Genomic DNA, 49060 nt, shown 5'->3' on the forward strand with positions numbered 1-49060 from the left:
CCCCGGCGAGAGGCTGCGCCTGCGCGTACTCGGCGCGGATCGCCATCAGACCGGGCATCTCGTGCTCGGCCAGCTCGATCTCCTTACGGCCGAAAGCCGCCAGGGAGAGGTCAGCCACCTTGTAGTCCATGCCGGTGGACGTGGTGGAGGTCGTCAACGCTGTCATTCCAGCTCCATGCGTGTCGGTCGGGTCGCTGAGCCGCTGCGACTCGCGGTGCGCGGTCGCGTCCGGGGCGAGGGACACGTGGTCACCCCGCCTGCGGCTCAGTCCGTCGGAGGCCCTCTCTCCCTCGCGCGGGCCTCTCGTGGGCCCGCCCGACCGCCATCAGCAGCGACGTCTGGCGTCTACGAATCTACCGCAGGCGGGCGGTTCTGTGAGGGGTGCCTCGAGGGATCGGCCGGCGGGTGGTGTCCGGGGTGCGGGCGGGGTGGGGCGCGTCGAGAATGGCCGGAGGGGTGGCTGATCCGATGAGTCCAGCTAGGAGCGACCCGTGACGAGTCCCGCCAGTTCCCCCGGCGCCCGGCAGCCGCGGCTTGTGGCGGTCACCGCCTGTCCGGCGGGTATCGCCCACACGTACATGGCGTACATGGCCGCCGAGAAGCTGGAGCAGGCGGCGCGGGCGGCGGGGTACACGATCAAGGTCGAGACGCAGGATTCCGTCGGGGCGGAGAACGTGCTGACGGAGGCGGACGTCGCGGGGGCGGACGCGGTGATCGTGGCGGCGGACACCGAGGTGGATCCGGGGCGGTTCCGGGGGAAGCCGCTGTTGGTCGCCGGGATCGGGGGCGGTATCTCGCACGCGGACGCGCTGGTGGCGCGGGCCGGGTCCGCGCCGGTGTACGAGGGGTACCCGGGGGCCGTGCACGACGCCCATCATCACGGCGGGATGACGGCGGTGGACGGGACGGGGACGACGATGCTGCGGGGGACGGCGCACACCGTGGACGCGGCGTCGGAGTCGGCGGAGGCGTACGAGGCGAAGGTGCGTCCGCCGGTGGCGGCGACCCGTACACCCCGTACACCGACCACCAAGCTCGTCACCGTCTCCCGGGGCGAGTCCGGGGAGATCAGCAGCATCCGGAAGCTGGGCGGTGGGCCGGTGTCCGCGCTCTCCGGGTATCTGACGGCTCGGACCGTACGGCGGGAGCTGGCCGCCGGGGAGCGGGACTCCGCGATCGGGGAGCTGGTGGAGCTGGTGGCCGGGACCGGGAAGGTCGTCGACCGGGACGCCCTGGTGAGCGCCGTGCTGGCGCGGGAGGCGCGGGGGGCGACGGGGCTGGGTGAGGAGGTCGCGATCCCGCACGCCGAGACGGACGCCGTCACGGAGCCGGTTGTGGCGTTCGCCCGGTCGGCGCGGGGTGTGGACTGGGGGGCGGTGGACGGCACGCCCGCCCGGCTGATCTTTCTGGTCTGTGTGCCGGAGGCGATGGCCGGGGACGAGCGTCTGCGGATCCTCGCCCGGCTCGCCCGCACGCTCGTGAACCCGGACTTCCGGGCCCGGCTGCGGGGGGCCGGGACGGACGAGGAGATCCTGCGGGTGCTCGCGGAGGTCGGGTGACGTACGGAGGGGGCCCGACGCCGGGCCCCCTCCGTCTCGTACTCAGCTCGCGGTACGCGCCCGCAGTATGTCGGGCTCGATGTAGATGAGGCGGGCGGCCGGTACGGCCGCGCGGACCCTGGCCTCCGCCTCGTCGATGGCGCGGGCGACGGAGGCCATCGTGTCCTCGCCGCCCAGCGCGATCTTCGCGGCGACGAGCAGCTCGTCGGGGCCGAGGTACATCGTCTTCATGTGGATGACCTCGTCGACGTCGGGGCCCTCCTCCAGCGCCTTGCGGATCACGTCGACGTCCGCGTCGCTCGCGCCCTCGCCGAGCAGCAGCGACTTCGTCTCGACGGCCAGTACGGCGGCGATGATCAGCAGCAGCACGCCGATGCACAGGGTGCCGATGCCGTCCCAGACGCCGTTGCCCGTGATGATCGCGATGCCGACGCCGAACAGGGCGAGGACGAGGCCGACCAGCGCGCCGAAGTCCTCGAGCAGGATGACGGGCAGCTCGGGCGCCTTGGCGCGGCGGATGAACTCCCACCAGCTCTGGTCGCCGCGGAGCTCGTTCGACTCCTTCACGGCCGTACGGAACGACATGCCCTCCGCGACGATCGCGAAGACCAGGACGGCCACCGGCCAGTACCAGTGGTCGATCTCGTGCGGGTCCTGGACCTTGTGGAAGCCCTCGTAGACGGCGAAGAGACCGCCGAGGGAGAACAGCACGATGGAGACGAGGAAGGCGTAGACGTACCGCTCGCGTCCGTAGCCGAACGGGTGCTCCTTCGTCGCGGCGCGCTGTGCCTTCTTCCCGCCGAGCAGCAGCAGGCCCTGGTTGCCGGAGTCGGCGAGCGAGTGGACACCCTCCGCCAGCATCGAGGACGAACCGCTGAAGGCCCATGCGATGAACTTCGCCGCCGCGATCGAGAGATTGGCGAGCAGTGCCGCCACGATCGCCTTTGTTCCGCCTCCTGCAGCCATCTGTGACTGACCTGTCCCTTCGTGGTCTCCCCGCGGGGCGCTCGCCCCGTTACGGCGGGGGCCATTGTGTCAGTAGGGCAAAGGAATGGTAATCCGACCCGCGTTCTCAGCCGCGGACGGTGGCCCGGAAGAGGGTGCCGGAGCCGGTGGCGCGGACCGGTGCTCCGGCTGCCGGGAGGAACGCCGATTCGCCGCGGCGCAGCGACAGATGCGTGCCGTCGGCGGACGTCAGTTCGGCGCTGCCGTCCGTGCACAGGACGATCTGCGGGCGGCCGGTGTCGAGGGTGCGGGCGGCGGCGTCCAGGTCGTGGCGGTGGAGGCGGAAGTCGTCCAGCGGGGTGTCGTACGCGCCGTCCGCCGGCGAGGCGTGGAGGACGTCGGTTTCGCCGGGGACGAAGCGTACGACGCGCAGCAGTTCGGGGACGTCGATGTGCTTGGGGGTGAAGCCGCAGCGCAGGACGTTGTCGGAGTTGGCCATGATCTCCACGCCGACGCCGTCGAGATACGCGTGCGGGACTCCGGCGCCCAGGTACATCGCCTCGCCGGGCTGCAGGCGGACGGGGTTCATCAGCATCCCGGCGAGGATGCCGGGGTCGCCGGGGTAGGTGCGGGCGACGGCGGCGTACATGGCGTAGTCGGCGGCGAAGGGGCCGTCGCCGGTGGCGAGTCCGGTGGCCGCCGCGACGGCCTCGCCGACGGTCGCGGCGATCGCTTCGCGGGGGGCGGTGAGGACGGCGGTGAACACCTCGCGCAGGGCGTCGGCCTCGGGCTTGGCGCGCAGGACGTCCACGTACGGGACGAGGCCGTCGACGTTCAGGCCCTCGAGCAGGTCGGCGGCCTGCGCGGGGGTGCGGAAGCCGCACAGGCCCTCGAAGAGGGTGAGGGCGCAGATCAGTTCGGGCTTGTGGTTGGTGTCCTTGTACATGCGCTCGGGGGCGTCGAGCGCGATGCCCGCCTCCTCCTCCGCGAGGAAGCCGGCCTTCGCCTGGTTCAGGTCGGGGTGGACCTGGAGGGACAGCGGTTCGGCGGCGGCCAGCACCTTGAACAGGAACGGCAGCCGGGGGCCGAAGCGGTCGGCGCAGGGGGCGCCCAGTTCGGCCACCGGGTCGGCGGCGATGACGTCGGCCAGCGAGACGGGTCCGGCGCCCCGGTCGATACGGGAGGGGGCGCCGGGGTGGGCGCCCATCCACAGTTCGGCCTGGGGGCCGCCGGTGGGCTCCTCGCCGAGGAGCCCGGGGATGGCGGTGGTGGAGCCCCAGGCGTAGGGGCGCACGGTGTTCGTCAGTCGGTCCATGGTCCGTCTCGTCGCTCGCGGAGGTCAGTGGTCGGACGATGCCAGGGAAAGGTAAACGGCGGTGAAATCCGCGAGGGCGATCAGTTCGGCGGCGATCTGCAGCGGGCCGCCCCCGGCGGGTTCGATCTCGCTCAGCGGGGTGCCGCGGCCGTGCGCCAGCGCGCGGGCGGCGGGGGCCGGGTTGGCGCCGGTGGGCTCGGCGTCGTGCAGCAGCACCACCCGGGGCAGCAGCGGCTCCGCTTCGTCCACCCGGTCGCGGAAGAAGTCGTCGGGGTCCTCGGCCTGGGGGCCGGCGAGCAGCGGGCCGTGGACCTGCAGGGCGTGCGGCAGGGCGGCGGCCAGCGCGGGGCGGCCGGCGACGGCGGTGAGGGTGGTGGCGAGATGGCGGGCGGTGGCGCCGGACAGCGGGCCCGTGGACCACAGCAGGGGAAGCGCCTCCGCCAGTTCGGTGGCCAGGGTCTTCGCCGGGTTGTCGTACGTCGCGGTGGCCGGCCCGCAGCGGGCGGCCACGGTGTCCAGCCGGTCGGCGATCTCCTCGAGGGCCTTGGGCGGGGCGGTGAGCAGGCCGAGGCGGTCGGTGAGGGCCAGCAGCGGCGTCATGATCGCCCAGAGGGTGCCGGGGGCCTCCGGTTCGGCGCCGGGCTCGGCGGTGGTGCGCTGGATCATGGGGAGGGTCATGCCGTGCGTCGTGCCGACGGTGTCCGTGAGGGAGGAGCCGGCGGGGGCGACGGCCACCACGGACATGCCGCGCCGGTACGCCTGCTCCACCAGGGCCTCGAGCCCCGGTTCGCGGCCGTAGCCGGTGACCGTCAGCAGCAGGTCCTGGGGGCCCGCCCAGCCCGGCAGGGTCCAGCGCAGGGCGGCCGGGTCGGCGTCCGCCCCGTACGCGTCCAGGGCCACGGCCTGGCAGGCGCCGCCCAGCAGGGCGCTCAGCAGATCCGCCGCGCAGTACGTGCTCGGGCAGGGGCCCGCCAGCAGCAGCGAGCGGGGGCGGCCGTCGGGGCGCAGCGCGGTCAGCCCCGATTCGGCGGCCGCCCGGGCCGCGGTACGGACGCGGGCGCCGGACTCGGCGACCGCGAGCAGCAGCCCGCGGCCGTCCGCGCGCGTGAGGGCGTCGGGGGTGTCGAGGAAGGCCTCGTCCAGCATCTCGCCGCGCACCCCTCGGGCTACTCGGGGCGGCGTGCTTCGTCGACGAGGAGGACGGGGATGCCGTCCTTCACGGGGTAGGCCAGGCCGCACGTGTCGCTGGTGCAGATCAGCTCCGTCGACGCGTCCTTCAGGGGGGCGTGACAGGCGGGGCAGGCGAGGATCTCGAGGAGACCGGCTTCAACGGGCGGCATGCGTGCGCCCCCTTCTCGGGGTGTGCGGATCGGGCGGATTCAGCTTACTGCGGGGGTGGCAGTGGGGCTCGGCGGGCGGAGGTCCGGCTGGGGGTCCGGGGGTTGTCACCCCGGGAGAACGCAGCGGCGCTCAGGCCCGTACGATCCCCAGCACCTCGTCCCGTACCGCCGCCACCGTCGCCTCGTCGCGTGCCTCCACGTTCAGCCGCAGCAGCGGTTCGGTGTTCGACGGGCGGAGGTTGAACCACCAGTCCCCCGCCGTCACCGTCAGCCCGTCCAGGGTGTCCAGCGTGACGCCCTCGCGGTCCTCGTACGCGGCGCGGACGGCCGCCGCGCGGGCCTGCTGGTCGTCGACCGTGGAGTTGATCTCGCCGGAGGCCGCGTAGCGGTCGTACGCCGCCGTGAGGCGCGACAGGGGGCCGTCCTGGCCGCCGAGGGCCGAAAGGACGTGCAGGGCCGCCAGCATGCCCGTATCGGCGTTCCAGAAGTCGCGGAAGTAGTAGTGCGCGGAGTGCTCGCCGCCGAAGATCGCGCCGGTGCGGGCCATCTCCTGCTTGATGAACGAGTGGCCGACGCGGGTACGGACCGGCTCGCCGCCGTTCTCCTTGACGACCTCGGGCACGGACCAGGAGGTGATCAGGTTGTGGATGACCGTCCCGTGGCCGCCGTTGCGGGCCAGCTCGCGGGCGGCGACCAGCGCGGTGATCGCGGACGGGGAGACCGGGTCGCCGTTCTCGTCGACGACGAAGCAGCGGTCGGCGTCGCCGTCGAAGGCCAGGCCCAGGTCGGCGCCCTCGGCGCGGACGCGCTCCTGGAGGTCGACGATGTTCCTGGGGTCGAGGGGGTTGGCCTCGTGGTTGGGGAAGGTGCCGTCGAGCTCGAAGTACATGGGCACCACGTCCAGCGGCAGCCCCTCGAAGACGGTCGGCACCGTGTGCCCGGCCATCCCGTTGCCCGCGTCGACGACGACCTTCAGCCGGCGGATGGACGTCAGGTCGACGAGCGACCGCAGATGCGCCGCGTAGTCCCCGAGCACGTCCCGCTCACCGACGCTCCCCTGCCGCGCGGCGGGAGCCGGTGCGCCGCCCGCGAGCCACTGCTCGACCAGCGTGCGGATCTCCGTCAGCCCGGAGTCCTGTCCGACCGGCGCGGCGCCGGCGCGGCACATCTTGATGCCGTTGTACCGGGCCGGGTTGTGGCTGGCGGTGAACATCGCGCCGGGCAGATCGAGGCTGCCGGAGGCGAAGTACAGCTCGTCGGTGGAGCACAGCCCGATGAGGGTCGCGTCCGCCCCGCATTCGGCGGCACCGCGCGCGAAGGCGGCGGCGAGGTCCGGGGAGGAGGGGCGCATGTCGTGTCCGACCACGATCGCGGAGGCGCCGGTGACCTCGGTGAACGCGGCGCCGAAGAGATGCGCGAGGTGTTCGTCGAGCTGGTCGGGGTACACCCCGCGTACGTCGTACGCCTTCACGATCTGCGACAGATCGGCCACTGCCCAGCCCTCCCGGACGTCGTCCCGCACACGGTTCGCACTCGATTCGCACAGTACGCGATGGTTCGGTCGCTCTGCGCTGCGGGGGTACGTCCCGGGTCAGGCGTCGGGGGCCCGCAGCACCCGCAGATGGGTGCGCCGGGCGACCTCCATCGGGTCCGCCTCGCGCGTGGAGGGCGTGACCGGCTCCTGGGGGGCCGGGCGCGGGCGGGCGGCCTCGCGGACGGCGTCGGCGAGGGCCTCGAGGTCGTCGCTGCTGTGCCGGGCGGGGCCGGGGGCGATCGCGAGCCGGACGACCTCCCAGCCGCGGGGGGCCGTGAGGCGCTCCGAGTGCTCCGTGCACAGGTCGTAGCAGTGCGGCTCGGCGTAGGTGGCGAGGGGCCCCAGCACGGCCGTGGAGTCCGCGTAAACATACGTCAGCGTGGCCACGGCAGGGCGGCCACAGGCAGTGCGCGAACAGCGGCGGACGGGGCTCACGACGTTGGACGGTACCGCACTCCTGAGCGGGCCGCGACGACTCTCCCGCGGCTCACCCGGTTGTGTCGGCACCCGGACGGGGTACGGGCGCCCCCTGCGTACGCCGGGTGACCTGGTGGTTCGTAACGGACAGCGAGCGGAATGGGGATGAAAGCTGTCACCAATCCCTACAAATGACGTCAATTGAACGAGTGAGTGCGGTCTACGGTCCGTATCGATCGATAACCAAAGCGCTGTCGTACGGTCATTCGGAGACATACGATCGCTTGACGCGGAGCTGCATGTCAGCGTCTCCGGCGGGCTACGCTCATGGTTGATGGAGCAGCAAGCCATGACCCCAGATCCGGCGCCGCCCGCGGGTGGTCCCGGTCCGCGCGCCCGGCGCCGGGACCGGCACGGCCGCGGTATGCGCGGTCCCGTCGCGCCCCCGCAGGTGCCGCTGTCCGTGAGTCGCGCGGAGCTGTTCATCGACCTGGTGAACGACTCGGCGCAGCGTCTCGAGCGCCGCTGGCCGCAGCTGGCGTCGGTGGAGTTCGGCGTGCTCGACGTGCCGGGCGACCCGGCGCTGCCGATCAGCCTGGCCGACGAGGACGGGGTGCCGCTGGGCACGCTGCTCTCCGGCAGCCGCAACGGGCTGCCGGACCGCATCGTCGTCTACCGCCGGCCGGTGGAGATCCGCGCCAAGGGCCGCGACGAGCGGGCGCAGCTGGTGCACGAGATCATCGTCGAGCAGGTCGCCGAACTCCTGGGCCTGGCCCCGGAGTCCGTCGATCCGCAGTACGGGCAGGACTAGTCGCCCACCAGCGAGATGTCCTGCCGCGTCTCGGGCACCGCCACGGTGGCGTGATCGTCCGGCAGGGTCTGGACGGTGAACATCGGTACGCCGTCCTTCTTCTGCTGCAGCATCCGCGCCGCGTACAGCTCGCCGCCCTCGACCTTCTCGACGGTGAACGCGAAGCGGCTGCCCGTCAGCTTGCCCTCGGGCAGCGGGAGTTCGGTCAGGGTGAGCGTCGTACCGGACTTGACGGTGTACGTCTTCTCCGCCGCCGTACCGCCCTTGCTGCCGGCCGACGAGGTCACCTTGACCTGCACCGCCTCGTCCGGCGCGACGAGGGACAGCGTCGTCACCTCGTCCTTCTCGGCCGCCGCCCAGCTGCCCGCCGCCGTCGCCCGCTCGCCGATGCCCTCGGTCGCGGGGATGAACGCCGTCTCCGCGCTGTCGCCCTTGCCCCGGGTGACGCGCAGTCCGGCGACGACGGGGGCCTCGGTGCCCTCGGCGGGGGTGAGGATCAGGGAGCCGCCCTCGCCGGCGGTCAGGCCCTCGAAGTCGGCGGACGCCGTCATCCCGCTCTTGACGGTCAGCGACTCGTTCCCGGCGGGCGTGATCTGGCCGGTGGGCCCGGAGTAGCGGATGCCGAGCTCCGCGTCCGCGTCGCCGGGGGCGAAGGCCACCAGACGGACCGAGGTGGCGTCCTTGGGGATGCCGGGCAGGACGAGGCGCGGCGCCGGGTCGGCGGCGGGCTGGATCCAGTCGCCGCCCAGCTTGTCGTCGGCGGCCAGGACGGCGGCGCCCACCCGGCCGGAGCGGGCGGTGACGCGCAGGGTCAGGATGTCGGTCGGTTCCTCGGTGAGCGTGGACAGCAGCACGGAGGTGGAGCCGTGGGCGGGGACGGGGATGTCGTCGCCGTCCTCGTTGCGGATGAGGCCCTCCTTGCCGTACAGGGCCACGTCGACGACGGCCTGGGTGTCGTCGGGGTTGGTCAGGTAGACGTAGTCCTGCCGGTCCTTGTTCGTGCTGACGCCGGGGAACCAGAACTCCGTGTCCGGCGCGGTGCACCGGGCGCCGAGGATGCCGCGGCCGGCGCCCGCGTCGACCACGGTCGTCTGCTGGACGGTGAAGCCGGGCGCCAGGCCGTCGTGGGCGTCGGCGATCAGGGCGGGGGCGTCGGTCTTGCTGGTCGTGGCCGTGACGGGCTTTCCCGGCTTGGTCGGTTCGGCGACGGGCTTCTCGTCCTTCGCCTTGGCCTTGTCCTTGTCTTTGGTGTCCGTGCTCGTCGCGTCCGTGCCGTCCGCCGCCGTGAGCCGCGCCGTGCCCTTGCCGGCGTCCTGGCCGTCCGGGGTGAGGGCGGTGTACGTGGTGGAGGCGATCTCCGACGGGCCCGGGGAGGGGCACATCAGCGTGGTCCGCTCAACGGGCAGCCGGGCGGCGGCCACGGGGGCCGCGTCGTCCGTCGTGCCGTCGGGGACGGTCAGCGTGGCGACGCCGGTGACGGCCGCGAGGGCCGCCGCGGTGACGGCGAGGGAGAGGGTCGTGCGGTTCACTGGTGCTCGCTCCCGTCGCCGCGCTGCTGCGGCCGATCGCCGAAGGCCTGGAAGGTGTCGGTCGCGGCCGGCTCGGGCTGCGGCTCGTATCCCGTCTCGTACTCGCCGCTGTGGCCGTACGCGCCGTTCTGGTCGTACGACGCGCTGTTGTACGTGTCGTAGCCGCCGGTGTACTGCTGCTGGTCGCCGTACTGCTGCTGCGGCGGGTAACCGGCCGTCTCCCACTCGCCGTAGTTCTGCTGGTGCGGGACAGCCGCGTACGGGTCGGCCCCCACCGGCGCGTACGGCTCGGGCTCGGGCTCCGGGGCGGCCTCCGTCTGCGGTGCCTGCTCGGCCTGTGCCGCCTCCGCCGCGGCGCGCAGCCGGCGGGCGCGGCGGCCCTCGCCCTCGACGGGCTGCGGGGAGACGTCCGGGGGCAGCTCCCCGGCCGGTACGGCGTCGGGCAGGTCGTCGTCGATCTCGCGGCGCCGCCCGGGCAGGGCCATCACCACGACCACCAGCAGCAGCGCGGCCTGCGCCAGCACCCACGCGGTGTGGGTGAACGCCGTCGCGTGCCGTACGGTCAGCCGGCCGCCCTCCGCGGGCAGCTCGAAGCCCTGCGCCCAGCCGTCGACCTTCGTCGGGGTGAGCGCCGTCCCGTCCAGCGCCGCCTGCCAGCCCCCGTCGTACGCGTCGGCGAGCCGCAGCACCCGGCCCGCGGGCCCGGCCGCGATGTCCGTGCCGACCCCGACGGGGCCGGCGGGCACCAGCACGGGCTCCGGCGACTTCTCGTCGCGGATGGTCACCCGGGCCACGGGCCGGTCGACACGCCACAGCGCGCCGCCCTTCTGCTCGCTCAGGTGCGTGATGCCGGGCGTCGAGTCGAGCACCCGGCCCATCTGGCGGGCGGCGGGCGCCCCGTTGCGTACGAGGACGTAGCGCACCGCGAACCCGCTGAGCCCGGCCGTCTGGTCCGCGCCGGACCCGGCGACCAGGCCGGCCACCACGGCGTCCAGCTGCGCGCTCGTGGGTCCGCTGTCCGCCAGCTCCGCGTCGCCGAGCTCGGCCCCGGCGCCGCGCACCAGGGCGTACGTGACCTCTCCCGCCGTGCCGCCGAGCACGAGGGTGCGGGGCTGGTCGGTGGTGCCGGACTCCTCCGCGACGAACGCCGGGACCTGCACCGGGTCGGTGCGCTCCAGCGGTCCGTCGGCGCCGCGCCACATCCAGCCGACGGCCAGCAGCAGCGGTCCGACGCCGCACGCGGCGGCGACGAGGACGGCGACGGGCTGGCGCCAGCCGAAGCTCTGCTCGGCGACGCGGTGGCGGGCGCCGTCGGCGCCGAGGACGGCGGCGGACAGCAGCGCGAGGCCGTAGACGAGGGTGGCGGGGCCGGCCCAGTCGTCGGCGGACAGCGCGGCGAACAGGAATCCCGTCAGGGCCACACCCCACGCGGCGCGGATCGGCAGCGCGCGGTCGGCCCGCAGCAGCGCCGCCAGACCGGCGACGACGATCCCGGCGAGCAGGAAGCCCGCGGAGGCGTTGCGCCCGCCGGGGCTGAGCATGAGAAGGTCCAGCGCGGAGACGGCGGGCGTCCCGAAGTCCATCCCGGCCTCGGCGAGGAACCGGCCGGGCGAGGTCAGCAGGTCCAGCGACCAGGGCGCCAGCACCACCATCGGCGTCACCAGCACCGCCAGCTGCCGCAGCGCCACCACGCCGACCAGCCCGCGCCCGGTGGCCGCCCGGAACGCCAGCAGGGCGACGGCCAGCACCAGGGCGATCGGCCACACGATCGGGGTGAACGCGGTGGCGATCGTCAGCATCAGCGCGTACGCCCACGCCGGACGCCAGCCCGGCCGGCCCGTCAGCCCGCTCGCGGAGATCGCGGCGCGGGCGATGAGGGGCAGCAGGATCGCCAGCACACAGGTGCCGATGCGGCCCGCGGCGAGCGCGCCGGTGGCGGCGGGCAGGAACGCGTACACGACGCTGCCCCAGGCCCGCAGCAGCCGGGAGGGGACGAGCGGACGGGACGCGAAGTACGCGGTGAAGCCGGCCAGCGGCACCGAGCAGACCAGCAGCACGGTGAGCGCGGTGGTCGTGGAGCCCAGCAGCAGCGACGAGAGCCCGGCGACGACGGCGAGATACGGCGGCGCGCTCTGCGTACCGCCGATGCCCGTGGGATGCCAGCCGTTGAGATAACGCCCCCACAGATCGCCGACGTCGGCGGGCGCGGGCAGCATGGCGCCGCCCGTCAGCGAACCGCCCCCGAGCAGACCGCGGCAGGCGATGAGGGAGACGACCAGCAGCAGGAGAAAGAGGACCGGGCCGGGGCGGCGGGCGATGGCCTTCAGCCGCGAGAACTGCTCGATCTCCAGATAGTCGGCGTCGTCCCCGCCGGGCCCCGACTCGACCGCGCCGTGCCGGCCGCCGCCGGACAGCTCGGGCTCGGAACGCCCGGAGAAGTTGCTGGTGACCTGCTCGAACGTGGCGCGGATCGTCGCACCGCGGCCGGGAAAGAGGGGCTTGAGCTCCGCCGGGTCGACGGTCCCCCGCCCGCGCCTGCGCCGGGCCGCCAGCACCCGGAACGGGTTGAGCACGACCTGCGTCAGACCGGTGATCTCGTCCAGCGCCTGACCGGGAACCTTGCCGACGAGATACGCGAGGGTACGCAGCAGCGTGCCGAGCACCAGCCGGAACGAGATCCACGGCAGCGCGGCACCGCGGGCGTTGGCCAGCAGCGTGTACGCGGCGCCCGCCTTGTCCACCCGGTGCGGGCTCGCCTTACCGCGGCCGGCGCAGTCGATGGAGCGGCGCTCACGGGCGGCGGCCTCGGCGTGGTGCATGACGGCGTCGGTGGCGATCAGCACCCGGTAACCGGCCTTGCGCACCCGCCAGCACAGGTCGACGTCGTCGCGCATCAGCGGCAGCTTCGGGTCGAAGCCGCCCAGCTGATCGAAGACGTCGCGGCGGATCAGCATCCCGGCGGTCGACACGGACAGCACGTCACGGGTGCCGTCGTGCTGCCCCTGGTCCTGCTCGCGGCGGTCCAGGCCGGTCCAGCGGCGGCCGCTCGCGGCGATGGAGACACCGGTCTCCAGCAGCTGGCGCCTGTCGTACCAGCCGCGCAGCTTGGGGCCGACGACGACGGCGTCCTCGTTCGCGTCGGCGGCGCGCAGCAGCGCGGCGAGGGCGCCCGGGTCGGGCGCGGAGTCGTCGTGCAGCAGCCACAGCCACTGCACGGGCTCGCCGTGGGGCAGCTCCGGCATGTCGTACGCGTCGTCCCGCCACTGGCGGCTCACGGGGTCCCAGCCGCTGGGGCGGCGCAGATACGGGAGGTCGTCCGGCGTCAGCACACCGGCGGTGCGGGCGGCCTCCGCGACGGCGGTGCCGAAGCCGGTGCGGCGGGCGAGGTGGGTGACGTGGTCGGCGCCGAGGGCTTCGCCGAGGAGGCCGGCGCAGTCGTCGGCGCTGCCGGTGTCGGCGGCCATGACGTTCTGCGGTCTGCGGGTTTGTGTGCGCAGGCCTTCCAGCACCTTGGGCAGCCAGCGGGCGCCGTCGTGGGTTACGAGGACGGCGGTCACCACGTGGGCCGGGAGTTCCGGCTCGGGCTCGTTTTCTGGGGCGGCGTAGCTGGACATCGGGGCCCACACTAACGGCCTGGGGCCGGTGGGGGTGATGGGCTCCCGTTGGGGGGTGGGGGTTTGGGGTGGTACGCCTGGTCAGGGTTCCGGACGTATTTTTCGGCTGCGCCGGGCGTACGTGCTGGTGACGTCCGGCGCGGATGGCTGCGGTCCGCTGTGCCCACCCTCCCCCAAGCTCTCGGCTTCGCTCGAGCAGGGGGTGCCCCCATCGCCGTCCGGGGCACGGACCCCCGCGTTGCGGTTAGAGCGCCGCCTTCTTCAGGCGCCGGCGTTCGCGTTCCGAGAGGCCGCCCCAGATGCCGAAGCGTTCGTCGTTCGCCAGGGCGTACTCGAGGCATTCGGAGCGGACCTCGCAGGCGAGGCAGACCTTCTTCGCTTCCCGTGTGGAACCGCCCTTTTCCGGGAAGAAGGACTCGGGGTCGGTCTGGGCGCACAGCGCCCGCTCCTGCCAGCCGAGCTCCTCGTCCGCCTCTTCGACCAACACCTGCTCGAACAGCTCGGTCATGTGCGCCCCTCGTCGGTCTTTGCTACCCCGTGACGTCTTCGTTACCAAATGGCCTGAACGACACGAGTGAAATTACAAGTGCGGCGCTCGCCGCGGGTCAAGCCGCGATCTGCTATTGGGCCTCTTATTCACCCTGCAGAACCAAGCCCTCCGAGAAAGTGTTCATATCAGCCGAAACCATGACACCTTCATAGCCCTCCCCTCGAACGGCACCCCACAGAGGAAGAGACGAACGAACGGATCAAGCCGTTTCCGGCCGCCCGCCGATGCGACCTTGATCACGATGGGATCACAGAACGGCAACGGCGTTTGGCGTCGCGGATGATGCGCCACCTGTCCGTACAACGCGCTGACAAAACCTTTCGCCTCGCCCTACCCCCCCAACGGATGAAAGATTTCGGACAATCGCGGCATGAGATTGACAAGCCCCTGTCGGGCCCGCTGTCCTTGACGACATGTCCCGTCTGTGTTGCCGCTGTCAGTGCTGTCGTAGCTCCCGCTGAGCTCCAGCACCCCCGGGCGCGCCCCGAGTCGCGCGCCATCCCCGACAGCAGACGGCACCAGGCCAAGGACCCCTTCCCTGATGTACAGCTACGCGCAGCTCACCGACATCCAGATCGGCGGCGACCCGCTCGCCTGCCCCCATCTGCGCCCGCCCGCCCCCGTGCATCCGTCGACGGTCGCCGAGTTCGCCGGGCTCGCCCGGCGGATCGCCGAGGACCGCGCCGGCTGGGCGCCGCTGGTGCGGTACGACGCCGCCAGCCGCTGGTACCACCGGCTGCGTACGGGCCCGGGCTACGAGGTGTGGCTGCTGAGCTGGCTCCCCGGGCAGGGCAGTGGGGCGCACGACCACGGCCCGTCGTCCGGCGTGTACGCCGTCCTGGAGGGGGAGCTGACCGAGCATACGAGCGCGGGCCGGCGCTCTCTCGCGCCCGGCGCGCGGCATGTGTTCGCGCCGGGGTACGCCCACGAGGTCGTGAACGACCAGCTGAGCCCGGCGGTGAGCCTGCACGTGTACTTCCCCGGGCTCACCGAGATGCCGATGCGCGTACAGCAGTGCGCCGCCGGACTCCCCCTGACCTGACCACCGCACCCGGAGGTGACACACCGGGCTGCAAGACTGTCCCTCATGCGACGCATTGTGGTTCTGGCGGGCGGTATCGGTGGCGCCCGGTTTCTGCGCGGTCTGAAGCAGGCCGCCCCCGACGCGGAGATCACCGTCATCGGCAACACCGGTGACGACATCCATCTCCACGGCCTCAAGGTCTGCCCCGACCTCGACACGGTGATGTACACCCTGGGCGGCGGCATCCACGAGGAGCAGGGGTGGGGCCGGGCGGACGAGACGTACGCGGTGAAGGAGGAGCTCGCCGCGTACGGGGTCGGGCCGGAGTGGTTCGGGCTCGGCGACCGGGACTTCGCGACGCACATCGTGCGTACGCAGATGATCGCCGCCGGCTTCCCGCTGAGCGCGGTGACGGAGGCCCTGTGCGACCGGTGGCGGCCGGGGGTGCGGCTGCTGCCGATGACCGACGACCGGGTCGAGACGCATGTGCTGGTGGAGCTGCCGGACGGGGAGCGCAAGGCCATCCACTTCCAGGAGTACTGGGTACGCCACCGCGCCGGCCTCCCGGCGCACGCGATCATCCCCGTCGGCGCCGACTCGGCGAAGCCCGCGCCCGGGGTGCTGCAGGCCATCGCGGACGCGGACGTCATCCTCTTCCCGCCGTCCAACCCGGTGGTGAGCATCGGCACGATCCTGGCCGTGCCCGGCATCCGGGAGGCGATCGCCGAGGCCGGGGTGCCGGTGGTGGGGCTGTCGCCCATCGTGGGCGGGTCGCCGGTGCGGGGTATGGCGGACAAGGTGCTGGCGGCGGTCGGGGTGGAGTCCACCGCGGCGGCCGTGGCGCTGCACTACGGGTCGGGGCTGATCGACGGCTGGCTGGTCGACGAGGTCGACGGCGGGCATGTGGACGCGGTGGAGGAGGCCGGCATCCGCTGCCGGGCCGTCCCGCTGATGATGAGCGACCGGGACGCCGCCGCCGCGATGGCGGCCGAGGCGCTGTCGCTGGCCGGGGAGGTCCGCGCGTGACGGCGCCCGCGTACCGGGTGTGGGCGCTGCCCGGCATCCCCGAGGTGCGGCCCGGCGACGATCTGGTCAAGCTCATCGCGGGGGCCGGGCCGGAGCTGGCGGACGGTGACGTCGTGGTCGTGACGTCGAAGATCGTGAGCAAGGCGGAGGGCCGGATCGTCCGGGCCGCGGACCGGGAGGCCGCGATCGACGCCGAGGCGGTACGGGTCGTGGCGCGCCGGGGGCCGACGCGGATCGTCCAGACGCGGCTGGGGCTAGTGATGGCGGCGGCCGGGGTCGACGCGTCCAACACGGAGCCCGGCACGGTGCTGCTGCTCCCCGAGGACCCCGACGCCTCCGCCCGCGCGCTGCGCGCCGGGCTGCGCGAGGTGCTGGGGGTGGACGTGGGCGTGATCATCACGGACACCTTCGGCCGGCCCTGGCGCTCCGGGCTGACGGACGTCGGCATCGGCGCCGCGGGGGTGCGGGTGCTGGACGACCTGCGCGGTTCCACGGATTCGCACGGCAACCCGCTCGGGGTGACGGTGGTCGCCACCGCCGACGAGCTGGCGGCGGCCGGTGACCTGGTGAAGGGCAAGGCGGGCGGGCTGCCGGTCGCGGTCGTACGCGGGCTGGCGCACGTCGTGACCCCGGAGGACGGCGCGGGGGCGCGGGCGCTGGTGCGGGAGGCGGCGCAGGACATGTTCCGGCTGGGCACCTCGGAGGCGATCCGGGAGGCGGTGACGCAGCGGCGGACGGTACGGGAGTTCACGGCGGCTCCGGTGGACGGCGCGGCGGTCCGGCGGGCGGTGGCCGCGGCGGTGACGGCGCCGGCGCCGCATCACACGACGCCGTGGCGGTTCGTGCTGCTGGAGTCCGCGGAGGTCCGGGTGCGGCTGCTGGACGCGATGCGGGAGGCGTGGATCCGGGATCTGCGGGAGCTGTCGGGATTCTCGGAGGCGTCGATCGCCAAGCGGGTCAAGCGCGGCGACGTCCTGTACCGGGCCCCGTATCTGGTGGTCCCGTGCCTGGAGACGTCCGGCGCCCACACGTACCCCGACGCGGGCCGCAACGCGGCGGAGCGCGAGATGTTCGTCGTCGCGATGGGCGCGGGGGTCCAGAACTTCCTGGTCGCGCTGGCGGCTGAGGGGCTGGGGTCGGCGTGGGTGTCGTCGACGATGTTCTGCCGGGACGTCGTCCGGGAGGTCCTGGACCTGCCGGCGGGCTGGGACCCGATGGGCACGGTCGCCGTCGGTCACGCGGCGGCTCCCCCGCGGGCGCGGGCGGGGCGGGGGGTGGAGGGGTTTGTGGAGGTCAGGTAGGCAGGGGCTCACAACGACCGCATCCGTTGGATCATCCGATCGTTGGTAAGGGCATGAACGACGCCCTCGAGACCGCGAACCACCATCGGGAAGCGATCACCCAGAAGTGCCTGCCCGGCGCTCAGCGACTCATCGGCCAGTATCAGACCGGCCTCGTCCACCAGTACAAGGCGGCCGCTCGTCTTCAGCACGCGCTCGGCCGTGTCGACGAGCAGATCGGGAGCGCCAAGATGAAGCCGGATCCGGAACGTGACGCCCGGGTTCAGGCCCATCTCGAGGCTCAGGCCCCGATCAGCATCCGCGCCCTCATGGCCGACGACCATCAGCTGACGCTCAACCGCTGGTACGCGATGGCCGCCGCCGAGAAGTTCCCCTCAGCCCGCAGCGAGATCCGTCGCTATCTGGACGCCTTGGAGGCCATCGTCCCCCTGCTGCAGCCCGATCGCTCCGACACCGTCTGACGCCATACGACGAGGGCCCGGTACCAGCGGTACCGGGCCCTCGTGGTGGGCGGTCAGTTGGTGACCGTCACCGGCTCGTCATTCTTCAGCTGCTCCAGGAGCTTCTTCGCCTTCGGCGCGTCCCACTTGAGGACCGAGCCGACGCCCGGGACGTTGCCGCCGGACACCGTCGGGAGGTTCAGGCGCTTGCCGTCGCCGCCGTTCACGCCCTTCATCGCCCAGAACATCTCGAGCACCGTGAAAGGGGAGGCGTCCGTGTCGACGATCAGGGCGTCGAGGCCGGCGCCCATCGTCGGGTAGAGCTTGAAGGGGTTGATGACCGTCGTGGGGGTCGCGGCCTCGCTCGCGAGGGCAGCGAGGAGCTTCTGCTGGTTCTGGGTACGGCCCAGGTCGCCGCCGTCGACGTTGTAGCGGTTACGTACGAACGCCAGCGCCTGCTCGCCGTTCAGGTCCTGGCAGCCCTTCGCGAAGTCCGCGCCCGAGTTCTTGTCCTTGACGGCCTTGTCGAAGCACATCTCCACGCCGCCGAGCTCGTCGACGATGTTCGCGAAGCCACCGAAGCCGATCTCCGCGTAGTGGTCGATCTTCAGCCCGGTGTTGTACTCGACCGTCCGGACCAGCAGCGTCGCGCCGTCCTGGGCGTACGCGGCGTTGATCTTCGTCTTCTGCGAGCCGTACTGCTTGCCCGACTCCGAGCCCTTGAACGGCGGGATCGTGACGTACCAGTCACGCGGCAGGCTGACCATCGTGGTGCCGTTGTCGCCGACGTGCAGGATCATCATCGAGTCGGTGCGCTTGCCCTCGGCGGAGCCGGTGTGCAGGCGCTTCTTGTCGTCCTTCGTCATACCCTCGCGGCTGTCGGAGCCGACGATCAGGTAGTTCGTACCGGAGCCGCCGTCGGGGCGGTCCTCGACCTTGCTGAGGTCGACCTCCTTGCGGAGCTTGGAGTCCGCCCAGAAGTACGTGCTGATCGACACGATCAGCAGCACGGCTATCAGCGTGACGAGGCCCACGGTGATCCGTTTGCGCCAGTTCGGGCGTGGCCGGTAGCCGGTGTCCGGCCCTCCGTACTGGTCGCCGCCACCGCCGCCGTAGACGCGGCCGTCGCTGTAGCCGTCGCCCCGGTCGTCGTACCCGCCGCGTGACTGCGGCGGGACGTTCGGCATCGTCCGCGTCGGTTCGGCATGGTAGCCGCCGCCGTGGTTGCCGCGCGGCCTGTTGCCTTCGGTCCACCCATCGGGCCAGTCGTTCATGCGGCAGAGTCTGCCCTGCCGGGCGGGGCCAGGACCAGCGAGGTTCGAAATCGGGGCGGGCTCGTAGCAGATCTGTCGCATTTGTGCCCCGATGCGGGGTGGATCGGCGTGGCGCATACGCTGGGGGTATGAATCAGCCTGCCCCTGAGGGGAAGCCGACGTCGGCTTCGCGTACGACCCTGTCCAGCATCATGACCGCCGCTCACACCAATCTGCTCGGGACTGTGCATGGTGGGGTGATCATGAAGTTGGTCGATGACGCGGCGGGGGCTGTGGCCGGGCGGCATTCCGGGGGGCCGGCTGTTACCGCGTCGATGGACGAGATGGTTTTTCTGGAGCCTGTGCATGTGGGGGATCTTGTGCATGTCAAGGCTCAGTGCAATTGGACGGGGCGGACCTCGATGGAGATCGGGGTTCGGGTGATGGCCGAGCGGTGGAACGAGGCGACTCCCGCTACGCAGGTGGGGTCGGCTTATCTGGTGTTCGCGGCTGTGGACGGGGAGGGGAAGCCTCGGATCGTGCCGCCGGTTCTGCCGGAGACGGATCGGGATCGGCGGAGGTTTCAGGAGGCGGAGATTCGGCGCACGCATCGGCTTGCTCGGCGGCGGGCTATTCAAGAGCTGCGGGAGCGGCGGGCTGCCGAGGGGTACGAGCACTGAGCTGTTGCGTTGCGCTGCCGGGGCTCCGCCCCGGACCCCGTCGGCGCTGCGCGCCTCGGCCTCAAACGCTGGCCGGGCTGGAGGGGGGTTCTTCTCGCTCTCGGCCTGCGGCCGGCAGTCGGCGCTGCGCGCCTCGTCCTCAAGCGCCGCGTCGCCCCGGAGCGAATGCGGAGGAAGCGCAACCGCACCCGACGACGCAGCTAGGCGACGGAAGGGCTGGGGGATAACCCCGTACCGCCTCTACACGCACTCCACTGAACACTCCATTACATGCCCTCCACTACGCACACTCCACCGCGTCCCCCGTGCGGGCCGCGAAGCCGCTCCAGATTTCCGCGCCGTCCAGGATGGGGTCCGCCGGGCGGACTCGGCGGATTGTGGTGGGGTCGAAGTCCGGGGACAGGGTGAGGGTCAGGGTTGGGCCGTGGCCCGGGGTGGGGACCAGGGTCGCTGAGGGGATCGCTGATTTCAGGGAGTGGGCCGAGCGGGTCCAGTTCGGGTCGTACGTGATGGTGGTGCGGGTGGCCGGGGTGGGGGCGTTGCGGGCGGTGCCTGTCGTGGCGAAGCCGTTGTTCGCCAGGCGGGTGTCCACTCGGGAGCCCAGGCCCTGTTCGCCCGCGCCGTTCGTCACCTGGACCCGGATCGAGTTCGGGGGGATCTCCACCGGGATCGCGTGGCCCGGCTTGTGCTTGACCCTGAGGGGCTCGTCCGCGCGGATGCGGGCGAAGAGGGCGTCCGCCTTCTCCTTGTCCCACAGGATCGTCGCGCCGACGCCCGGGACCTCGTGGTCCAGGGTGCCGATCGGGACCGTCGTGAATTCCGAGGAGCGGGGGGAGAAGTCCCGCATCGCCCGGCCCAGGGCGAACATCGCGTCGCCGCTGAAGCCCGAGTCGGCGCGTACGGAGCCCAGGACCGTGCCGCTGACCTGGCGGAGGCGGACCGGGTTGAGGAGGGTGTGGCTGTCCGCGATCTTGTGCAGGACCGCCGAGAGGAACTGCTGCTGGCGGCGCATACGGCTGAGGTCGGAGGTGCCGTCGACGTGCCGGGCGCGGACGTACTGCAGGGCCTGGCCGCCGCCCAGGCGGGTGGTGCCGGCAGGGAGGTCCAGGCCCGAGTAGTCGTCGTGCAGGGGGCGGGCGGAGCAGATGTCCACGCCGCCGATCATGTCGACCGTCTTCATGAAGCCGGTGAAGTCGATCTCCAGATAGTGGTCGATGTGGACGCCCGTCATCTTCTCCACCGCGCGCACCGTGAGCGGCGGGCCGCCGTGCGCGTACGCGGAGTTGATCTTCCCGGCGTGACTGGTGTTCTCCTCGCCGAAGGCGCGGTTGGTGTGCGGGGGGAACTCGACGTACGAGTCGCGGGGGATGCTCACCACGCTGGCGCGGTCACGGTCGCCGGAGACGTGGACCAGCATGATCGTGTCGGTGCAGTTGCAGGACGCGCCGCCGAGCCGGTAGCGCGCCCGCTGGGTGTCGGAGATCCCGTCGCGCCGGTCCGTGCCGACGACCAGGAAGTTCAGCCCCTTCCCGTCGTCCGGCCGCTCCGTCAGCCCGTGGAAGGCGTCCACCCGGCCGATCCCGTCGCCGACGCGGGCCAGCAGCAGGTGCCCGCCCCCGCCGGCCGCCAGCAGCGCCAGCGACAGCAGGGCGGCGATCCGCAGCCCCCAGCGGGGTCCGGGGCGGCGCGTGGGCGTAACCATGTGAATCCTCCCCGGGTCCGAGCACACGACCGTCCACGGTAGGCAGCCCGTAGCACCCCGGCGTGGCACCGGCACGCCGGATTCCCCCGTTCGCGGTACGGTGATCCCCGATATGAGTACGTACAGTCAGCCCCCCGCCGTGTCCGTGATCATGCCCGTCCTCAACGAGGAGCGTCATCTGCGGCATGCCGTCGAGGCGATCCTGCGCCAGGAGTACGCGGGTGAGCTGGAGGTGGTGATCGCGCTCGGGCCCTCCGCGGACCGTACCGACGAGATCGCCGCCGAGCTCGTACGCGAGGACCCCCGCGTGCATACGGTGCCGAATCCCACCGGCCGCACGCCCGCCGCGCTGAACGCCGCCATCAAGGCCTCCCGGCACCCCGTCGTGGTGCGGGTCGACGGTCACGGCATGCTGTCGCCCGGCTACATCGCCACCGCCGTACGGCTGCTGGCGGAGACCGACGCCGTCAACGTCGGCGGCGTGATGCACGCCGAGGGCGAGAACGACTGGGAGCGGGCCGTCGCCGCCGCGATGACGTCGCGGATCGGCGTCGGCAACGCCGCCTTCCACACCGGCGGCGCGGCGGCCCCGGCGGAGACCGTGTACCTCGGCGTGTTCCGGCGCGAGGCGCTGGAGCGGCAGGGCGGGTACAACGAGGAGTTCATCCGCGCCCAGGACTGGGAGCTGAACTACCGGCTGCGTGAGGCCGGCGGGCTGATCTGGTTCTCGCCGGAGCTGCGGGTCTCGTACCGGCCGCGGCCCAGCGTGAAGGCGCTGGCCAAGCAGTACAAGGACTACGGCAAGTGGCGTCACGTGGTGGCTCGCTACCACGCCGGTTCGATCAATCTGCGCTATCTGGCCCCGCCGGCCGCCGTCCTCGGGATCGCGGCGGGCATCGTGGTCGGCGCCGTGCTCACGCCGCTCGGCTGGATCATCCCGGGCGGGTATGTGGCCGGCATCGTGGCGGGCGCGCTCCCGGCGGGGAAGGGCCTGCCGCCGAAGGCGCGGGCGCAGATCCCCGTGGCGCTGGCGACCATGCACATGTCGTGGGGCTGGGGCTTTCTGACCAGCCCGCGCTCGCTGGCGCGCCGGGTGATCGCGTCGCGGCGCGAGGCGGTCCGCCAGGACTGAGTCCGTGTACGAGGAAGGGCCGGACCCCCGCGGGGGTCCGGCCCTTCCTCGTACACGCTCCTACCAGCGGTAGGGCGCGTACACCTCCATGCACTTCTCGTCGTCCTCGCCGTTCAGCAGATCGGCGCTGTCCGGGGCCTTCTCCGGCGCCTCGGATCCGGCGGTCTTCGGGTACGTGTTCCCCGTCCGCCAGTCGGCGCCCACGACCAGGGTCACCGTCTCCGTGCCCTTGGCCTCCTTGACCGCCCGGTCCGGCAGGCCGATCGCCTTGGCCAGGGCGAGCGCGTCGGCCTGCTCCTCGGGGCTGCCGTACGTGATCGACGTGTCGGCCATGGGCCGGGGCGTGGAGTTCGTGTCGGCCTGCCCGTAACCGAGGCCCTGGAGCGAGGCCACGACCGCCGCGGCCCGTCCGGGGACCGGTCCCTCGCTGTTGAAGCCGGTGCCGTTGTAGACCGTGACCGGGACGTCGCCCGTGGGGTGTGCGGTGCCGGTGGGCGCGGTCTTCTTCTTGGCCTTCTTCTTGTCCTTGCCGTCGAACGCCGAGTCGTCCCGCAGCAGCTGCCAGAGCTTCGCCGCCTCGGGCTTGTTCTCCACCAGCGTGACGTCCGGGTTGTTCGGGTCGGGCAGCACCGGCATCGTGCTCATGGTGATCCGGCCGGTCGGCACCCGCTTGAGGTCGTTGCCCAGGTCGTACAGCTTCTTGACGGTCCCCAGGTCCGGGTCGACGGTGAGCGCCTTGGTCGCCGCCTCCGCCAGGTCCATCAGCTGGCCGGGGTCGGTGAGCTTGGTGCCCGCCTTCAGCTCGCGCACCATGGCGTTGAGGTACATGTGCTGGGCCTCGGCCCGGCCGAGGTCGCTGCCCCAGGCGTAGCGTGTACGCACCCACTGCAGCGCCTGCTTGCCCACGACGTCGTGGGTGCCGGCGGTCAGCTTCAGGCCGGACTTCTTGTCGTAGACGTTCTGGTTGACGCACACCGGGACACCGCCGACGGCGTCGGCCATGGACACCACGCCCTCGAACTCGACCATCATGAAGTGGTCGATGTGCACACCGGTCATCTTGGTCCAGGTGGCCACGGTGCAGCCGGGACCGCCGTGCTGCAGGCTCGTGTTGATGCGGTCGTACGTCGCCGGGTAGACCTCGTCGGTCTCCGGGTCCTGGCACTCGGGGATGTTGACCATGGTGTCGCGGGGGATGCTCACCACGGACATGTTGCTGCGGTCGGCGGAGGCGTGGATCAGCATCTGCACGTCCGCGCGCGGCTTCTGGTTCGCGGTGTCCCGCGCGCCGCCGAGCTTCTGGTTCGCCTCCGAGGAGCGGTCGTCGGAGCCGAGCAGCAGGATGTTCAGCTCGGACTGGCCGGCTGCGTTCGGGGGCTTCTTGTCGACCTGCGAGCCGGTGCCGATGTTGAGCGGCTTCTTGCCGAGGTTCGCGTTGAGGTGGCGGTAGTACAGCCAGCCCGCTCCCGCGGTGCCGAATATCAGGAACGCCAGCGTGGCCGCGAGCCACAGGCCCCAGCGGCGTTTCTTCCGGGGCGGTTCGCCCTCGTAGTCGTCGTACTCGTCGTCGTCATCGCCCGGTACGTAGCTGCGCTGCCGGGGCGGCGTGGACAGCCTGCGGCCGTCGCCCCCCTCGTAGAGACTGTCGTCCCAGCCCAGGTCGGACGCGCGATCGCCGCCGCCGCCGCGGTGTCTTCCCGCCCCGCCCCCGCGGACGCTGCTGCGACCCATTGACCCTCCCGGTCGAATTCCCTGTACGGGCTTGCTACTTGATCTGACGTCGTTCAGCGCGTCCGCTGTGTCACTTCGCGCACTTCTGCTCGTTGGCGTTCGCCTGCTGGACCCCGTCCGGGACCTTGTCCGGTGCCGCGATCGGGGTGCCGGGGGCGGTGAAGTCCGCGCCCAGCGTCAGCAGCATCGGCTCCCCCGCCGGTGCCTCGGCGTCCTTCTTCAGCGCGCTCTTCGGCAACCCCATCAGCGCGGCCACGGTGTTGGCCTGGGACTGCTGGTCGGGAGCGTACGTGAGGGTGGTTTTCGCGGGCTTTTCGGGGTCGTTACCGGCCTGTTCCGCGCTGCCGACGCCCTTGTCCAGCAGCCAGTCCGCCGTATCCGTCGCGGCGCCGGGGACGTCTCCGCCGTTCTGCACCTTGACCGAGACGTCCGCCGGGTCGGCCTTCTTCGCGGCGGCCGCCTTCTCCTTCTTCTTCACCTCGGTGAAGGAGACGTCGCCCTGCATCATCTTCAGCACCGGCGGCGCCTTGGCCTCGTCGATGACGACGGTGGCCTTGCCGCCCTCGGGCTCCTCCGGGTTGTCGAGCACGGGGAGCGTGATGAAGGTGATGTTCTTCTGCGGGACCTTGCCGAGGTCCTGGGCCAGTTTCTTCAGGCTGTTGATGTCGTCGATGCCGCTGTCCACCGTGAGCGACTTGGTCGCCGCGTCCGCCAGCTTGAAGAGCTTCTTGGGGTTGGTGAGCGTGTCACCGGACTTCATCTCACGGATCAGCGAGCCGAGGAACTGCTGCTGGATCTCGATCCGGCTGAGGTCGCTGCCGAAACCGACGGAGTGGCGGGTACGGACGAAAGCCAGCGCCTGCTCGCCCTGCACGGTGTGTTTACCGGCGGGCAGGTTGAGGTGCGACTTCTCGTCGTTGATGGGCTTGGCGAGACAGACCTCGACGCCGCCGACGGCGGTGGACAGTTCCTTGACCGCGTTGAAGTCCGCGAGCATGAAGTGCGTGACCTGCAGACCGGTGATCTTCTCCACGGTCTTCCAGGTGCACCCGGCGTCGCGGCCGCTCTGGCCGAGGCTCTCGTTGAAGCGGGGGGTGGAGTTGCCGTAGTCGGCCGGGGTGCCGGGGACGGTCTTCCAGTCCCCGGTCTCCTCATCCTTGATCTTGCAGTCCGGAATGTCCGTTATCATGTCGCGCGGGATACTCAGCACGGTCGCGTTCGACCGGTCCTCGGCGACATGGAAGAGCAGGGTCGTGTCCGCGTGACCGACGCTGTTCTTGTCGCCGTAGGACTCGTTGCCCTTGCCGCTGCGCTTGTCGGTGCCCATCACCAGGATGTTCACCGGACCCTTGGTGACGGCGGAGTTGTCCTCGCCGTACACCTCGGTGCTGCCGATGTTGCCGTTCAGCCGCTGCCAGAGGTAGTACGCGCCGCCGGCGCCGGCGACCAGCACGACGCCGAGCGTTATCGCGGTGATCTTCAGCGCCTTGCGCTTGCCGCTCTGCGGTGCCTTCCCCCGGCGGCGGCTGGGGCGCGGTCCGTCCCGGTCGGGACCGTCGGGGCCGTCGGGCTGGAGCCCCTCGGGGCGGCGCCGGCGGGAGCCGGGCGGGGCGCCGGTGTCGCCGCGGCGGCGCGGGCCGGGCGGCGCGGCGGTCTCGCGCTGACGGGGCACCGTCGGGCGGGCCGTGCCGTGCGTCCCGTGACCGTAGGAGGTCTCCTGGCGCGGGGCCCCCCGGGGCGCGGGTGGCTGCAGGCGCATCTCATAGCTGCCGGTGTTGGGGTTGTACACCCACTGGTCGGCGGGATCCACCTCGCCCGCCTGCCCACGGCCTCGCGTATCCACCGTCGCTCGGTCCTCACGTCGGAAACCAGGTGCGCCTCCCCCCGGGGGCGCTGCTGAAGGTCTTACCTGCATTGCGGGCCGTCCCCTCGGGAACGGCCGGATCGGCTCACACTATCCGGCCACTTCTGCGACGAGAAACGCCAGTGACACATTCCACTGCCCCGCGACCCCCCTCACACCCCGGCCCCACCGTTAACTTGCCCCCTCTTGCACTTCTTTACCGGCAGATGTCGTCTGTCGGCGTTGTCCCGTTATAAGTGGGATCATCCGTCGGATCCCCGGATCGCAGGGGACCCCGGTCCCTGATCTCCACCCCGTCCTTGAAGAGTTTTTTGCCTGCCGCCCCGCCGGCGGAAGCTCCGCCCGCCCGGTCCTGCTCCTCCGAACGGAACGGCACCCCGCGGTCCTCGCGCAGCGCCCTGAAGAGCTTCTCCGCATCGGGTTGCACCAGTTCGTCCCGGTTCGTATTCAACTCGTACGGCCGGCGCGGGACGGTGAGGAAGTGCACCTTGTCCATCGGGATGTCACGCATGCCGCGGACGAGTTCGTACAGCTCCGTCAGATCGGACAGTCCCGGGTCGGTGGTCAGCGACTTGGTCGCCGCGTCCAGCAGCGGCGCCAGCCGCAGCGGGTTCAGCAGCACGCCGTCGCTCTTGACCTTCTTCACCAGCGACGCCAGGAACTCCTGCTGACGCTCCATCCGCTCGGTGTCGCTGCCGTCGCCGACGGTCTTGCGGGCCCGCACGTAGCCCAGCGCCTGCTCGCCGTCGAGCACCTGGCGTCCGGCCTTCAGCCGCAGCTTCGCCGGCTTGTCGTTCATCGGCCGGCGTACGCACACCTCGACCCCGCCCACCGCGTCGACCATGTCCTTGAAGCCGCTGAAGTCGACGATCATGTGGTGGTCGACCCGGATCCCCGTCATGGTCTCCACGACCCGGATCGTGCAGGCGGCGCCGCCGTAGGAGTAGGCGAAGTTGAACTGGTTGAATTGCTTGCCGCTGTGCTCGCCGTCGGCCCGCCGGCAGCTCGGGATCGGCACCATCAGGTCGCGCGGCAGGCTCATCGCCACGGCGCTCTTCCGGTCGCCGGCGATGTGCAGCAGGATCACGGTGTCCGAGCGCTGGCCCGAGGTCGTACGGCCGTACTCGCGGTTCCCGCCGCGGCTGCGGTCGTCGGAGCCGATCAGCAGGATGTTGCGGGCGCCGGTGGCGGCGGGGCGCGGCCGGGCCTTCTCGTACCGCAGCAGCTCCCGCGCGGTCGCGGAGTCGATCCTGAGGTTGCCGTCGAGGCGCTGGTAGAAGTACCAGCCCAGGCCCGCGACCAGTAACACCGTCAGCGACAGCCCGAGCACCACCCAGCGCAGCCACCGCGGCACACGCCCCCGCGACCCGCCCCGGCGGGGCGGCAGCGGCTGCTGGTCGACGGTCACCTGCGCTCATCCCTCACTCGTCGGCAGCCGCGGACGGCTGCCCCTCGTGAAGACAGACCGCCGAGACCGGCCCTTGGTTGTACGCCGCGTTGACGCGCGGGCGGGCGGCGTACAGCTCCGGCGTACATCTGATCATGATGAACCGGGGGCGGGGGCGGCGCGAGTCGGCGGCTCACACCGTATGCGTGACCCGCTCCTCCGTACGCCGCTTCTCGAGCTGCTCGGGCGTCAGCCGGTCGAGGTTGCGGCACAGCACCACCGACCCCCCGGCCGCCAGCGGGGCCAGCAGGCCCGCCGCGAGGCCCTCCCAGCGCTCCCAGCCCAGCCCCGTGAGCACCCGGGATCCCGGCGTGAGCCCCAGCCCGGCCGCCGTCTCGCGGGCCCGGCGGACGGTTTCCGCGCCGCTGTACTCCGCGCCGTCGACAGCCAGCGCCGGCGCCTGCGGGTCGACGGGGGCGTACGGGTCGAAACGGTCGCCCTGGCCCGGGACCTCGACGGCGTAGTCCAGGAACCCCTCGGGCGGGGTCGGGAAGCGCCCGCCGAGCGGACGCAGGCTCAGCGCCACCCGGTCGCCGGTGCAGGCTCGCGCGGCCTCCAGGGTCTCCGGGCCCGCGACGACCACGTCCGCGCCGGCCGGGTCGCCGCCGGGTGCCACGACCAGTCCCGTGGACCAGCCCGCGAGGGCCCATACCGCCGACTGCCAGTGCGCCGGGAGCAGCAGGGCGAGGCGGTCGCCGGGCTGGGCGCCGAGCTCGTCCTGGATCAGATTGGCGGTCTTGGCCACCCAGTTGGCGAACGTCGCCACCGACAGCTCCACCCGCTCGCCGGTCGCGTCGTCGTAGTACGTGACCAGCGGTCGCGCGGGATCGGTGGACAGGGCATCGCGGAGCAGGCCTTCGGGTGACATCACAGCGGCAGCCTACTCCGACCGGAATAACCCGAATAGACAGCTATGTTCCGCTGTGCGGAGGATCAGTCATGCGACCACTGACTGTTTCCTCGATAGGCGCCTGCGCCGCCCTCGCCTTCACGTCCCTCGTGCTGTTCCCCACCGCCGGGGAGTCCCCCCGTACGTCCCTGCTGGCCGGCTCCGTCACGGACGCCGTGCCGGGCAGTACCCAGTCCCTCCCGCTCGTCCCGCTCGCCGCGGAGAGCTCGGACCGGGCGCCCGGTGCCGCGGCGATAGGGCTGCCGGCCCGTGACGTACACCCCTTCTCCCTGGTCGGCGTCGTCTGGCGGGATCCGTCCGCCGAGCTGCACGGCACCGTCCAGGTCCGGGCGCGCGGCCGGGACGACGGCGACTGGTCGGCCTGGCAGGACCTCGCCGTGCACAGCGACGACGCCCCCGACGCCGGCTCCCCGGAGCGCGGCTCCACCGACCGGGGCAGCACGGCGCCGCTGTGGGTCGGCGACTCCGACGGCGTCCAGGTCCGGGTGACCCCCGAGCCGAGCACCGACAAGGCGCCCACCGCGCTGCCCGCGGGCCTGCGGGTGGAGCTCGTCGACCCCGGCGCCGACCCGGAGGCCCAGGAGCGGGCGACGCGGTACGAGGGCGAGCCGGCGGCCGCGTCCGACACCGCCTCCGCGGTGAACACGGGGCTGATCTCGGAGGACGGCACGGAGATCGAACCGCTCTCCAAGGAGGCCACGGAGATCGAGTCCGCGCAGTTCAACCCGGAACTCTCCCCGGCCATGCGGCCCTTCATCGGCCCCCGCCCGGGCATCGTCACCCGGCGGGGGTGGGGAGCGGACGAGTCCATACGCGAGAAGGCTTTCAAGTACACCGACACGGTCAAGGCCGCCTTCGTCCACCACTCCGCGACCGGTAACGACTACCGCTGCTCGGAGGCGCCCGCCGTGCTCCGCAGCATCTACCGGTACCACGTGAAGTCCCTGGGCTGGGCCGACTTCGGCTACAACTTCGCCGTCGACAAGTGCGGGCGGATCTACGAGGGCCGGGCCGGCGGCGTCACGCGCGCCGTGCTCGGCGCCCACACGTACGGCTTCAACAACAACTCGATGGGCATCGCGGTGCTCGGCACGTACACGAGCACCGCGCCCTCCGCGGAGGCCGTGGAGGCGGTGGCCAAGCTCACGGCCTGGAAGCTCGGCCTGTACGGGGCGAACCCGAAGGCCACGGTGACCCTGGTGTCGGGGGGCGGGAAGTTCGCCGTCGGGAGCAAGGTCTCGATGCATGTGATCGCCGGCCACCGCGACGGCTTCGCCACGGACTGCCCGGGCGCGAAGCTGTACGGACAGCTGACGACCGCGCGGACGGACTCGGCGAAGCTGCAGGGGCGGTAGCTGTCGGTCCCCCCGGACTGCATGTCCCGGGGGACAACCCCCGGACCCCCGGCCGGGACCGGCCGTCCCGGGAGGACAAGGAAACCCCGCGGCCGAGTAACCTGCTGGGGCTATGTCTTCCCCGGCTTCCACCACCCGCCGCTGGACCCCCGACGGCCCCTACGACCTCGCCCGCTCGCTGCGCGTGCTGCGGCGCGGGCCGCTCGACCCCACCTGCCGGGTGGCCGACGGCGCTGTGTGGCGCGCGTCCCGTACGCCCGAAGGCGCGGCCACGGTACGGATCGCCCGCGCCGACGACGCCGTGGCGGGCGAGGCGTGGGGGCCGGGCGCGGGGTGGCTGCTGGAGCGGCTGCCGGCGCTGCTGGGGGCGGACGACGACCCCGCCGGGTTCACGCCGCGGCACCGGCTGGTGCACGAGGCGATGCGGCGCCACCCCGGGATCCGGCTGGTGCGGACGGGACGCGTCTTCGACGCGCTGGTGCCGGCGATCCTGGAGCAGAAGGTCACGACCGACGAGGCGTTCGCCTCGTACCGGCTGCTGGTGCGCCGCTACGGCGAACCCGCGCCGGGCCCGCTGCCCGGCCTGTACGTGCCGCCGGCGCCGCGCGACTGGGCGCTGATCCCGAGCTGGGAGTGGCACAAGGCGAACGTCGACGGCAAGCGCTCGGCGACGATCGTCCGCGCGGCCCGCGTCGCCCGCCGGCTGGACGAGGCCGCGGACATGGACCTGGCCGCGGCCACCCACCGCCTCCAGCTGGTCCCCGGCATCGGCCCGTGGACGGCCGCCGAGGCCCTCCAGCGCAGCAACGGCTTCCCCGACGCGGTCACGGTCGGCGACCTCCACCTGCCGCGCATCGTCGGCTGGACCCTGGCCCGCGAGCGCGGCGCGGACGACGCGCGGATGCTGGAGCTCCTCGAGCCGTACGAGGGCCAGCGCCACCGGGCGACGCGCTACATCTGCCTGATCGGCGGCACCCCGCCCCGCCGCGAGCCGAAGCGGCCGGTGGGGGACATCGCGCGGCTGTAGCCGCGACGGCCCCCGGGGGATTCCCCGGGGGCCGTCCTCGCAGCAGAGGTGCCTACGGCAGGTTGCGGGCCATGACGATCCGCTGGACCTGGTTCGTGCCTTCGTAGATCTGGGTGATCTTCGCGTCCCGCATCATCCGCTCCACCGGATAGTCCCGCGTGTACCCGTACCCGCCCAGCAGCTGGACCGCGTCCGTCGTGACCTCCATCGCCACGTCCGACGCGAAGCACTTGGCCGCCGCGCCCAGGTACGTGAGGTCCGCGTCGCCGCGCTGGGAGGCCGCCGCCGCCTGGTAGGTGAGGGCGCGGGCGGCGGAGATCTTCATCGCCATGTCCGCCAGCATGAACTGCAGGCCCTGGAAGTCGCCGATCGGCTTCCCGAACTGCTTGCGCTCGCGGACGTAGCCCTTGGCGTAGTCCAGGGCGCCCTGCGCCACGCCCAGCGCCTGGGCGGCGATCGTGATGCGGGTGTGGTCCAGGGTCTTCATCGCGGTGGCGAAGCCCGTGCCCTCGGCGCCGATCATGCGGTCGGCGGGGATGCGGACGTTGTCGAAGTAGACCTCGCGCGTCGGGGAGCCCTTGATGCCGAGCTTCTTCTCGGGGGCGCCGAAGGAGACGCCCTCGTCGCTCTTCTCCACCACGAAGGCGGAGATGCCCTTGGTCCGCTTGTCGGGGTCGGTGACCGCCATAACCGTGTAGTACTCGGAGACGCCCGCGTTGGTGATCCAGCGCTTCACGCCGTTGAGCACCCAGTGGTCGCCGTCGCGCACGGCGCGGGTCTTCATGCCGCCCGCGTCCGAGCCGGCGTCCGGCTCCGAGAGGCAGTACGAGAACATCGCGTCGCCCTTGGCGAGCGCGGGGAGGTACTTCTGCTTCAGCTCGTCGGAGCCGGAGATCATCACCGGCAGCGAGCCCAGCTTGTTCACCGCCGGGATCAGGGAGGAGGAGCAGCACACGCGCGCCACCTCCTCGATCACGATGACCGCGGCGAGGGCGTCGGCGCCGGCGCCGCCGTACTCCTCGGGCACGTGCACGGCGTGCAGGTCGTTCGAGACCAGCGCGTCGAGGGCCTCCTGCGGGAAGCGGGCGTTCTCGTCCACCTCCGCGGCGAACGGGGCGATCTTCGCCTCGGCCAGGGACCGGACGGCGTCTCGGAGCATGTCGTGCTCCTCCGCCGGACGGTACAGGTCGAATTCAGGCGCTCCTGCCAAGGCTCCACTCCCTGCTCGGACGCTAACTACCGTTAAGTAATGTAGATGGTAGGCCCGGCGGCCGACGGGCACCACGTGACGTTCCTAACGGCCGTCCCGCTCAGCGCGCGGTCTCCCCGAGGCTGTCCGTGGGGTACTTCGCGACGTACGCGTCCATCGTGTCGTTGCGCATGGCCTCCCACAGGGGGCCCATCTGGTCCTCGTCGAGCAGCACCACGGACTGCTTCCGGATCATGTCGAAGCCGGCGACCGGCGCGTTCATGAACGTCATGTCGCCGGTCCGTACGCCCCGCATGTCCCACATCAGGTCGCGCAGGTCGGAGTCGCTGAGGCGGTCGTCGACGCTGACGGTCGAGGTAACGGAGTCGAGGAGTTCCTTGGCCTTGAGCGGGTTGGTGAGGTTGCCCGTGGTGAGGGTCTTGCCGATGACCTGCTTGAGGAATTCCTGCTGGCGCTGGGTGCGGTCGAGGTCGCCGCGCGGCAGGCCCTTGCGCTCGCGTACGTAGGCCAGGGCCTTCTCGCCGTCCATGTGGTGGGTGCCGGCGGTCCAGTCCCGGCCGACGTCCTGCGGGATGGTGATGTCGACGCCGCCGACGGCGTCGGTGAGCTTCTTGAAGCCGCTCCAGTCGATGACCGCCAGATGGTCGACGCGGACCTTCGTGAGCCGCTGGACGGTGTCGATGAGCAGCGGCGGGCCGCCCCAGGAGAAGGAGGCGTTCAGCTTGGCCTTGCCGTGGCCGGGGATGTCGACCCAGGAGTCGCGGGGCAGGGAGACGAGGTAGGCGTTGTCGCGGTCCTCGGGGATGTGGACGAGCATCATCGTGTCGCTGCGCTGGGCGCCGGGCCGCCACTGGGCGGTCTTGGCGTCGGAGCCGGTGGTGGGCAGGTCGGAACGGCGGTCGATGCCGACGAGGAGGTACGTCTCGCCGCCGGCGGGAGCCTTGGGGCGGGCGCTCTCGGGGACGTTCGTCGGGAAGACGTTGGGGATACGGTCGACGCGGCCGGTGTAGTGGTCATACGCCCACCAGGCGACGCCGGCGACGGAGACGACGCCGAGGCCGAGGAGGGCCAGGGCGGTCAGCAGCGCGATCCGGGCGCGGCTGCGGCGGCGCGGGGGCGGGCTCGTGTCCTCTTCTTCCGCCGAATCCGCCGAATCCGCGGCATCCCCCGCCTCCCCCGGTTCCGTGAGGTCCTCGTCGTCCCGCGGCGGAAAGATCCCGAGTCCGTCGTCGGTGTCCTGCTCGTGTCGCACGTCTCCCCCACCTGGTCGTCCTTCCCCTGTCAGACACCGCAGCGCGGGTGAAGGTTGCCCCGCGGCTATGCTCGGGTTCCCCCTCAGGCGATCCTTGGAAAGGGACCAGGTTCATGGCACCCAAGCTCACGGTCATCGGCACGGGCTATCTCGGCGCGACACACGCCGCCGCGATGGCCGAGCTCGGCTTCGAGGTGCTGGCGCTGGACGTGGTCCCGGAGAAGATCGAGCTGCTGACGGCCGGCCGGGTCCCGATGTACGAGCCGGGGCTGGAGGAGCTCCTCGCCAAGCACGTCGCCGGGATCGAGGGGTCGACGGGGCGGCTGCGGTTCACCATGGACTACGCGGAGGTCGCCGAGTTCGGCGACGTGCACTTCGTCTGCGTGAACACGCCGCAGAAGCACGGCGAGTACGGCTGCGACATGAGCTTCGTCGACGCCGCCATGGAGTCCCTGGGCAAGCATCTGACCCGCCCGGCGCTGGTGGTCGGCAAGTCCACCGTCCCGGTCGGCAGCGCGGACCGGCTCGCGGCGCGGCTGGCGGAGCTGGCCCCGGCGGGCGAGGGGGTGGAGCTGGCGTGGAACCCGGAGTTCCTGCGCGAGGGCTTCGCCGTACAGGACACGCTGCACCCGGACCGGATCGTCGTCGGGGTGCGCGGTGAGCGGGCCGAGGCGCTGCTGCGGGAGGTGTACGCGACGCCGGTGGCGGAGGGCACGCCGTTCGTGGTGACGGACTATCCGACGTCGGAGCTGGTGAAGACGGCGGCGAACTCGTTCCTCGCGACGAAGATCTCGTTCATCAACGCGATGGCGGAGATCTGCGAGGCCGCGGGCGGCGACGTGGCGAAGCTGGCGGAGGCCATCGGTTACGACGAGCGGATCGGCGCGAAGTTCCTGCGGGCGGGGGTGGGCTTCGGCGGCGGGTGTCTGCCGAAGGACATCCGGGCGTTCATGGCCCGGGCGGGTGAGCTGGGCGTGGACCAGGCGCTGACGTTCCTGCGCGAGGTCGACTCCATCAACATGCGCCAGCGCGGCCAGGCGGTGGAGCTGGCCCGGGAGGCGTGCGGCGGCGACTTCCTGGGGAAGCGGATCGGGGTGCTGGGGGCGGCGTTCAAGCCGGACTCGGACGACGTACGGGACTCGCCGGCGCTGAACGTCGCCGGCCAGATCCATCTGCAGGGCGGCCAGGTGACGGTGTACGACCCGAAGGGCATGGCGAACGCCCGCAGGGTGTTCCCCACGCTGGGGTACGCGGAGTCGGCGCTGGAGGCCGTGCGGGGCGCGGACGTGGTGCTGCATCTGACGGAGTGGCGCGAGTTCCGTGAGCTGGACGCGGCGGAGCTGGGGCGGGTCGTCTCGCGCCGGCAGCTGATCGACGGCCGCAACGCGCTGGACGGCTCGGTGTGGCGCGCGGCGGGGTGGACGTACCGGGCGATGGGCCGCCCGCGCGCGTAACCGGCCGCCCTCACGCGGTCCGTACGGGGTCCGGGTCTAGAGTCGGGGCGTGACTGATCTTCTCGCGCGTGCCCGGGCCCTGCTGGCAGACCATCCCGTCGTCGACGGTCACAACGACCTCCCGTGGGCGCTGCGCGAGCAGGTGCGCTACGACCTGGACCGCCGTGACATCGCCGGCGACCAGAGCGCGCATCTGCACACGGACATCCCGCGGCTGCGGGCCGGCGGGGTGGGCGCGCAGTTCTGGTCGGTGTACGTGCCGTCGTCCCTGGAGGGCGGGGCGGCGCTGACGGCGACCATGGAGCAGATCGACGCGGTGCGGCTGCTGGCCGCGCGCTATCCGGCGGACCTGCGGCTCGCGTACTCGGCGGCCGACATGGAGGCCGCGCGCGAGGAGGGCCGGATCGCGTCGCTGATGGGCGCCGAGGGCGGGCACTCCATCGACAACTCCCTGGGCGCGCTGCGCGGCCTGTACGAGCTGGGTGTCCGCTATATGACGCTCACGCACAACGACAACAACGACTGGGCGGACTCCGCGACCGACGAGCCCCGCCACGGCGGCCTCACCGCGTTCGGCGAGGAGGTCGTACGGGAGATGAACCGCCTCGGCATGCTCGTCGACCTCTCCCACGTCGCCCCGTCGACCATGCGCGACGCGCTGCGGGTCAGCGAGGCGCCGGTGATCTTCTCGCACTCCTCCTCCCGGGCGGTGTGCGACCACCCGCGGAACATCCCGGACGACGTGCTGGCGCTGCTCCCGGAGAACGGCGGGGTGGCGATGGCGACGTTCGTGCCGAAGTTCGTGCTGCCCGAGGCCATCGCCTGGACGCGCGAGGCCGACGCCAATATGAGGGCCCACGGTCTGCATCCCCTGGACCTGAGCGAGGAGGGCAAGGCGGTGCAGCGGGCCTTCGAGGCGGCCAATCCGCGCCCGGTCGCCACGGTTTCCGCCATCGCGGACCATCTGGACCATATGCGCGAAGTAGCCGGAATCACCCATATCGGGATCGGCGGGGACTACGACGGCACCGCCTTCACCCCCACCGGACTCGAGGACGTCACCGGCTATCCGAATCTCATTGCCGAGCTTTTGCTCCGAAATTGGTCTGATTCGGACATTCACCACCTGACATGGCGCAATGCCGTACGGGTACTTGGAGCCGCTGAAAGGGTCGCAACGGACATCTCCGGACGTCGCGGACCTTCTCTTGCCGTGCTCCCCTCAACAGTGGCGTAAGTCACTGACCCGGAAGTCACACTCCGGAACTCCGACTGTCCGATTCGCCTGCAATCGGGCATCCGCCCTGCACAGGACCGGTTTTGACGGTCAGTGAGAAGATCATGCGCAATCGCGCTCGGGGAGGAGTCCGGCGCGGACAGTGACCTAAGTCCGCTTTAGACCGGCCATAAGGCCTTTGGTCACAGTCGGGAGCTTGTTTACGAACGGGGCCTATGCCTACGGTTCCGCCGTGTTCCGCGACTGAGCCGGGACGCCGCGCTTCCGGTACGCCTAATTCTGCCGCCGGACCGCGCGCAAGCGACGTACGTCACCAGGCAGAAGCGGGGGACCCACAGGTAAGTGCCCGACGCGCCGACGGCGCGGACGGCTAGGGGTGAAGCCATGCCTCGTACCGGAATATTCCATTCCGTTACGGGTCGCACGGCCGGGCGATCTCCAGTCCGAACCCGACAGCTCACCTCGCCGGCGTCGGAGAGGAGCACCACCATGTCCGCACGCGCACGCCATCGGCGTCTCGGCCGCATATCCCGTTCCCGGTCCCGCGCCGGCCTCGTCATCGCCGCCTCCGGCGCCGGCGTCGCCCTGCCGCTGATCGCCGGAGCGGGCACCGCCCAGGCCGCCTCCGTCGACACCTGGGACAAGGTCGCCCAGTGCGAGGCCACCGGCAACTGGTCCATCAACACCGGCAACGGCTTCTACGGCGGCCTGCAGTTCGTCCAGAGCACCTGGGCCGGCTACGGCGGCACGGAGTTCGCCCCGCGCGCCGACCTCGCCACCAAGTCCGAGCAGATCATGATCGCCGAGAAGGTCCTCGCCGACCAGGGCCCCGGCGCCTGGCCGGTCTGCTCGGTCCAGGCGGGCCTCACCAAGGGCGGCCCCGCCCCCGACTTCCGCACCCAGACCGCGGGCTCGGACGAGGCCGCGCAGGAGGCCCCGAAGGCCGAGGCCCCCAAGGTCGAGATCAAGCAGCACAAGGCGCCGAAGGCCATCACCAAGCCCGGCACCTACCGGGTCGTCAAGGGCGACACCCTCTGGGACATCGCCGTACGCCACGACGTCAAGGGCGGCTGGCACGCGATCTACGCCGCCAACAAGACCGTCATCGGCGGCAACCCGGACCTGATCTTCCCGGGCCAGCACTACGAGCTGGACAAGAAGTCCGAGGTCACCTTCGACGCCCCGAAGGCCACCCAGTCCTCGACGGCGACCAAGAAGTCCGAGGCCCCGGCCCCGGCGGCCCAGCAGGAGACCGGCTCCCAGGCCAGCACCTCCGGCTACGTCCGCCCGGTCCCCGGCGGCACCTCCACCCCGTACCACCAGGCGGGCGGCTCCTGGTCCTCCGGCTACCACACCGGTGTGGACTTCTCCGCCTCCACCGGCACCTCGGTCCACGCGATCGCGGCCGGCACCGTGGTCTCCGCGGGCTGGGGCGGCGCGTACGGCAACGAGGTCGTCATCAAGCACGCCGACGGCCGCTACAGCCAGTACGGCCACCTGTCGTCGCTGTCCGTCTCGGCGGGCCAGTCCGTGACGGCGGGCCAGCAGATCGGCCTCTCCGGCGCGACGGGCAATGTCACCGGCCCGCACCTGCACTTCGAGGTGCGCACCACGCCGAACTACGGCTCGGACATCGACCCGGTCGCGTACCTGCGCGCCCACGGGGTCAACGTCTGACCGACGCTCCACACGTACGGCAAAACCCTCGGGCCCGGCGGACCGAGGGTTTCGCCGTTTTACGGGCCGGTCAGCCCTCGAGCTTGGCGCGCAGGCGGCGGCCCTTCTCCGTGGCGAGCTCGTTCAGCTCCTCCTGGAACTCCTCCATCCGCCGGCGGACCTCCGGGTCGTACGCCCCCACCAGCCGCGCGGCGAGCAGCCCCGCGTTGCGGGCGCCGCCGACCGACACCGTGGCGACGGGCACGCCGGCCGGCATCTGGACGATGGACAGCAGCGAGTCCATGCCGTCCAGATACTTCAGCGGTACGGGCACGCCGATCACCGGCAGCGGCGTCACCGACGCCAGCATGCCGGGCAGATGCGCCGCGCCGCCGGCGCCGGCGATGATCGCCTTCAGCCCGCGGGACGCCGCCTGCTCGCCGTACGCGATCATCTCGCGGGGCATGCGGTGCGCGGAGAGGACGTTGACCTCGTACGGGATCTCGAACTCGGCGAGGGCGCCGGCGGCGGCCTCCATCACGGGCCAGTCGGAGTCGGAGCCCATCGCGATGCCGATCAGGGGCCCGTTCTCGGTGGTGGTCATTCGGTGATCGTCCCTCGGAGGTAGTCCGCCGCGTGGCGGGCGCGTTCGCGGACGTCCGCGAGATCGTCGCCGTAGGTGTTGACGTGGCCGACCTTGCGGCCGGGCTTCACGTCCTTGCCGTACATATGGATCTTGAGCCCGGGGTCGCGGGCCATGCAGTGCAGGTAGGCCTGGTACATGTCGGGGTAGTCGCCGCCGAGCACGTTGGACATCACGGTCCACTTCGCGCGCGGGCGCGGGTCGCCGAGCGGGAGGTCGAGCACGGCGCGGACGTGGTTGGCGAACTGGGAGGTGACAGCGCCGTCCTGGGTCCAGTGGCCGGAGTTGTGGGGGCGCATGGCGAGCTCGTTGACCAGGATGCGGCCATCGGTGGTCTCGAAGAGCTCGACCGCGAGGTGGCCGACGACGTCCAGCTCCTTGGCCACCTTCAGCGCCAGCTCCTGCGCCGCGAGGGCCAGGGCCGGGGAGAGGTCGGGGGCGGGGGCGATGACGGTGTCGCAGACGCCGTTGACCTGGATCGATTCGACCACCGGGTACGCGACGGCCTGACCGCTGGGCGAGCGCACGACGTTGGCGGCGAGCTCCCGCCGGAAGTCGACCTTCTCCTCCGCGAGCACCGGCACCCCGGCCCGGAACGGCTCGGCGGCGCCCGCCTCGTCCCGTACGACCCACACACCCTTGCCGTCGTACCCGCCGCGCACGGTCTTCAGGATCACCGGAAAACCGGCGCCCTCCCGGGCGAACCGCGTCACGTCCGCCGGGTCGGCGACGATCCGGTGCCGCGGGCACGGCACGCCCAGCTCCGTCAGCCGCTCGCGCATGACGCCCTTGTCGTGGGCGTGCAGCAGCGCCGCGGGGCCCGGCCGGACCGGCACGCCCGCCGCCTCGAGCGCCCGCAGATGCTCCACCGGGACGTGCTCGTGGTCGAAGGCGATCACGTCGCAGCCGCGGGCGAAGTCCCGCAGGGTGTCCAGATCGCGGTAGTCGCCGACCACCACATCGCCCGCGACGAGCGCCGCGGAATCCTTCGGAGTATCGCTGAGCAGCTTGAATCTGATGCCGAGGGGGATGCCCGCCTCGTGGGTCATACGGGCGAGCTGACCGCCGCCGACCATGCCGACTACCGGGAATGTCACGGGCTCCAGGGTAATGGCCGCCCCGGGTGTCCCCGCCCACGACCCGGCTGCCGGGACCGGGCGCCGGTTAGAGTGAGGGGGACCGCCCGATATCACCGCGCACGTAACACAGGGGAACCCATGACGGCACAGCCCGAGATATCTTCACGGCTGAGTGCCCTCGCCCGGGAGCTGGTGAAGTTCGCCGCGGTCGGGGGAGCCGGCATGGTCGTGAACTTCCTGGTCTTCAATCTCGTGCACCTGCGGTTGGACGTGCCGGTGGGCCGGGCCAACGTGATCAGTACGAGTGTGGCGATCGCGTTCAACTATCTGGGGTTCCGGCACTTCGCGTACCGCGACTCCGACCGGCAGGGGCGGCGCCGGGAGCTGACGCTGTTCCTGGCGTTCAGCCTGATCGGGCTGGTCATCGAGACGGGCACGGTGTTCGTGACGACGTACTGGTTCCACTGGGACAGCCCCGTCGAGGTGAACGTCTTCAAGTTCCTCGGGATCGCCGTCGCCTCGCTGTTCCGCTTCTGGTCGTACCGCACCTGGGTCTTCCGCGCCCTCCCCGAGCCGGGCCCGGGGGCCGAGGAGCGGGTTACGGCGCGGGCGGGGCGCTAGTCACTCGTCGCCTTCCCGCGCCTCGCGGCCCAGGAACAGGGCGAACACCGGCGGGCGCTGCTGGACCAGCTCGAGCCGGCCGCCGTCGGCCTCCGCCAGATCGCGGGCCACGGCCAGTCCGAGGCCCGTGGAGTTGCGGCCGCTGACCGTGCGCTCGAAGACCCGTGAGCCCAGGTCCGGGGCGACGCCCGGGCCCTCGTCGGTGACCTCCACGACGACCTGGTTGCCGGTGACGCGGGTACGGATCGCGACCCGGCCCTCGCCGTGCATCAGCGAGTTCTCGATCAGCGTGGCGAGCACCTGCGCCACCGCGCCCGGGGTGGCCACGGCCCGCAGCCCGCGCTTGCCGGAGCGGACTATGGCACGGCTCGCCTGGCGGTAGGCGGGACGCCACTCCTCGATCTGCTGTTTGACGACGTCGTCCACGTCCATGCCGACGGCCATCCCGGAGCGCTGCTCGCGGGAGTTGGTGAGCAGCCGCTGCACCACGTCCGTGAGCCGTTCGACCTGGGTGAGCGCGATCGCCGCCTCCTCCTTCACCGTCGCCGGGTCGCCGGCGGAGATCTCGGCGATCTCCTCCAGACGCATGGACAGCGCGGTCAGCGGGGTGCGCAGCTGGTGGGAGGCGTCGGCGGCGAGGCGGCGTTCGGCGGTGAGCATCTTGGTGATCCGCTCGGCGCTGTTGTCGAGGACGTCGGCGACGCGGTCGAGTTCGGGGACACCGTAGCGGCGGTGCTTGCCGCGGTGGTCGCCGGAGCCGAGGCGTTCGGCGGTCTCGGCGAGGTCGGTGAGGGGGGCGGTGAGCCGGTTGGCCTGGCGGACGGCGAGGAGGACGGCGGCGCCGACGGCGAGGAGGGCGACGGCGAGGATGACCAGGAGGTTGCGGCCCATCTCCTGGTTGACCTGGTCGCGGCCCTCGTAGACCGTGACGCTGACGCCGGTCTGGCCGCTCTGGGTGGCGGTGATCCGGCCGCCGTCGGGCATGGTGCCCAGGGTGATCGGCTCCGCCCCGGCGCCGGCCCGGACGATCGCGGCGCCGGTGCCGATGTGCTCGCCCAGGGTCTCGGCGGTGACCGGGTCACCGGCGGCGAGCTTGGCCTCGACGGAGGAGAAGAGCCGTACCGCCTCGGACTGCACGCGGTCGTGGGCGGCGTTCTCGATGGTGCGGCTCTCGACGATCACCAGGGAGACGCCGAAGACGGCGATGACGACGAGCACCACGGCGAGGGTGGAGTTGATGAGCCGGCGCCTCATGGGTCGGTTACCGAATCAGCTCTTCTCGAAGCGGAAGCCGACGCCGCGCACGGTGGCGATGTAGCGGGGGTTCGCCGCGTCGTCGCCGAGCTTCTTGCGCAGCCAGGAGATGTGCATGTCGAGGGTCTTGGTCGACGACCACCAGGTGGTGTCCCAGACCTCGCGCATCAGCTGGTCGCGCGTGACGACCCGGCCGGCGTCGCGCACCAGCACCCGCAGCAGGTCGAACTCCTTCGCCGTGAGCTGGAGCTCGTCGTCGCCGATCCACGCGCGGTGCGACTCGGTGTCGATGCGCACGCCGTGGGTGGCCACCGGCTCGCCGGGGCGGGGGTCGCCGACGCCGCGGCGCAGCAGGGCCCGTACCCGGGCGAGGAGCTCGGCGAGGCGGAAGGGCTTGGTGACGTAGTCGTCGGCGCCGGCGTCCAGGCCCACGACCGTGTCCACCTCGTCGGCGCGCGCGGTGAGCACGAGTACGGGGAAGCCGTGGCCCTCGGTGCGCAGCCGGCGGCAGACCTCCAGGCCGTCCATGCCGGGCAGCCCGAGGTCGAGCACCAGCAGGTCGATGCCGCCCTGCAGCCCGGTGTCGAGCGCCGCGGGCCCGTCCTCACGCACCTCCACCTCGTACCCCTCACGGCGCAGTGCGCGGGCCAGGGGTTCCGAGATGGCCGCGTCGTCCTCGGCGAGCAGTACACGGGTCATGGGGCGATGGTAGTCCGCCGTATGCGCGGATGGGTTACGGCTGGCAGAGCCGGTGCTGTCACTCCGTGTGAATGCCTCCGCAAAAGTGATCAACCGTCCGAAAGTTCGCATACAGTGTCGGAACATCCGTCGATCTGGAGGGGACAGCCATGGCGTCGAGCCCGCCGAAGACCACCGCAGAGCCCCCCGCCGGCGGCGCGACGATCTTCGGACATCCGCGCGGGCTCGCAACCCTGTTCCTGACGGAGATGTGGGAGCGCTTCTCGTACTACGGGATGCGCGCCCTGCTCGTGCTGTACCTGGTCTCCGGCGGCCCGGACGCGGCGGCCGGCAGCCAGGGCGGCGGGCTGGGGATGTCGGCGGCCACGGCGACGGCGATCTTCTCGGTGTACGTGTCGATGGTCTATCTGATGGCGATGCCCGGCGGCTGGTTCGGGGACCGGGTCTGGGGGGCGCGCAAGACGGTTGCCGTCGCCGGGACCGTGATCATGGCCGGTCACATCTGTCTGGCGCTGCCCGGCTCGGCGATGTTCTTCGTGGGGCTGGCGCTGGTGGCGATCGGCTCGGGGCTGCTGAAGGCCAATATCTCCACCATGGTCGGACATCTGTACAAGGAGGGGGACGTCCGCCGGGACGCCGGCTTCACGATCTTCTACATGGGCATCAACCTCGGCGCCTTCGCCGCCCCGTTCGGCATCGGCATCGTCGGCGAGAAGGTCAGCTGGCATCTGGGCTTCGGACTCGCCGCGGTCGGCATGGCGCTGGGACTGGCGCAGTTCCTCTTCTTCTCCCGCCATCTGAGCCCGCACAGCAGCCTGGTCCCCAATCCGCTGACGGCCGCCGAGCGCCGGTCGGTCACCGTCAGGACCCTCGCCGGGGTGCTGGTCGCCGTCGCGTTCTACGGGATCGTGATCGCCGCCGGCGTGTACACCCTGAACTGGGCGCTCGTCCCGATCATCGCCGCGGGGCTGGTCATCCCGGTCGCCGTGCTGGTGCGGATCCGGCGGGACGGGGAGCTGTCGGACGCGGAGCAGAAGAAGATGAGCGCGTTCATCTGGTTCTTCGTCGCCGCCGCGATCTTCTGGATGATCTACGACCAGGGGGCCTCGACGCTGTCCCTGTTCGGCGACGCGCACACGGAGAAGAACCTCTTCGGCTGGGAGATGCCGACCGTCCTCTACCAGGCACTGAACCCGCTGTTCATCATGCTGCTGGCGCCCGTCTTCGCCTCGCTCTGGCTGGCCCTGGCCCGCCGGGACCGCGAGCCGACGACGATCGTGAAGTTCTCCTTCGGACTGTTCGTCGTCGGGCTGTCGTTCTACGTCTTCCTCATCCCGATGGGCATGGTGTCGGGGGACGAGCAGGTCACCATGTGGTGGCTGGTCGGCATCTACCTCATGCACACGGTGGCCGAGCTGTGCCTGTCCCCCGTGGGGCTGTCGCTCACCACCAAGATGGCGCCGAAGAAGTACATGTCGCAGATGATGGGCGTCTTCTTCCTCGCCGTCACCGCCGGCGACTCCGTCACGGGTCTGCTGGCCGTCGCGGGCGTGGACCTCAACGGCGCGGGCGTGGTGGCCCTGGAGGCCACCGCCGCGGTCGCCGCCGCCGGGGCGATCTACCTGTACCGCAACCGGGTACGGGCCCTGATGGGCGACGTGCACTGAGTCCCGCTCACAGCGGCGCCGCCAGCTCCGCCCACACCGTCTTGCCCCGCGCGTCCGGCGTACGCTCCACGCCCCACTGCAGGCACAGCCGCTGCACGATGAACATCCCGTGCCCGCCCGGCCGCGCCGCCCGGTGCGGGGTGCGCGGGGCGGGGGTGCCGGGGCCGAGGTCGGCGACCTCGACGCGGATCAGCTTGGCGGCCAGCCGCATCCGCAGCTCGTCCGGGCCGCCGGCGTGCAGACAGGCGTTCGTGACCAACTCGGAGACCACCAGCAGCAGATCCTCCGCCGCCGCCCGCTGATCCCCCGTCACCGCCGGCAGCCAGCCCCAGTCCACCAGGACCGAGCGCGCGAAGTCCCGCGCCCGCGGCACCGCCCCGCCCACCCCCGCCAGCCGCAGCCGGCGCACCTGCCCGACCGGCGGCCGGCCGGCGCCCGGCGGGGACGGCCTGGTCGGACTCATCGCCTCACCCCGCCGCTCCGCACTCGCCGCATCAGCCTGTTCACGTCATTCCTGTCTGTCATGAGTTTCGCCAGGGCTCCTGCCCTGCGCGCCCGCGAGAACACCCACAACTTTCCCCGCCCCCCATGCGCCGCCGGCGTCTACTGCTCGAGCGCGTCCGCCAGCGTCTGGTGAACGGTGAAGACCGCCTCCGCGCCCGTGATCTCGAACACCCGGGCGACGGCGGACCGCATCGCGGCCAGATGGACGCCGCCACCGGCGGCCTCGGCCCGCAGCCGGGCGCCGAGCAGCACGTTCAGCCCGGTGGAGTCGCAGAACTGCAGCTGCGAGCAGTCCACGACGATCCTGCTCAGCCCGTCGTCCAGACTGCGGTCCAGCGGCTCACGCAGCACCTCCGCCGTATGGAAGTCGAGCTCCCCCTTCGGCGTGAACACGGCGGAACCGCCCGCACGCCGTTCCTCGACCTCAAGCCGGCCACGGCTCACGTCGCCGACCATCCCGCGGTCCATGCTCGCCCTCCCGATGATGTCCGGGTCACGCTTGTACGGGATCCATTATCCGCCTTCGGATGGCGCCAAGACGGTGTATCCGGTCTCACGTTCACCGCCCGAACAAGCCCACATTTACGGGCAAATACGGACATCATTCACTTGCCAGAGGGGTGGGGAAGCGGATAGGGCTAGAGGTGCAGCACCCGATCCAAGGCCTGGAGGACCCGCAGAAAGCAGCATGACGAGATGGCTTCGGCAGCCGTATGCCGAGAAACGATGGAGGACACCATGTCACCCCGGCTCGACGAGCGCACCGACTCGTCGGCAAGCACGATCCCTGCAAACAAGACCGGCTCTCTGGGCTCTCCGGGCCCCTTGGGCGAAGACGCCCCGCTCGCGGACCTCGTCGAGGAACTCGCCGAGCTCCCCCCGTACGACGAGGTCGCCCCGCAGGACGCGCGGGCCCTGTCCAAGACCCTCTTCTCCCGGCTGGAAGTGCTGGAGGAGGGCACCCACGAATACGCGTACGTACGCAACACCCTCGTCGAACTCAACCTGGCCCTGGTGAAGTTCGCCGCCTCCCGCTTCCGCTCGCGCAGCGAGCCGATGGAGGACATCATCCAGGTCGGCACCATAGGCCTGATCAAGGCCATCGACCGGTTCGAGCTCACGCGCGGGGTGGAGTTCCCCACCTTCGCGATGCCGACCATCGTCGGCGAGATCAAGCGGTTCTTCCGCGACACCTCCTGGTCCGTCCGCGTACCGCGCCGGCTCCAGGAACTGCGCCTGGATCTGGCGAAGGCGGGCGACGAACTCGCCCAGAAGCTGGACCGCGCACCCACCGTGGGCGAGCTGGCGACGAAGCTCGACCTGTCCCACGACGAGGTCGTCGAGGGCATGGCGGCGTCCAACGCGTACACCGCCTCCTCCCTGGACGCCCAGCCCGAGGAGGACGAGTCCGAGGGCGCGCTCGCGGACCGGATCGGCTACGAGGACCAGAGCCTCGAGGGCATCGAGTACGTGGAGTCCCTGAAGCCGCTGATCGCGGAGCTTCCGTCGCGGGACCGCCGGATTCTGTCGCTGCGGTTCGTCGCGAACATGACGCAGTCGGAGATCGGTGAGGAGCTCGGGATCTCGCAGATGCATGTGTCGCGGCTGCTGTCGCGGACGCTGGTGCGGTTGCGCAAGGGGTTGATGGTCGAGGAGTAGTCGTCCGGGCGGCGCCACCCGGTTGGCGCCGCCCCGGCTGCGTGCCCCGGCCCCGGGCGTTTGGCTCGGGGCATGCGCGTATCGCTCCGGCCGCTGCTCGCCGGAGTCCTCCTCGCCCTCTCCGCCTGCGGTACGACCCCTCCCCCGCCCGCGTTCGAGCCCCCGCCGGCCGCCACCGGCGAGTGGTGGCCGTGCCCGCTCACCGGGATGGCGCGGCGCGAGTGCACCCGGGTCACCGTGCCGGTGGGCCCGCCGCACGCCGAGAGCATCTCCCTCGCCGTGACCCGGCTGCCGGCGCGCCGGCCCGCCCGCCGGATCGGGGCGCTGGTGCTGCTGCCGGGCGGGCCGGGGCTGTCCGGGCTGCAGGAGGCGCTCGCCGCGACCGTGGAGTATCCGCCCGCGCTGCGGGACCGGTTCGACATCGTGGGCGTGGACATGCGGGGTGTGGGACGCAGCTCGCCGGTGGACTGCGGGGAACCGATCGGTCCGCTGGACGGGCTGCGGGATGCCCCGGACCTTTCCGCTGCGGACGTCGATGCGGTGGACGCGCAGGTCAGGGACTACGTGGAGTACTGCCGTATCCAGCACGGCGAGCTGATCGGGCGGCTGGGGAGCCGCGTCCTGGTACGGGACCTGGAGGCCGTACGGGAGGCGCTGGGCGAGGAGCGGATCAGCCTCCTCGCCCACTCGTACGGCACCCTCCCCGGCCAGCTGTACCTCGCCTCGCATCCCGACCGCGTCCGCTCGGCCGTCTTCGACGGTGTCCTCGATCCCGCCCGGTCCGGGCCGGCGATGGCGCTGCGGACGGTGCATTCGCGGGAGGAGCTGGACGCGGAGCAGGTGCCTGTCCCCCAGTCCCGCCGTATCCCGGCGGACGTCCGCGCCGCGTTCCGGGAACTGGCGCCCGGGGGGCCGTCGCTGGCGCTGTTCCTGGGGCGGCACTGCGCGGACTTCACGTGGCCGTCTTCGGTGGGTGGTCTTCTGCGGTGGCTGGAGTCCCGTTCGGGCGAGCCCCGTTGGCGCCTCAACACGGTCGCGCGGGACTACGCGGCGTGTGTCCACTGGCCGGAGCACGAGCCGCCGCCGCCGGGGGCGGTGTGGCCTGCCGGGGGTGGCGTGCGGCCGTTGCTGATCGGGTCGGAGGGTGACATCCGTACGCCTCTCGCGGGAGCGGAGAGGGTGGCGGAGCGCTTCGACGCGCCGCTGGTGACGGTGGGCGGGGGGCGGCATGGGCTGGTGGGGCACGGGTCGGCTTGTGCGGAACGGGCGGCGGTGGCTTATCTCAGCGGGAGGTCCGGGCTGGGGGCGGGGGATCGGGTGCGGTGTTGAGGGTGCGGGTGTCAGGGGGCGGTGCTGAAGCCGAGGATGGCTTGGGCGATTCGGTTGGGGTGTTCGGCGACCATGTTGTGGCTGGCGCCCTCGAGTTCGAGGACGCGCAGGTGGGGGCGGTTTTCTACGGCGGGCAGCAGATCGCGGAGGATGCCTGCCCGGAGGGCCGGCATGAGGTCGCCGGTGCGGCCGGGGAGGCCGGGGAGGTTTTCGGTGGCGAGGACGAAGAGGGCGGGGCAGCGGATGCCGCTCACCGCGGGGACGCTGTCCTGGAAGTACGGGTCGTAGCGGATCCGTCCGGCGGTCGCGGCGTCGGGTCGTACGTAGACACCCTCGGGCGTGGTGCGGCGGGATCGCTCGGGGACCATGGCGACGTGGGCCTCGGGGAGGGGGTGGGCCATGGCGGCGGCCTGGGCGTCGAAGACGGCCTTGAGCTCCTCGAGCAGGGCGGTCCTGTTCTCTTCCTCGAGCCCCGCGTAGTTCCCGGCCGCGGTCTCCGCCGAGCGCAGGCCGTCGAGGTTGACGATCCCGGGACCGTCGGGGTGCCGCAGGGCCCATCGGACGGCGAGCATGCCGCCGAGGGAGTGGCCCACGACGAGGGGGTCCTTGAGCTCGAGGCGGGTCACGACCGCCTCCACGTCGTCCAGCGCCGCCTCCCACTCCCACGGCCCGTCCCCGGACAGTCCGTGTCCCCTGAGGTCCATGTCGACGACCCGGTGTTCTCCGGTCAGCAGCGGGGCGACGGCGTCCCAGTGCCGGAGGGTCCCCCCGAGGCCGTGGAGCAGAAGCAGGGGTGTCCCGCTGCCGCCGTGGTCACGGACGGCGAGGTGTACGGGGCGGTCATCGATGGTCGTCTCAATTGGCGGCACGGTTGCCTTCCTGAGGTCGGTTGAGCCGGTCGCGGATGGATGAGGTGGTGACGCCGCCGTCGGGATCCCGCTCGAGCTTGCCCCGCTTGACGAGGTCGTGGACGCCTTGCCGGGTGATGCCGAGCATCGCCCCGGCGGTGGAGTACGACACGGTGCGGGCCGCAGGGTGCCCGGCGGTCCTGGCCACGGCCCGCCCCAGCGCGGTGCGCCACCACGCGGCGGGCGGATCGAAGGGGGCGTCACCCGGGAAGAGGGCGCCGAGGAGCCTCGCGGCGGTGCGGGTGGCGGTCCTGGTGTCCGGCCCGAGGAGCTGGGCGGCCCAGACCTCGGCCTCGATCTTCAGCTGCGCCCTGATGGGGCGGAGGGGCTGGTCGTCGGCGAGGAGGATCTCCAGGGGGTCGAGGAGGCGGGTCTCGAGGACGTGGCGGAGTTCGGTGACGAGCTCGGTGTGGTCGTCGATGGTTGTCACTTGACGGAGGATAGCAAGTACTTGCTCCTTTTCGTCAAGTAGCGAGGGTGTCAGTGGCCGTCGGGTGATTGGCGCGCGCAAACCCGGCCGCCGCACCGGCGCAGCCGTACGCCCGCTTGCACAGCTCAGCTGAAAGGGTCCGCCATGCGCATCACTGCCGACGAAGCCCGTCGGAACCTTGTCCCCTTGATCAAGCGCGTCATCGATGACCACGACACGATTGAGATCACCTCCGAGCACGGGAACGTCGTGATGATGTCGGCGGAAGACTTCGCCGCCTGGCAGGAGGAGGTATATCTGCTCAGGTCACGGTGAACGCCGCGCGTCTCCTGGCCGCCTCCGTCGCGCGGCGGTGGGGGTCGGTCTTTGGCTGGCGGTTGCGTCGGCTGACGCGCATCCGGCCTTCGGCCGGAGGCCTCAAACGCCGGCCGGGCTGGGGGTGGGTGTCTTGGCCTCCGGGGTTGGTGTCTGGTCGGCCGGGGTGCGCGTGGGCGTGAAGTGGGTCGGGGCCGCCCGACACACCTACGCGCGTACTGCAGCGTCGTGGTCCATTCGAGCGCGTTTCCCGTACGCGCGCAGGCGTGTCGAACGTCCCCTTACTCCCGTACGCGGCTACCGGATTGTCCCTGGTCACCGCCCCCTGTAGCCCGCCAACCGTGGGGAACTCCCCCGGAGCACAGGCATCCGTACAGTTGCCCCCGCAGTCGCCGGCCCGGCGGCGCGAAGCGCCGACGCCTCACTCCACACCCCCGGGGGCGCGCAGCGCACCCACCTCACTCCGCATCACGAGGCGCGCAGCGCCGACCCCCACTCCACATCCGAAGCCGCGCCAGCGGCTTCCCCTCACTGCGAGGCGCGCAGCGCCCCGCCCCCCGCTCCCGCCCCCAAGGCGCGCAGCGCCGCAGAAACACTCCGCATCCAAACCCCACCCCCGGCCCACCGACACCGCCAC

Annotated in this window: 44 protein-coding genes and 1 riboswitch; of the genes, 18 read left to right on the top strand and 26 right to left on the bottom strand. The window is 71.7% G+C overall.

The features are described from left to right. The coding region (locus SRB5_RS31265; RefSeq protein WP_194293084.1) for an adenosylhomocysteinase at window positions 1-166 on the bottom strand (166 nt) is incomplete at its 3' end. Between the two features lie 325 nt (window positions 167-491). On the opposite strand from SRB5_RS31265, the gene SRB5_RS37640 reads away from it, so the two are divergent. Next, complete coding sequence (locus tag SRB5_RS37640; RefSeq protein ID WP_323378785.1) at window positions 492-1559, top strand: fructose PTS transporter subunit IIA; 1068 nt, start codon at window positions 492-494, stop codon at window positions 1557-1559. A 42-nt stretch (window positions 1560-1601) separates the two neighbouring features. Here the strand turns inward: SRB5_RS37640 and SRB5_RS31275 are convergent, their stop codons facing one another. The 6 genes from SRB5_RS31275 to SRB5_RS31300 all read right to left on the bottom strand — a co-directional run bounded on the left by SRB5_RS31275 (window position 1602) and on the right by SRB5_RS31300 (window position 7200). Continuing rightward, complete coding sequence (locus SRB5_RS31275) at window positions 1602-2525, bottom strand: cation diffusion facilitator family transporter (protein WP_153456849.1); 924 nt, start codon at window positions 2523-2525, stop codon at window positions 1602-1604. A 106-nt stretch (window positions 2526-2631) separates the two neighbouring features. Beyond that, entirely contained in the window at window positions 2632-3819 is a 1188-nt protein-coding gene (gene manA, locus SRB5_RS31280) for a mannose-6-phosphate isomerase, class I (protein WP_153456850.1), read from the bottom strand. Window positions 3820-3843: 24 nt separating this feature from the next. Further along, the gene (locus SRB5_RS31285; RefSeq protein ID WP_153456851.1) at window positions 3844-4965 is read right to left on the bottom strand and encodes an SIS domain-containing protein; all 1122 of its coding nucleotides are present in this window, start codon (window positions 4963-4965) and stop codon (window positions 3844-3846) included. 20 nt (window positions 4966-4985) lie between these two features. After that, window positions 4986-5159, bottom strand: a complete 174-nt coding sequence (locus tag SRB5_RS31290; protein WP_153456852.1) for a Trm112 family protein — start codon at window positions 5157-5159, stop codon at window positions 4986-4988. A gap of 130 nt (window positions 5160-5289) precedes the next feature. After that, window positions 5290-6681, bottom strand: a complete 1392-nt coding sequence (locus SRB5_RS31295) for a phosphomannomutase/phosphoglucomutase (protein ID WP_323378786.1) — start codon at window positions 6679-6681, stop codon at window positions 5290-5292. 69 nt (window positions 6682-6750) lie between these two features. Further along, a complete protein-coding gene (locus SRB5_RS31300) occupies window positions 6751-7200 on the bottom strand; it encodes a DUF3499 domain-containing protein (RefSeq protein WP_323378787.1) in 450 nt (149 codons plus the stop codon). 244 nt (window positions 7201-7444) lie between these two features. Between SRB5_RS31300 and SRB5_RS31305 the strand changes: the two genes are divergently transcribed. Next, window positions 7445-7921: a metallopeptidase family protein gene (locus SRB5_RS31305; RefSeq protein ID WP_228390586.1), complete on the top strand. Its 477-nt coding sequence runs from the start codon at window positions 7445-7447 to the stop codon at window positions 7919-7921. Here SRB5_RS31305 and SRB5_RS31310 read toward each other — a convergent pair. The 3 genes from SRB5_RS31310 to SRB5_RS31320 form a co-directional block, all read right to left on the bottom strand. Beyond that, window positions 7918-9450: a DUF5719 family protein gene (locus SRB5_RS31310; protein WP_153456855.1), complete on the bottom strand. Its 1533-nt coding sequence runs from the start codon at window positions 9448-9450 to the stop codon at window positions 7918-7920. The genes SRB5_RS31305 and SRB5_RS31310 overlap by 4 nt on opposite strands. Continuing rightward, window positions 9447-13064 carry a glycosyltransferase gene (locus tag SRB5_RS31315; RefSeq protein ID WP_153456856.1) on the bottom strand — a complete coding sequence of 1206 codons (3618 nt, stop codon included), beginning with the start codon at window positions 13062-13064 and terminating at the stop codon, window positions 9447-9449. The genes SRB5_RS31310 and SRB5_RS31315 overlap by 4 nt, the downstream gene beginning before the upstream one ends. 244 nt (window positions 13065-13308) lie before the next feature. Continuing rightward, window positions 13309-13572 (bottom strand): WhiB family transcriptional regulator, encoded by a 264-nt coding sequence (locus SRB5_RS31320; RefSeq protein ID WP_153456857.1) that lies wholly within the window; start codon window positions 13570-13572, stop codon window positions 13309-13311. Between the two features lie 583 nt (window positions 13573-14155). On the opposite strand from SRB5_RS31320, the gene SRB5_RS31325 reads away from it, so the two are divergent. From SRB5_RS31325 to SRB5_RS31340, 4 genes are read left to right on the top strand one after another with little or no spacing between them, the layout of a single operon-like run. Further along, window positions 14156-14656: a cysteine dioxygenase gene (locus tag SRB5_RS31325; protein WP_153456858.1), complete on the top strand. Its 501-nt coding sequence runs from the start codon at window positions 14156-14158 to the stop codon at window positions 14654-14656. A gap of 45 nt (window positions 14657-14701) precedes the next feature. After that, entirely contained in the window at window positions 14702-15664 is a 963-nt protein-coding gene (gene cofD, locus SRB5_RS31330) for a 2-phospho-L-lactate transferase (protein ID WP_153456859.1), read from the top strand. Next, the gene (locus SRB5_RS31335; protein WP_323378789.1) at window positions 15661-16965 is read left to right on the top strand and encodes a coenzyme F420-0:L-glutamate ligase; all 1305 of its coding nucleotides are present in this window, start codon (window positions 15661-15663) and stop codon (window positions 16963-16965) included. The genes cofD and SRB5_RS31335 overlap by 4 nt, the downstream gene beginning before the upstream one ends. 53 nt (window positions 16966-17018) lie before the next feature. Beyond that, complete coding sequence (locus SRB5_RS31340; protein ID WP_153456860.1) at window positions 17019-17426, top strand: hypothetical protein; 408 nt, start codon at window positions 17019-17021, stop codon at window positions 17424-17426. A 53-nt stretch (window positions 17427-17479) separates the two neighbouring features. Here SRB5_RS31340 and SRB5_RS31345 read toward each other — a convergent pair whose 3' ends face one another. Beyond that, the gene (locus tag SRB5_RS31345; RefSeq protein ID WP_153456861.1) at window positions 17480-18679 is read right to left on the bottom strand and encodes an LCP family protein; all 1200 of its coding nucleotides are present in this window, start codon (window positions 18677-18679) and stop codon (window positions 17480-17482) included. A gap of 128 nt (window positions 18680-18807) precedes the next feature. On the opposite strand from SRB5_RS31345, the gene SRB5_RS31350 reads away from it, so the two are divergent. Further along, window positions 18808-19338: an acyl-CoA thioesterase gene (locus tag SRB5_RS31350; protein ID WP_153456862.1), complete on the top strand. Its 531-nt coding sequence runs from the start codon at window positions 18808-18810 to the stop codon at window positions 19336-19338. A 280-nt stretch (window positions 19339-19618) separates the two neighbouring features. On the opposite strand, the gene SRB5_RS31355 is transcribed toward SRB5_RS31350, so the two are convergent. Further along, a complete protein-coding gene (locus SRB5_RS31355) occupies window positions 19619-21040 on the bottom strand; it encodes an LCP family protein (RefSeq protein WP_153456863.1) in 1422 nt (473 codons plus the stop codon). A 112-nt stretch (window positions 21041-21152) separates the two neighbouring features. Here SRB5_RS31355 and SRB5_RS31360 point away from each other — a divergent pair, with 112 nt between their 5' ends. Beyond that, window positions 21153-22172 (top strand): glycosyltransferase family 2 protein, encoded by a 1020-nt coding sequence (locus SRB5_RS31360; protein WP_153456864.1) that lies wholly within the window; start codon window positions 21153-21155, stop codon window positions 22170-22172. Window positions 22173-22232: 60 nt separating this feature from the next. Here the strand turns inward: SRB5_RS31360 and SRB5_RS31365 are convergent, their stop codons facing one another. From SRB5_RS31365 to SRB5_RS31380, 4 genes are all read right to left on the bottom strand, one after another. Continuing rightward, window positions 22233-23903, bottom strand: coding sequence for an LCP family protein (locus tag SRB5_RS31365; protein WP_153456865.1), 1671 nt, complete (start codon window positions 23901-23903; stop codon window positions 22233-22235). Window positions 23904-23973: 70 nt separating this feature from the next. After that, window positions 23974-25746 (bottom strand): LCP family protein, encoded by a 1773-nt coding sequence (locus tag SRB5_RS31370; RefSeq protein WP_323378791.1) that lies wholly within the window; start codon window positions 25744-25746, stop codon window positions 23974-23976. 217 nt (window positions 25747-25963) lie between these two features. Continuing rightward, window positions 25964-27175 (bottom strand): LCP family protein, encoded by a 1212-nt coding sequence (locus SRB5_RS31375; RefSeq protein ID WP_323378792.1) that lies wholly within the window; start codon window positions 27173-27175, stop codon window positions 25964-25966. Window positions 27176-27347: 172 nt separating this feature from the next. After that, window positions 27348-28082: a TIGR03089 family protein gene (locus SRB5_RS31380; protein ID WP_153456887.1), complete on the bottom strand. Its 735-nt coding sequence runs from the start codon at window positions 28080-28082 to the stop codon at window positions 27348-27350. Between the two features lie 71 nt (window positions 28083-28153). On the opposite strand from SRB5_RS31380, the gene SRB5_RS31385 reads away from it, so the two are divergent. Continuing rightward, window positions 28154-29479, top strand: a complete 1326-nt coding sequence (locus tag SRB5_RS31385) for a peptidoglycan recognition protein family protein (protein WP_153456867.1) — start codon at window positions 28154-28156, stop codon at window positions 29477-29479. Window positions 29480-29591: 112 nt separating this feature from the next. Continuing rightward, complete coding sequence (locus tag SRB5_RS31390) at window positions 29592-30506, top strand: DNA-3-methyladenine glycosylase family protein (RefSeq protein ID WP_153456868.1); 915 nt, start codon at window positions 29592-29594, stop codon at window positions 30504-30506. Between the two features lie 52 nt (window positions 30507-30558). On the opposite strand, the gene SRB5_RS31395 is transcribed toward SRB5_RS31390, so the two are convergent. Next, window positions 30559-31665, bottom strand: coding sequence for an acyl-CoA dehydrogenase family protein (locus SRB5_RS31395; protein ID WP_194293085.1), 1107 nt, complete (start codon window positions 31663-31665; stop codon window positions 30559-30561). Between the two features lie 151 nt (window positions 31666-31816). Next, window positions 31817-32968, bottom strand: coding sequence for an LCP family protein (locus tag SRB5_RS31400; protein ID WP_323378793.1), 1152 nt, complete (start codon window positions 32966-32968; stop codon window positions 31817-31819). 113 nt (window positions 32969-33081) lie between these two features. On the opposite strand from SRB5_RS31400, the gene SRB5_RS31405 reads away from it, so the two are divergent. From SRB5_RS31405 to SRB5_RS31415, 3 genes are all read left to right on the top strand, one after another. Next, window positions 33082-34422: a UDP-glucose dehydrogenase family protein gene (locus SRB5_RS31405; protein ID WP_153456871.1), complete on the top strand. Its 1341-nt coding sequence runs from the start codon at window positions 33082-33084 to the stop codon at window positions 34420-34422. 49 nt (window positions 34423-34471) lie between these two features. Then, window positions 34472-35659, top strand: coding sequence for a dipeptidase (locus SRB5_RS31410; protein WP_323378795.1), 1188 nt, complete (start codon window positions 34472-34474; stop codon window positions 35657-35659). 273 nt (window positions 35660-35932) lie between these two features. Continuing rightward, a riboswitch (cyclic di-AMP (ydaO/yuaA leader) is annotated at window positions 35933-36145 on the top strand. Window positions 36146-36148: 3 nt separating this feature from the next. Beyond that, a complete protein-coding gene (locus SRB5_RS31415; RefSeq protein ID WP_153456872.1) occupies window positions 36149-37336 on the top strand; it encodes a transglycosylase family protein in 1188 nt (395 codons plus the stop codon). A gap of 70 nt (window positions 37337-37406) precedes the next feature. Here SRB5_RS31415 and purE read toward each other — a convergent pair whose 3' ends face one another. Together purE and SRB5_RS31425 are read right to left on the bottom strand one after the other, a co-directional pair. Then, window positions 37407-37919, bottom strand: coding sequence for a 5-(carboxyamino)imidazole ribonucleotide mutase (gene purE, locus SRB5_RS31420; RefSeq protein ID WP_153456873.1), 513 nt, complete (start codon window positions 37917-37919; stop codon window positions 37407-37409). Beyond that, a complete protein-coding gene (locus SRB5_RS31425) occupies window positions 37916-39055 on the bottom strand; it encodes a 5-(carboxyamino)imidazole ribonucleotide synthase (RefSeq protein ID WP_323378797.1) in 1140 nt (379 codons plus the stop codon). Before SRB5_RS31425 ends, purE begins: the two co-directional genes overlap by 4 nt. Before the next feature lie 120 nt (window positions 39056-39175). Here SRB5_RS31425 and SRB5_RS31430 point away from each other — a divergent pair, with 120 nt between their 5' ends. Next, window positions 39176-39658 carry a GtrA family protein gene (locus SRB5_RS31430; protein ID WP_153456874.1) on the top strand — a complete coding sequence of 161 codons (483 nt, stop codon included), beginning with the start codon at window positions 39176-39178 and terminating at the stop codon, window positions 39656-39658. On the opposite strand, the gene SRB5_RS31435 is transcribed toward SRB5_RS31430, so the two are convergent. Together SRB5_RS31435 and SRB5_RS31440 are read right to left on the bottom strand one after the other, a co-directional pair. Beyond that, a complete protein-coding gene (locus SRB5_RS31435) occupies window positions 39659-40912 on the bottom strand; it encodes an ATP-binding protein (RefSeq protein ID WP_153456875.1) in 1254 nt (417 codons plus the stop codon). A 15-nt stretch (window positions 40913-40927) separates the two neighbouring features. Beyond that, the gene (locus tag SRB5_RS31440; RefSeq protein WP_153456876.1) at window positions 40928-41611 is read right to left on the bottom strand and encodes a response regulator transcription factor; all 684 of its coding nucleotides are present in this window, start codon (window positions 41609-41611) and stop codon (window positions 40928-40930) included. A 149-nt stretch (window positions 41612-41760) separates the two neighbouring features. Between SRB5_RS31440 and SRB5_RS31445 the strand changes: the two genes are divergently transcribed. After that, window positions 41761-43278: a peptide MFS transporter gene (locus SRB5_RS31445; RefSeq protein WP_153456877.1), complete on the top strand. Its 1518-nt coding sequence runs from the start codon at window positions 41761-41763 to the stop codon at window positions 43276-43278. A gap of 7 nt (window positions 43279-43285) precedes the next feature. Here the strand turns inward: SRB5_RS31445 and SRB5_RS31450 are convergent, their stop codons facing one another. Together SRB5_RS31450 and SRB5_RS31455 are read right to left on the bottom strand one after the other, a co-directional pair. After that, on the bottom strand, window positions 43286-43741 hold the full coding sequence (locus tag SRB5_RS31450) for an ATP-binding protein (protein ID WP_153456878.1): 456 nt from the start codon (window positions 43739-43741) through the stop codon (window positions 43286-43288). 140 nt (window positions 43742-43881) lie between these two features. Then, complete coding sequence (locus tag SRB5_RS31455; protein WP_153456879.1) at window positions 43882-44250, bottom strand: STAS domain-containing protein; 369 nt, start codon at window positions 44248-44250, stop codon at window positions 43882-43884. 258 nt (window positions 44251-44508) lie between these two features. Between SRB5_RS31455 and SRB5_RS31460 the strand changes: the two genes are divergently transcribed. Both SRB5_RS31460 and SRB5_RS31465 read left to right on the top strand, forming a co-directional pair. Further along, window positions 44509-45441, top strand: coding sequence for an RNA polymerase sigma factor SigF (locus tag SRB5_RS31460; protein WP_153456880.1), 933 nt, complete (start codon window positions 44509-44511; stop codon window positions 45439-45441). 72 nt (window positions 45442-45513) lie between these two features. Then, a complete protein-coding gene (locus SRB5_RS31465) occupies window positions 45514-46770 on the top strand; it encodes an alpha/beta fold hydrolase (RefSeq protein WP_153456881.1) in 1257 nt (418 codons plus the stop codon). Window positions 46771-46781: 11 nt separating this feature from the next. Here SRB5_RS31465 and SRB5_RS31470 read toward each other — a convergent pair whose 3' ends face one another. Continuing rightward, window positions 46782-47639 carry an alpha/beta fold hydrolase gene (locus tag SRB5_RS31470; protein ID WP_323378798.1) on the bottom strand — a complete coding sequence of 286 codons (858 nt, stop codon included), beginning with the start codon at window positions 47637-47639 and terminating at the stop codon, window positions 46782-46784. Beyond that, window positions 47626-48108 carry a hypothetical protein gene (locus tag SRB5_RS37285; protein ID WP_267132625.1) on the bottom strand — a complete coding sequence of 161 codons (483 nt, stop codon included), beginning with the start codon at window positions 48106-48108 and terminating at the stop codon, window positions 47626-47628. The genes SRB5_RS31470 and SRB5_RS37285 overlap by 14 nt, the downstream gene beginning before the upstream one ends. Window positions 48109-48252: 144 nt before the next feature. Here SRB5_RS37285 and SRB5_RS31480 point away from each other — a divergent pair, with 144 nt between their 5' ends. Beyond that, window positions 48253-48423, top strand: a complete 171-nt coding sequence (locus SRB5_RS31480; protein WP_153456882.1) for a type II toxin-antitoxin system Phd/YefM family antitoxin — start codon at window positions 48253-48255, stop codon at window positions 48421-48423. Window positions 48424-49060: the final 637 nt, after the last annotated feature.

It is taken from the genome of Streptomyces smaragdinus (genome assembly GCF_009604385.1).
GTDB lineage: Bacteria > Actinomycetota > Actinomycetes > Streptomycetales > Streptomycetaceae > Streptomyces > Streptomyces smaragdinus.

Bases quoted from the DNA above. Each gene is read 5' to 3' on its own strand.
- SRB5_RS31430 (WP_153456874.1), top strand. From the start codon at position 39,176: ATGACGGCACAGCCCGAGATATCTTCACGGCTGAGTGCCCTCGCCCGG.
- SRB5_RS31290 (WP_153456852.1), bottom strand. From the start codon at position 5,159: ATGCCGCCCGTTGAAGCCGGTCTCCTCGAGATCCTCGCCTGCCCCGCC.
- SRB5_RS31435 (WP_153456875.1), bottom strand. From the start codon at position 40,912: ATGAGGCGCCGGCTCATCAACTCCACCCTCGCCGTGGTGCTCGTCGTC.
- SRB5_RS31360 (WP_153456864.1), top strand. From the start codon at position 21,153: ATGAGTACGTACAGTCAGCCCCCCGCCGTGTCCGTGATCATGCCCGTC.
- SRB5_RS31285 (WP_153456851.1), bottom strand. From the start codon at position 4,965: ATGCTGGACGAGGCCTTCCTCGACACCCCCGACGCCCTCACGCGCGCG.
- SRB5_RS31455 (WP_153456879.1), bottom strand. From the start codon at position 44,250: ATGGACCGCGGGATGGTCGGCGACGTGAGCCGTGGCCGGCTTGAGGTC.
- SRB5_RS31385 (WP_153456867.1), top strand. From the start codon at position 28,154: ATGCGACCACTGACTGTTTCCTCGATAGGCGCCTGCGCCGCCCTCGCC.
- cofD (WP_153456859.1), top strand. From the start codon at position 14,702: ATGCGACGCATTGTGGTTCTGGCGGGCGGTATCGGTGGCGCCCGGTTT.
- SRB5_RS31465 (WP_153456881.1), top strand. From the start codon at position 45,514: ATGCGCGTATCGCTCCGGCCGCTGCTCGCCGGAGTCCTCCTCGCCCTC.
- SRB5_RS31445 (WP_153456877.1), top strand. From the start codon at position 41,761: ATGGCGTCGAGCCCGCCGAAGACCACCGCAGAGCCCCCCGCCGGCGGC.
- SRB5_RS31390 (WP_153456868.1), top strand. From the start codon at position 29,592: ATGTCTTCCCCGGCTTCCACCACCCGCCGCTGGACCCCCGACGGCCCC.
- SRB5_RS31275 (WP_153456849.1), bottom strand. From the start codon at position 2,525: ATGGCTGCAGGAGGCGGAACAAAGGCGATCGTGGCGGCACTGCTCGCC.
- SRB5_RS31450 (WP_153456878.1), bottom strand. From the start codon at position 43,741: ATGAGTCCGACCAGGCCGTCCCCGCCGGGCGCCGGCCGGCCGCCGGTC.
- purE (WP_153456873.1), bottom strand. From the start codon at position 37,919: ATGACCACCACCGAGAACGGGCCCCTGATCGGCATCGCGATGGGCTCC.
- SRB5_RS31325 (WP_153456858.1), top strand. From the start codon at position 14,156: ATGTACAGCTACGCGCAGCTCACCGACATCCAGATCGGCGGCGACCCG.
- SRB5_RS31315 (WP_153456856.1), bottom strand. From the start codon at position 13,064: ATGTCCAGCTACGCCGCCCCAGAAAACGAGCCCGAGCCGGAACTCCCG.
- SRB5_RS31365 (WP_153456865.1), bottom strand. From the start codon at position 23,903: ATGGGTCGCAGCAGCGTCCGCGGGGGCGGGGCGGGAAGACACCGCGGC.
- SRB5_RS31395 (WP_194293085.1), bottom strand. From the start codon at position 31,665: ATGCTCCGAGACGCCGTCCGGTCCCTGGCCGAGGCGAAGATCGCCCCG.
- SRB5_RS31345 (WP_153456861.1), bottom strand. From the start codon at position 18,679: ATGAACGACTGGCCCGATGGGTGGACCGAAGGCAACAGGCCGCGCGGC.
- SRB5_RS31405 (WP_153456871.1), top strand. From the start codon at position 33,082: ATGGCACCCAAGCTCACGGTCATCGGCACGGGCTATCTCGGCGCGACA.
- SRB5_RS31350 (WP_153456862.1), top strand. From the start codon at position 18,808: ATGAATCAGCCTGCCCCTGAGGGGAAGCCGACGTCGGCTTCGCGTACG.
- SRB5_RS31305 (WP_228390586.1), top strand. From the start codon at position 7,445: ATGGAGCAGCAAGCCATGACCCCAGATCCGGCGCCGCCCGCGGGTGGT.
- SRB5_RS31320 (WP_153456857.1), bottom strand. From the start codon at position 13,572: ATGACCGAGCTGTTCGAGCAGGTGTTGGTCGAAGAGGCGGACGAGGAG.
- SRB5_RS31415 (WP_153456872.1), top strand. From the start codon at position 36,149: ATGTCCGCACGCGCACGCCATCGGCGTCTCGGCCGCATATCCCGTTCC.
- manA (WP_153456850.1), bottom strand. From the start codon at position 3,819: ATGGACCGACTGACGAACACCGTGCGCCCCTACGCCTGGGGCTCCACC.
- SRB5_RS31480 (WP_153456882.1), top strand. From the start codon at position 48,253: ATGCGCATCACTGCCGACGAAGCCCGTCGGAACCTTGTCCCCTTGATC.
- SRB5_RS31355 (WP_153456863.1), bottom strand. From the start codon at position 21,040: ATGGTTACGCCCACGCGCCGCCCCGGACCCCGCTGGGGGCTGCGGATC.
- SRB5_RS31460 (WP_153456880.1), top strand. From the start codon at position 44,509: ATGGAGGACACCATGTCACCCCGGCTCGACGAGCGCACCGACTCGTCG.
- SRB5_RS31340 (WP_153456860.1), top strand. From the start codon at position 17,019: ATGAACGACGCCCTCGAGACCGCGAACCACCATCGGGAAGCGATCACC.
- SRB5_RS31380 (WP_153456887.1), bottom strand. From the start codon at position 28,082: ATGTCACCCGAAGGCCTGCTCCGCGATGCCCTGTCCACCGATCCCGCG.
- SRB5_RS31440 (WP_153456876.1), bottom strand. From the start codon at position 41,611: ATGACCCGTGTACTGCTCGCCGAGGACGACGCGGCCATCTCGGAACCC.